The sequence below is a fragment of the Halorubrum sp. SD41 genome, from assembly GCF_058630335.1.
In genome coordinates this window covers 1-53,253 of record NZ_JBZVGZ010000021.1, presented here as the reverse complement: position 1 = coordinate 53,253, position 53,253 = coordinate 1, and the positions used below count along the sequence as shown (strand labels likewise).

59 protein-coding genes and 1 tRNA gene (1 of these 60 only partly in view) are annotated in these 53,253 nt (G+C 68.3%); 23 read left to right on the top strand and 37 right to left on the bottom strand.

The window, feature by feature from the left end; all coding sequences use genetic code 11:
* The 3 genes from thrC to upp form a co-directional block, all read right to left on the bottom strand.
* On the bottom strand, window positions 1-1,214 hold the 5' portion of the coding sequence (thrC, locus tag AC4NMM_RS11285; RefSeq protein WP_491924295.1) for a threonine synthase. The gene continues 70 nt to the left of window position 1, outside the view; 1,214 of the gene's 1,284 nt are visible here — the first part of the coding sequence; the start codon lies at window positions 1,212-1,214; its stop codon lies beyond the left edge, outside the window.
* Window positions 1,215-1,319: 105 nt separating this feature from the next.
* On the bottom strand, window positions 1,320-1,535 hold the full coding sequence (locus AC4NMM_RS11280; RefSeq protein ID WP_004599263.1) for a DUF7569 family protein: 216 nt from the start codon (window positions 1,533-1,535) through the stop codon (window positions 1,320-1,322).
* 120 nt (window positions 1,536-1,655) lie between these two features.
* The gene (gene upp / locus AC4NMM_RS11275) at window positions 1,656-2,333 is read right to left on the bottom strand and encodes a uracil phosphoribosyltransferase (protein ID WP_491924294.1); all 678 of its coding nucleotides are present in this window, start codon (window positions 2,331-2,333) and stop codon (window positions 1,656-1,658) included.
* 137 nt (window positions 2,334-2,470) lie between these two features.
* On the opposite strand from upp, the gene AC4NMM_RS11270 reads away from it, so the two are divergent.
* A complete protein-coding gene (locus AC4NMM_RS11270; RefSeq protein WP_491924293.1) occupies window positions 2,471-2,671 on the top strand; it encodes a hypothetical protein in 201 nt (66 codons plus the stop codon).
* Between the two features lie 36 nt (window positions 2,672-2,707).
* Here AC4NMM_RS11270 and AC4NMM_RS11265 read toward each other — a convergent pair whose 3' ends face one another.
* Window positions 2,708-3,106 carry a cupin domain-containing protein gene (locus AC4NMM_RS11265; RefSeq protein WP_491924292.1) on the bottom strand — a complete coding sequence of 133 codons (399 nt, stop codon included), beginning with the start codon at window positions 3,104-3,106 and terminating at the stop codon, window positions 2,708-2,710.
* 114 nt (window positions 3,107-3,220) lie between these two features.
* Here AC4NMM_RS11265 and AC4NMM_RS11260 point away from each other — a divergent pair, with 114 nt between their 5' ends.
* The 3 genes from AC4NMM_RS11260 (at window position 3,221) to AC4NMM_RS11250 (ending at window position 4,652) form a co-directional block, all read left to right on the top strand.
* Window positions 3,221-3,907 (top strand): DUF5828 family protein, encoded by a 687-nt coding sequence (locus AC4NMM_RS11260; RefSeq protein ID WP_096394244.1) that lies wholly within the window; start codon window positions 3,221-3,223, stop codon window positions 3,905-3,907.
* A gap of 78 nt (window positions 3,908-3,985) precedes the next feature.
* On the top strand, window positions 3,986-4,225 hold the full coding sequence (locus AC4NMM_RS11255) for a DUF8001 family protein (protein WP_096394243.1): 240 nt from the start codon (window positions 3,986-3,988) through the stop codon (window positions 4,223-4,225).
* 52 nt (window positions 4,226-4,277) lie between these two features.
* The gene (locus AC4NMM_RS11250) at window positions 4,278-4,652 is read left to right on the top strand and encodes a helix-turn-helix domain-containing protein (RefSeq protein WP_491924291.1); all 375 of its coding nucleotides are present in this window, start codon (window positions 4,278-4,280) and stop codon (window positions 4,650-4,652) included.
* Between the two features lie 12 nt (window positions 4,653-4,664).
* On the opposite strand, the gene AC4NMM_RS11245 is transcribed toward AC4NMM_RS11250, so the two are convergent.
* Both AC4NMM_RS11245 and AC4NMM_RS11240 read right to left on the bottom strand, forming a co-directional pair.
* On the bottom strand, window positions 4,665-6,794 hold the full coding sequence (locus AC4NMM_RS11245) for an alpha/beta hydrolase family protein (RefSeq protein ID WP_491924290.1): 2,130 nt from the start codon (window positions 6,792-6,794) through the stop codon (window positions 4,665-4,667).
* Between the two features lie 111 nt (window positions 6,795-6,905).
* Complete coding sequence (locus AC4NMM_RS11240; protein ID WP_491924289.1) at window positions 6,906-7,499, bottom strand: IMP cyclohydrolase; 594 nt, start codon at window positions 7,497-7,499, stop codon at window positions 6,906-6,908.
* Window positions 7,500-7,684: 185 nt separating this feature from the next.
* Between AC4NMM_RS11240 and AC4NMM_RS11235 the strand changes: the two genes are divergently transcribed.
* A tRNA-Gln gene (locus AC4NMM_RS11235) sits at window positions 7,685-7,757 on the top strand.
* A gap of 99 nt (window positions 7,758-7,856) precedes the next feature.
* Here the strand turns inward: AC4NMM_RS11235 and cgi121 are convergent.
* From cgi121 to AC4NMM_RS11220, 3 genes are all read right to left on the bottom strand, one after another.
* The gene (cgi121, locus tag AC4NMM_RS11230; protein WP_491924288.1) at window positions 7,857-8,474 is read right to left on the bottom strand and encodes a KEOPS complex subunit Cgi121; all 618 of its coding nucleotides are present in this window, start codon (window positions 8,472-8,474) and stop codon (window positions 7,857-7,859) included.
* On the bottom strand, window positions 8,471-10,936 hold the full coding sequence (locus tag AC4NMM_RS11225) for an ATP-dependent DNA helicase (protein WP_491924287.1): 2,466 nt from the start codon (window positions 10,934-10,936) through the stop codon (window positions 8,471-8,473). Before AC4NMM_RS11225 ends, cgi121 begins: the two co-directional genes overlap by 4 nt.
* A 511-nt stretch (window positions 10,937-11,447) precedes the next feature.
* A complete protein-coding gene (locus AC4NMM_RS11220; protein ID WP_096394237.1) occupies window positions 11,448-12,125 on the bottom strand; it encodes a class I SAM-dependent methyltransferase in 678 nt (225 codons plus the stop codon).
* Window positions 12,126-12,191: 66 nt separating this feature from the next.
* Between AC4NMM_RS11220 and AC4NMM_RS11215 the strand changes: the two genes are divergently transcribed.
* On the top strand, window positions 12,192-12,635 hold the full coding sequence (locus AC4NMM_RS11215) for a DUF2391 domain-containing protein (protein WP_491924286.1): 444 nt from the start codon (window positions 12,192-12,194) through the stop codon (window positions 12,633-12,635).
* 28 nt (window positions 12,636-12,663) lie between these two features.
* Here the strand turns inward: AC4NMM_RS11215 and AC4NMM_RS11210 are convergent, their stop codons facing one another.
* Together AC4NMM_RS11210 and AC4NMM_RS11205 are read right to left on the bottom strand one after the other, a co-directional pair.
* Entirely contained in the window at window positions 12,664-13,239 is a 576-nt protein-coding gene (locus AC4NMM_RS11210) for a magnesium transporter (protein ID WP_096394235.1), read from the bottom strand.
* Window positions 13,236-13,808 carry a magnesium transporter gene (locus tag AC4NMM_RS11205; RefSeq protein WP_096394234.1) on the bottom strand — a complete coding sequence of 191 codons (573 nt, stop codon included), beginning with the start codon at window positions 13,806-13,808 and terminating at the stop codon, window positions 13,236-13,238. Before AC4NMM_RS11205 ends, AC4NMM_RS11210 begins: the two co-directional genes overlap by 4 nt.
* A 224-nt stretch (window positions 13,809-14,032) precedes the next feature.
* Between AC4NMM_RS11205 and AC4NMM_RS11200 the strand changes: the two genes are divergently transcribed.
* Window positions 14,033-14,611: a DUF7090 family protein gene (locus tag AC4NMM_RS11200; RefSeq protein ID WP_096394233.1), complete on the top strand. Its 579-nt coding sequence runs from the start codon at window positions 14,033-14,035 to the stop codon at window positions 14,609-14,611.
* Between the two features lie 46 nt (window positions 14,612-14,657).
* Here AC4NMM_RS11200 and AC4NMM_RS11195 read toward each other — a convergent pair whose 3' ends face one another.
* Both AC4NMM_RS11195 and AC4NMM_RS11190 read right to left on the bottom strand, forming a co-directional pair.
* Window positions 14,658-15,524 (bottom strand): DUF7089 family protein, encoded by an 867-nt coding sequence (locus tag AC4NMM_RS11195; protein ID WP_096394232.1) that lies wholly within the window; start codon window positions 15,522-15,524, stop codon window positions 14,658-14,660.
* A complete protein-coding gene (locus AC4NMM_RS11190; RefSeq protein WP_463605020.1) occupies window positions 15,524-15,613 on the bottom strand; it encodes a hypothetical protein in 90 nt (29 codons plus the stop codon). The genes AC4NMM_RS11195 and AC4NMM_RS11190 overlap by 1 nt, the downstream gene beginning before the upstream one ends.
* Before the next feature lie 88 nt (window positions 15,614-15,701).
* Between AC4NMM_RS11190 and AC4NMM_RS11185 the strand changes: the two genes are divergently transcribed.
* The 3 genes from AC4NMM_RS11185 to AC4NMM_RS11175 all read left to right on the top strand — a co-directional run bounded on the left by AC4NMM_RS11185 (window position 15,702) and on the right by AC4NMM_RS11175 (window position 17,618).
* A complete protein-coding gene (locus tag AC4NMM_RS11185; protein WP_096394231.1) occupies window positions 15,702-16,175 on the top strand; it encodes a hypothetical protein in 474 nt (157 codons plus the stop codon).
* A 320-nt stretch (window positions 16,176-16,495) separates the two neighbouring features.
* Entirely contained in the window at window positions 16,496-17,149 is a 654-nt protein-coding gene (locus AC4NMM_RS11180) for a SatD family protein (RefSeq protein ID WP_096394230.1), read from the top strand.
* A gap of 25 nt (window positions 17,150-17,174) precedes the next feature.
* Window positions 17,175-17,618: a hypothetical protein gene (locus tag AC4NMM_RS11175; protein WP_157745941.1), complete on the top strand. Its 444-nt coding sequence runs from the start codon at window positions 17,175-17,177 to the stop codon at window positions 17,616-17,618.
* 191 nt (window positions 17,619-17,809) lie between these two features.
* Here AC4NMM_RS11175 and AC4NMM_RS11170 read toward each other — a convergent pair whose 3' ends face one another.
* The 6 genes from AC4NMM_RS11170 to AC4NMM_RS11145 form a co-directional block, all read right to left on the bottom strand.
* Window positions 17,810-18,991, bottom strand: coding sequence for an aspartate kinase (locus tag AC4NMM_RS11170; protein ID WP_491924285.1), 1,182 nt, complete (start codon window positions 18,989-18,991; stop codon window positions 17,810-17,812).
* Window positions 18,992-19,296: 305 nt separating this feature from the next.
* A complete protein-coding gene (locus tag AC4NMM_RS11165; RefSeq protein ID WP_491924284.1) occupies window positions 19,297-19,938 on the bottom strand; it encodes an OapC/ArvC family zinc-ribbon domain-containing protein in 642 nt (213 codons plus the stop codon).
* On the bottom strand, window positions 19,939-20,358 hold the full coding sequence (locus AC4NMM_RS11160; protein WP_491924283.1) for a DUF2073 domain-containing protein: 420 nt from the start codon (window positions 20,356-20,358) through the stop codon (window positions 19,939-19,941).
* On the bottom strand, window positions 20,358-20,999 hold the full coding sequence (locus AC4NMM_RS11155) for an Era-like GTP-binding protein (protein WP_017343511.1): 642 nt from the start codon (window positions 20,997-20,999) through the stop codon (window positions 20,358-20,360). Before AC4NMM_RS11155 ends, AC4NMM_RS11160 begins: the two co-directional genes overlap by 1 nt.
* Before the next feature lie 257 nt (window positions 21,000-21,256).
* Window positions 21,257-21,682: a DoxX family protein gene (locus AC4NMM_RS11150; protein ID WP_491924282.1), complete on the bottom strand. Its 426-nt coding sequence runs from the start codon at window positions 21,680-21,682 to the stop codon at window positions 21,257-21,259.
* Window positions 21,683-22,744 carry a beta propeller repeat protein gene (locus AC4NMM_RS11145; RefSeq protein WP_096394225.1) on the bottom strand — a complete coding sequence of 354 codons (1,062 nt, stop codon included), beginning with the start codon at window positions 22,742-22,744 and terminating at the stop codon, window positions 21,683-21,685. It lies immediately after the preceding gene.
* Between the two features lie 79 nt (window positions 22,745-22,823).
* On the opposite strand from AC4NMM_RS11145, the gene AC4NMM_RS11140 reads away from it, so the two are divergent.
* Window positions 22,824-23,837, top strand: coding sequence for a TatD family hydrolase (locus AC4NMM_RS11140; protein ID WP_491924281.1), 1,014 nt, complete (start codon window positions 22,824-22,826; stop codon window positions 23,835-23,837).
* A gap of 160 nt (window positions 23,838-23,997) precedes the next feature.
* Here the strand turns inward: AC4NMM_RS11140 and AC4NMM_RS11135 are convergent, their stop codons facing one another.
* From AC4NMM_RS11135 to AC4NMM_RS11115, 5 genes are all read right to left on the bottom strand, one after another.
* Window positions 23,998-24,486, bottom strand: coding sequence for a DUF8154 family protein (locus tag AC4NMM_RS11135; RefSeq protein ID WP_491924280.1), 489 nt, complete (start codon window positions 24,484-24,486; stop codon window positions 23,998-24,000).
* On the bottom strand, window positions 24,479-25,288 hold the full coding sequence (locus AC4NMM_RS11130; RefSeq protein ID WP_231899158.1) for a nucleotidyltransferase domain-containing protein: 810 nt from the start codon (window positions 25,286-25,288) through the stop codon (window positions 24,479-24,481). Before AC4NMM_RS11130 ends, AC4NMM_RS11135 begins: the two co-directional genes overlap by 8 nt.
* Before the next feature lie 657 nt (window positions 25,289-25,945).
* A complete protein-coding gene (locus AC4NMM_RS11125) occupies window positions 25,946-26,218 on the bottom strand; it encodes a hypothetical protein (protein WP_491924279.1) in 273 nt (90 codons plus the stop codon).
* Between the two features lie 123 nt (window positions 26,219-26,341).
* Complete coding sequence (locus AC4NMM_RS11120; protein ID WP_491924278.1) at window positions 26,342-27,226, bottom strand: fumarylacetoacetate hydrolase family protein; 885 nt, start codon at window positions 27,224-27,226, stop codon at window positions 26,342-26,344.
* 30 nt (window positions 27,227-27,256) lie between these two features.
* Window positions 27,257-28,612, bottom strand: coding sequence for an amidohydrolase family protein (locus AC4NMM_RS11115; RefSeq protein ID WP_491924277.1), 1,356 nt, complete (start codon window positions 28,610-28,612; stop codon window positions 27,257-27,259).
* Between the two features lie 138 nt (window positions 28,613-28,750).
* On the opposite strand from AC4NMM_RS11115, the gene AC4NMM_RS11110 reads away from it, so the two are divergent.
* Window positions 28,751-29,422 (top strand): TetR/AcrR family transcriptional regulator, encoded by a 672-nt coding sequence (locus tag AC4NMM_RS11110; protein ID WP_491924276.1) that lies wholly within the window; start codon window positions 28,751-28,753, stop codon window positions 29,420-29,422.
* A 53-nt stretch (window positions 29,423-29,475) separates the two neighbouring features.
* Here the strand turns inward: AC4NMM_RS11110 and AC4NMM_RS11105 are convergent, their stop codons facing one another.
* From AC4NMM_RS11105 to AC4NMM_RS11095, 3 genes are read right to left on the bottom strand one after another with little or no spacing between them, the layout of a single operon-like run.
* On the bottom strand, window positions 29,476-29,865 hold the full coding sequence (locus tag AC4NMM_RS11105; RefSeq protein ID WP_491924301.1) for a PhlB family protein: 390 nt from the start codon (window positions 29,863-29,865) through the stop codon (window positions 29,476-29,478).
* Window positions 29,866-29,882: 17 nt separating this feature from the next.
* Window positions 29,883-31,079, bottom strand: a complete 1,197-nt coding sequence (locus AC4NMM_RS11100; RefSeq protein ID WP_491924275.1) for a thiolase C-terminal domain-containing protein — start codon at window positions 31,077-31,079, stop codon at window positions 29,883-29,885.
* Window positions 31,079-32,386 (bottom strand): CaiB/BaiF CoA transferase family protein, encoded by a 1,308-nt coding sequence (locus AC4NMM_RS11095; RefSeq protein ID WP_491924274.1) that lies wholly within the window; start codon window positions 32,384-32,386, stop codon window positions 31,079-31,081. The genes AC4NMM_RS11100 and AC4NMM_RS11095 overlap by 1 nt, the downstream gene beginning before the upstream one ends.
* Before the next feature lie 920 nt (window positions 32,387-33,306).
* Here AC4NMM_RS11095 and AC4NMM_RS11090 point away from each other — a divergent pair.
* Window positions 33,307-35,190, top strand: a complete 1,884-nt coding sequence (locus tag AC4NMM_RS11090) for a Cdc6/Cdc18 family protein (RefSeq protein ID WP_096394214.1) — start codon at window positions 33,307-33,309, stop codon at window positions 35,188-35,190.
* A gap of 41 nt (window positions 35,191-35,231) precedes the next feature.
* On the opposite strand, the gene AC4NMM_RS11085 is transcribed toward AC4NMM_RS11090, so the two are convergent.
* Window positions 35,232-36,257 carry a S26 family signal peptidase gene (locus AC4NMM_RS11085; RefSeq protein WP_491924273.1) on the bottom strand — a complete coding sequence of 342 codons (1,026 nt, stop codon included), beginning with the start codon at window positions 36,255-36,257 and terminating at the stop codon, window positions 35,232-35,234.
* A 131-nt stretch (window positions 36,258-36,388) separates the two neighbouring features.
* Between AC4NMM_RS11085 and AC4NMM_RS11080 the strand changes: the two genes are divergently transcribed.
* Complete coding sequence (locus AC4NMM_RS11080) at window positions 36,389-37,984, top strand: DNA-directed DNA polymerase II small subunit (RefSeq protein WP_491924272.1); 1,596 nt, start codon at window positions 36,389-36,391, stop codon at window positions 37,982-37,984.
* Between the two features lie 38 nt (window positions 37,985-38,022).
* On the opposite strand, the gene AC4NMM_RS11075 is transcribed toward AC4NMM_RS11080, so the two are convergent.
* Genes AC4NMM_RS11075 through AC4NMM_RS11060 form a run of 4 tightly spaced genes read right to left on the bottom strand, consistent with a single transcriptional unit; the run spans window position 38,023 to window position 40,735 of the window.
* The gene (locus AC4NMM_RS11075) at window positions 38,023-38,655 is read right to left on the bottom strand and encodes an IMPACT family protein (RefSeq protein ID WP_096394211.1); all 633 of its coding nucleotides are present in this window, start codon (window positions 38,653-38,655) and stop codon (window positions 38,023-38,025) included.
* Entirely contained in the window at window positions 38,652-39,128 is a 477-nt protein-coding gene (locus AC4NMM_RS11070) for a hypothetical protein (RefSeq protein WP_096396199.1), read from the bottom strand. Before AC4NMM_RS11070 ends, AC4NMM_RS11075 begins: the two co-directional genes overlap by 4 nt.
* Before the next feature lie 14 nt (window positions 39,129-39,142).
* On the bottom strand, window positions 39,143-39,748 hold the full coding sequence (gene pspAB / locus AC4NMM_RS11065) for a PspA-associated protein PspAB (RefSeq protein WP_096394210.1): 606 nt from the start codon (window positions 39,746-39,748) through the stop codon (window positions 39,143-39,145).
* Window positions 39,749-39,808: 60 nt separating this feature from the next.
* Entirely contained in the window at window positions 39,809-40,735 is a 927-nt protein-coding gene (locus AC4NMM_RS11060) for an MBL fold metallo-hydrolase (protein WP_491924271.1), read from the bottom strand.
* 144 nt (window positions 40,736-40,879) lie between these two features.
* Here AC4NMM_RS11060 and AC4NMM_RS11055 point away from each other — a divergent pair, with 144 nt between their 5' ends.
* Together AC4NMM_RS11055 and AC4NMM_RS11050 are read left to right on the top strand one after the other, a co-directional pair.
* Complete coding sequence (locus tag AC4NMM_RS11055; RefSeq protein WP_491924270.1) at window positions 40,880-41,824, top strand: NAD(P)H-binding protein; 945 nt, start codon at window positions 40,880-40,882, stop codon at window positions 41,822-41,824.
* Window positions 41,821-42,489 (top strand): DUF7530 family protein, encoded by a 669-nt coding sequence (locus AC4NMM_RS11050; RefSeq protein WP_096396197.1) that lies wholly within the window; start codon window positions 41,821-41,823, stop codon window positions 42,487-42,489. The genes AC4NMM_RS11055 and AC4NMM_RS11050 overlap by 4 nt, the downstream gene beginning before the upstream one ends.
* Before the next feature lie 104 nt (window positions 42,490-42,593).
* On the opposite strand, the gene AC4NMM_RS11045 is transcribed toward AC4NMM_RS11050, so the two are convergent.
* Window positions 42,594-42,761, bottom strand: coding sequence for a DUF5786 family protein (locus AC4NMM_RS11045; protein WP_004599209.1), 168 nt, complete (start codon window positions 42,759-42,761; stop codon window positions 42,594-42,596).
* Window positions 42,762-42,886: 125 nt separating this feature from the next.
* Between AC4NMM_RS11045 and AC4NMM_RS11040 the strand changes: the two genes are divergently transcribed.
* Complete coding sequence (locus AC4NMM_RS11040; RefSeq protein WP_096394207.1) at window positions 42,887-43,936, top strand: DUF5784 family protein; 1,050 nt, start codon at window positions 42,887-42,889, stop codon at window positions 43,934-43,936.
* A 92-nt stretch (window positions 43,937-44,028) separates the two neighbouring features.
* Here AC4NMM_RS11040 and AC4NMM_RS11035 read toward each other — a convergent pair whose 3' ends face one another.
* A complete protein-coding gene (locus AC4NMM_RS11035) occupies window positions 44,029-44,313 on the bottom strand; it encodes a DUF5789 family protein (RefSeq protein WP_096394206.1) in 285 nt (94 codons plus the stop codon).
* A gap of 146 nt (window positions 44,314-44,459) precedes the next feature.
* Here AC4NMM_RS11035 and AC4NMM_RS11030 point away from each other — a divergent pair, with 146 nt between their 5' ends.
* The 3 genes from AC4NMM_RS11030 to hemB all read left to right on the top strand — a co-directional run bounded on the left by AC4NMM_RS11030 (window position 44,460) and on the right by hemB (window position 46,633).
* Window positions 44,460-45,386, top strand: a complete 927-nt coding sequence (locus AC4NMM_RS11030; protein ID WP_491924269.1) for a PHP domain-containing protein — start codon at window positions 44,460-44,462, stop codon at window positions 45,384-45,386.
* Window positions 45,387-45,411: 25 nt separating this feature from the next.
* Window positions 45,412-45,576 carry a DUF6757 family protein gene (locus tag AC4NMM_RS11025; protein ID WP_172863944.1) on the top strand — a complete coding sequence of 55 codons (165 nt, stop codon included), beginning with the start codon at window positions 45,412-45,414 and terminating at the stop codon, window positions 45,574-45,576.
* 76 nt (window positions 45,577-45,652) lie between these two features.
* Window positions 45,653-46,633, top strand: coding sequence for a porphobilinogen synthase (gene hemB / locus AC4NMM_RS11020; protein ID WP_491924268.1), 981 nt, complete (start codon window positions 45,653-45,655; stop codon window positions 46,631-46,633).
* A gap of 362 nt (window positions 46,634-46,995) precedes the next feature.
* Here hemB and AC4NMM_RS11015 read toward each other — a convergent pair whose 3' ends face one another.
* Entirely contained in the window at window positions 46,996-47,238 is a 243-nt protein-coding gene (locus AC4NMM_RS11015; protein ID WP_096394203.1) for a ferredoxin, read from the bottom strand.
* Window positions 47,239-47,739: 501 nt separating this feature from the next.
* Between AC4NMM_RS11015 and AC4NMM_RS11010 the strand changes: the two genes are divergently transcribed.
* The gene (locus tag AC4NMM_RS11010) at window positions 47,740-47,994 is read left to right on the top strand and encodes a DUF7967 family protein (RefSeq protein WP_096394202.1); all 255 of its coding nucleotides are present in this window, start codon (window positions 47,740-47,742) and stop codon (window positions 47,992-47,994) included.
* A gap of 104 nt (window positions 47,995-48,098) precedes the next feature.
* Entirely contained in the window at window positions 48,099-50,798 is a 2,700-nt protein-coding gene (locus tag AC4NMM_RS11005) for a valine--tRNA ligase (RefSeq protein ID WP_491924300.1), read from the top strand.
* A 27-nt stretch (window positions 50,799-50,825) separates the two neighbouring features.
* On the opposite strand, the gene AC4NMM_RS11000 is transcribed toward AC4NMM_RS11005, so the two are convergent.
* The gene (locus AC4NMM_RS11000) at window positions 50,826-51,881 is read right to left on the bottom strand and encodes a quinone-dependent dihydroorotate dehydrogenase (RefSeq protein WP_096394200.1); all 1,056 of its coding nucleotides are present in this window, start codon (window positions 51,879-51,881) and stop codon (window positions 50,826-50,828) included.
* A gap of 97 nt (window positions 51,882-51,978) precedes the next feature.
* Window positions 51,979-52,182 (bottom strand): hypothetical protein, encoded by a 204-nt coding sequence (locus AC4NMM_RS10995; protein ID WP_004599199.1) that lies wholly within the window; start codon window positions 52,180-52,182, stop codon window positions 51,979-51,981.
* 336 nt (window positions 52,183-52,518) lie between these two features.
* Between AC4NMM_RS10995 and AC4NMM_RS10990 the strand changes: the two genes are divergently transcribed.
* Window positions 52,519-52,848, top strand: a complete 330-nt coding sequence (locus tag AC4NMM_RS10990; protein WP_044965795.1) for a non-histone chromosomal MC1 family protein — start codon at window positions 52,519-52,521, stop codon at window positions 52,846-52,848.
* Window positions 52,849-53,253: the final 405 nt, after the last annotated feature.

The following is a 53,253-nucleotide window of genomic DNA, read 5'->3' as shown; positions in this document are numbered from 1 at the left end:
TAGGCGGCGTCGGGGTCCTTGAGGAGGTGGCCGGTCGTCAGGCAGACCACTTGCTCGTCGTCCGCGACGACGCCCTCGCGGCGGAGCTTCCTCAGGCCCGCGAGGCTCGCGGCGGAGGCGGGCTCGACGCCGACCCCCTCCTCGGCGAGGTCGCGCTGGGCGTCGGTGATCGCCTCGTCGCTCACGGCGACCGCGGTGCCGCCGGTGTTGCGGATTCCGGGGATCGCCTTCGGCGCGTTGACGGGGTTGCCGATGCGGATCGCGGTCGCGCGCGTCTCGACCTCCTCCCAGCGCCGGATCTCGTCGTTCCCCTCTTCGATCGCCTCGACCATCGGGGCGGCCCCCTCGGCCTGGACGCCGGTGAGCTTGGGGACCTCGTCGACGGCGAGCGCGCCCGACTGGACGAGCTCGCGGAATCCCTTGTACAGCGCCGAGGTGTTGCCCGCGTTGCCGACGGGGAGGACGATCCGGTCCGGGAACGCGCCGTAATCGGCGTAGAACGCCTCTAAGATCTCGAAGCCGATCGTCTTCTGCCCCTCTAAGCGGAACGGGTTCAGCGAGTTGAGCAGGTACGCCTCGCCCCGGGCGGCCAGCTCCTGAACGATGTCGAGGCAGGCGTCGAAGTTGCCGTCGACCTCCAGGATTCGGGCGCCGTGGAGGCTCGCCTGCGCGACCTTCCCGGCGGCGACCTTCCCCTGGGGGAGCAACACGAGCGTCTCCATGTCGCCGCGGCCGCCGTAGGCGGCGAGCGCGGCAGAGGTGTTGCCCGTCGAGGCGCACGCGAGCGCGCCGACGCCCAGCTCCTTCGCGACGCGGACGCCGACGGTCATTCCGCGGTCCTTGAACGAGCCGGTGGGGTTCATCCCCTCGTGTTTGATCCGGAGCGCGTCGACGCCCACCGCCTCCTCGATGCGCGGGACGCGGTGGAGCGGGGTGTCGCCCTCGGGGAGGGTGACCCCGAGGTCGAAGGGGAGCGCCTCGCGGTAGCGCCAGACGCCGCGGTCGGGGCCGTCGGAGGGCGCGCCCGCGCCGAACTCGTCGAACGTCGGCGGGTCGGCGTACCGCACTTCGAGCAGGCCGCCGCAGTCGTCGCAGGTGTACCGGACGTCGTCGAACGGGGCGAACGTCTCGTCGCACTCGATACACGCGAGCCACGTCCCGTCGGCGGCGCAGTCGGGCGCCGCCGGGGCCGGGGCGTCGATGGCGAGATCCATTACGTCGAGGTCCGTTCCGCCGCGGCTTAAGACGGGCGGTCGGAACGGACGTTGCCGGCCGGAACGAAGGTGTTCGGTCGTCGGCCGGAACGAAAGTGTTTGGTCTCAGTCGACGATGATCTCGGAGGTGTCGTCGCCCTCGTCCCCGCCGGAGCCGAGGCGGTCCTGATAGCGCTGGATCCAGTCGGCGAAGCAGTCGGGGCAGAGCCGCTGGGTGTCGATGTTCGCCCGGTCGACGCTCAGCCGGACGGTGCGCGAGAGCGCGTCCGTCGTCGGCTCGCCGCAGGCGTCGCAGGGCTCGGTCGTCGGCGCGTCGCTCATGTCGTACCGGTCGCGGCGGCGGCTCTTAAAAGTACGTCGACGGGTCGGGGACGGCGACGAGGGGACGGGGGACGGCGCCGGGAACGCCGGAGGATGGCACCGGAACTGTCGGACTGAGCCTCACACCGTCCGGAACGCGCGGTCGCCGGCGTCGCCGAGGCCGGGGACGATGAACCCGTCGTCGTCGAGGTGGTCGTCGATGGCGACGGTCAGCAGGTCTGCCTCGGAGACGGCCTCGCTCACGCGGACGAGGCCGGCCGGTGCGGAGACCGCGGAGAGCACGAACAGGTCCTCGAAGTCGTCGGCCTCGTCGAGGACGTGGTCGAGGACGGCGACCATCGTCGATCCCGTCGCGAGCATCGGGTCCGCGACGATGACGGTGTCCTCCGGGCGGATCTCGGGGAGCTTCACGTAGTCGATGGTGATCGGGAACTCGCCGTCCGCGGTCATCCCGGCCTCCTCGTCGCGGCCGGCGGAGATAACCCCCTGCTTCGCGCGGGGGAACGCCTTCAGGAGTCCCTCGACGAACGGGGTCGCGGCGCGAAGGACGTTGATGATCACCACGTCGTCGAGCCCCTTCACGCGCTCGCCGGTCGTCTCCGCGAGGGGGGTCTCGACGGGGACGTACTCCGTCTCCATCGCGCCGTCGATGATCTCGTAGCCGCAGATGCGGCCGAGCTTCACGAGCCCCTTTCGGAACGCGACCTGCTCCGTCTCGACGTCGCGCAGCCGCGAGAGGGTGTCCGTCGCCAGCGCGTGCGTGATGAGGTGTGCGTCGTCTCGGTCTTCGATCGTCATTGTCCGAAATCCAGCCCGGAACGGTCTTAAAACGTGGCGAATCGACCGCTCGCTGCCCGTCCGACGGGCGGCGAACGCACGGTCGGCGGTCGGTCCGAGCCGATACGTTGATACGCTGCGGTCGTCGAACTCGCGATATGGTACTGTCCGCCTCCACCGTGTCGCTGGTCAGCATCGCGATGACGGTGCTGATGGTCGCCGCGATGCTGTACTTGGTCTGGGGAGCGCTCGACAGCGACATCCACAGCCCGAGTCCCGGCGACACCGAGGAACCGGAGCTGGAGGAAGGTGAGGAATCGGGAGAAGAGCAGGAGCTGCCCGAAGGCAACGCCGCGTAACAGAGCGGCTCGTTTCGCGGGCGGACCCGTCCGTTTCTACGGTCCCGGTACCGACTCGTCCGCCCCCGACTCGTGGACGACGACGTCGTCTGTCGCCGGGGGCGCGCCGACCGCTAACACGGTCGTCGGGTCCGTCGCGTCGGCCGGGTTGTACGCGCGCTGCGGGCTGCCGGGGTCGACGACGAACAGGTCGCCGGTCGGAACCTCGTAGGTCTCGTCGGGCGTTTCGACCGCGAGCGTCCCCTCGATCACGTAGAACGCCTCCTGTTGGGTCTCGTGGGCGTGGTACGCGAGCGGGAGCTGTTCGCCGGGGTCGGCGCGGAAGCGGTTGATCGCGACGGCGTCGAGTCCGCCCGGGTCCGACAGCTTCCGGCACTCGCAGGGACGGTCCGGCTCCGGTTCGACGGCGTCGACGTCGACCACGCGGTATCCCATGCGAACACCTCCCGCGGCGGCCGCAAAAGGGCGTCGGCCGCGAGAGCGGCGGCGTCTCCGGCGGCGACACGCGAAGAGATTTATACGCGTCCGTATCCTACCCCGGGCCATCCGATGGAAGAGAGCATCTCCGGCTTCAAGGTGCGCGGCGACTGGGGCGACGTCGTCGAACACGGCGAGCGGATCGCCCTCGCGCTCCGGGAGGTCGGCGTCGACGGCGACGCCTACTACGAGTTCGACGAGTGGCGTCCCAAGACCCACGAGCGCATCGACGAGGACGTCTCGGAGAAGACCGCGGCGCAGGCCTCCGTCGACGAGGGGAAAGGCGAGCGCGCGGGGAAGTCGCCGGGAGACGACCTCCAGACGGCCGGGGAGAAGCTCACGGAGTCCTACGAGAAGGTCGAGGAGAACGACACGGAGAGCGCCCGCGAGAGCTGGGGGGAGTCGATCGAACACGTCGCCCGCGCGGCCGACTCGGCCAGCCGGAAGGCGCTCCGGAAGGTGGAAGACGCCGTCTACCGGAACGTGATGACCCAGATGGCGCCGTACTACTTCGACAACGAGCTCGTCAGCGCGAACATCCAGGAGGTCGCCCGCGCCGAGGACGGCGAGACGTTCGTCTTCGAGGTGAACGTCAACGACGACGAGCTGAAAGGCGAGGTGTCCGAGGTCCTCGGCGAGTACGAGTCCGAGATCGACCGCTGGCACGTCGAGACCGAGAAGCGGACCGACGACGTCGCGGCCGCCGAGGGCGTCGAGCCGCCCGCCGAAGAGGGGGGCCCGGACTCGACGACGACGTGAGAGCGGTTAGCGACTCGGTCCCCGAAAACGCCGAGACGCATCGGTCGCTTTTAACTCGCCGACCGCCGAATCACACCCATGAGCGAGGTACTCCGAGTCGAGGCGGGCGAGCTGTCCGCGGACGAACTCATCGACGCGCTCAACGACGGCCGGCGGATCCTCGTCGACGTCGAGGTCGCCGGGGCCAGCCACGAGGTCGCCCTCCGCTACGACGGGGAGACGTACCACTGCGACACGCCGACGAACCTCCATCGGCACGCGGACGAGTCGGGGATGCGGGGCTGCATCGACCAGATGGGGTACGCCGCCGAGGAGTGACGCCGTCGACCAGAAACCGACATTTAACCTCGCCGCGCGCGAACCGGGTCGCATGAGCGATCCCGAGATCGAGGACCTCGTCGGCGACACCTCCCCTTCCTTCGAGCACGTCCTCTCCTGCGTCTTCGGCGTGCGCGACCACGAGAGCCGCGCGTACCTCGAACTGCTCGAGTACCCGGGCAGCACCGTCTCGGAGCTGGCCGACGCGCTCGACCGGGACCGGTCGAACGTGAACCGGTCGCTGTCGACGCTCCGCGAGAAGGGGCTCGTCGAGCGCCGGCGGCGGCTGCTCGACTCCGGCGGCTACGTCTACCAGTACACCGCGATTCCGGTCCCGGAGGCCAAGCGCCGGCTCCACGACGCCCTCGACGAGTGGGTCGGCGACGTCCACGACGCCATCGACGCGTTCGAACCGGACGAGCGCTGAGTTCGCTTTCCCTTACTCTTCCGCCTCCTCTCCGTCCGCGCCCGCGGTCAGCCCGTCGTCGTCGGGGCGGTCGAGCGCGCGCTCGGCGTCGTGGTGGTCGGAGTAGCCGTCGAACCAGCGGGCGATGCGCTCGATGCGGTCGACGACGTGCCCGGGCTCGCCGGACCGAGAGAGTTCGTGGCCCTCGCGGGGGTACCTGACGAACCGCGTGTCGACGCCGTTCTTCCGGAGGATCCGGTGGTACAGCTCCGCTGTACAGATCGGCGTCCGCGTGTCGTCCTCGGAGTGGACGAGGAGCGTGGGCGTGTCGACCGCGTCGGCGTGGCCGGTCGGCGACTGCTCCCAGAGCCACCCGGGCTCCTCGGAGGGGACCGTGTCGAAGTCGCCCTCGACGAGCTTGTAGGCGGCGTCGGTCGAGCCGTAGAAGCCGGTGAGGTCGTAGACGCCGCGCTGGGCGACCGCCGCCCGGAAGTAGTCGGTCTGCCCGACCGTCCACGAGGCCATGAACCCGCCGAAGGAGCCCCCGGTGACGAAGGCGTTGTCGGCGTCGACCTCCGGGCGGTCGGCGACGGTCTCGACGCCCGCCATCACGTCGTCGAGGGTGACCGCGCCCCAGTCGCGCTCGATGGCCTGCGTGAACGCCTCGCCGTAGCCGGTCGAGCCGCGGGGGTTCGACCAGAAGACCGCGTAGCCGCGGGCCGCGAGCGTCTGGAACTCGTGCCACATCGTCCCCGCAGTCGACCACATCGCGTGCGGGCCGCCGTGGATCTCGACCGCGAGCGGGTACGGCTCGTCGGCGCCGTCGCCGGCGGCCGCGTCCCCGTCGCCCGAACCTGCCGGCGGCGTCAACAGCCACCCCTGGATCTCCACCCCGTCCGACTCGAACCGGAGTTCCTCGGGCTCGCCGACCGCCCGCTCGGCGAGGTAGTCGGCGTTCAGCTCGGTCAGGCGGGTCGTCTCGTCGGCCGCGGCGTCGTAGGCGAACGCGTCGCCCGGGTGGTCCCACTCGCTCGCGGCGTACGCGACGGTGACCGACTCGGGGCCGGCGCCGGCCTCGCCGCCGACGGTCGCGCCAGAGACGGTGCCCGGTCGGATCAGGCGTTCGGGGTCGGCGCTCCCGTCCGCGGGGACGTGCCACAGCGCCGTCTTCCCCTCGTCGGGCGTCGCGAAGTAGATCGTCTCCTCGTCGGGCCCCCACCCCGGCGTCACGTCGCGGCCGAGCCCGCGGTCGATGCCGCCGGTGAGGTCGGTGACCGCGCCCGAGTCGGCGTCGAGGACGCGGAGGTCCGTCGGCTGCATCGACACCTGCTCCGGCTCCGCGTGCGTGAACGCGACCCGGCCGTCCGCGGTCGCCGCGAGGTCCGCGCCCCAGCCGGTCGTGGTGTGGACGCGCTCGGCCTCGTCGGCCGCCAAGTCGTGGGCCCAGATCGCGATCTCCACGGAGTCGTCGGGGTCGTCGCCGACCGCCTCGGTGTAGTACAGCGTGTCGGCGTCGCCCCACGACGGGCCGGCGAAGTCGGCGTCGCGGTCGGTGACGCGTTCGACCGCCCCCGACTCGGCCGGGTCAGGGTCGGTGACGCCGCCGACGCTCGCGTCCGCGTCGACGACGTACACGCCGGGGCGCCGGCCGTCGAAGTACCGCTCGGCGGAGCGGTAGACGGTTCGGTCGACGACGCGCGGGTCGGGGTGCTCCTCGGGCTCGTAGCCGTCCGGGACGGCGAGGTCGCGGTCGGCCTCGCGGTCGTCCGCGGTCACGGACTGGACGAACGCGATCCGCTCGCCGTCCGGGGACCACGCGATCCGCGAGACGCCGCCGACGACGTCGGTGACGCGGCGGGCCTCGCCGCCGGCGACCGGGAGGACCCACAGCTGCTGACGGTCGTCGGCCGCGCCGCGGGTGGAGGTGAACGCGAGCCGGTCGCCGGAGGGGCTCCAGCGCGGCTCGGCGTCGGACCCCTCCGGGATGGTGAGTCGGCGCGGGTCGCCCTCACCGTCGGCGTCGACGAGGTAGACGGTCGTCTCGTACTCCTCGTCGTCGGTCGGCTGTCGGCGCACGAAGGCGACGCGGTCGCCGTCCGGCGAGATCCGGGGGTCGGACGGGACCGCGATGTCGTGGTAGTCGGCGGCGGTGATCGGTTCCATAGGACTCACTCGGACGGGGGAGGCAAAAGGCGTCGGGAGCCGGAAAGGCGGGCGGCGGTCCCGCCTCCGCGGTCGCCGAGTCGGACCGGTCGCCCGCGGGAGCGCGGCCGGTCAGTCGTCGCCGTTGTCGAACGCCAGCGAGACGCCGCCGTCGTCGACGGTCGCGCCCGCGGCGCAGACCGGGTGTTCGAGGTCGGCGCCGAGCAGTTCCGTCGCGACCGACGGTGCGTCGGTCGCCGTCAGGTCGTACGGCTCGGGCGCGTTCGTCTCGTAGGTGGCGACGACGGTTGGCTCGTCGACGGTCCTGACGAGCAGCGCGTCGCGGCGGACGGTGCCGATCGCCGCCGCGTCGACGCCGACGACGCCGGCGACGCGGGGCGTGTCGTAGTCGTCCTTCTCGAAGTCGAGCGCGAGCAGCGCCGACGCGAGCGCGTCGCGGGCGGGGTAGCCGCGCTCCAGCTTCTCCGCGATCGGGTCGACGTGCGAGCCGTTGCCGAGGGCCGCCAGCGGCTCCTCGGTCGGCGTCTCGACCGCCCGCGCGCAGTTGTAGGAGACGTAGGGGTTGTCGGTCCCGGGCGCGTCCGGCGTCGGGCCGACGGTGAGCGTCTCGCCGCGGTCGCGGACGCGGCGGTTCGGGAACGAGCGCGAGGAGACGCGGTAGCCGCCGATTCCGGGCGCGACGACGACGAATCGTCCGACGTACATACAGCTTCGTGCGGATTGGGTCGTGTAAAACGCGTCGATATACCCACGAACGCGATCCGCAGGCGGCGCGAGGCGAACGGCGACCCCGCGACGGGGAGACCGTCGCACGCGGGAGCGTCAACCGATCGCACGGCGGCCGCAACGCGCAACGCTTACAAAGACGTACTGGCTACCGATAAGTGCGCAGTCCATTGGGGTAGTGGCCAATCCTGTTGCCTTCTGGGGGCAACGACCCTGGTTCGAATCCAGGATGGACTACTTCTCTCGTTTTCGCTTCGCTTGGAACCGAGCGGCGACCCCGTCTCTCGGTCTCCAGTCGAAACGAAGGGGTGGCAGACATCGGTCCCGAACCCGCGGTCACTTCTCGACGTCGAGCAGCGCGACGCGCTCGCGGACGACGTCGATGAGGTCGCCGTTCGTGGCGGCGAGTTCGCGGTCGGTGACGCCGTAGAACTCCCGGACGCGGTCCTCGTCGAACGCGGTCCCGAGGTCGGCTCCGTCGGTGATTTCGGTCGAGCCGGCGGCGAGTTCCCGAACCGCCTCGACCGCGCCGTCGAGGTCCGCGGTCGGTCGGTCGGCGCCGGGGACCTCGCCGAAGTCCGCGACGAGGACGACCGCGGCGCGCTCGCCCTCCGAGACGCCGAGTTCGAGCGCCCGGTCGATCTGCCGGCGACCGGCGGCGTACAGGAGGACCTCGACGCCGGGGTCGCGCGCGACCGCCTCGCCGCGGGCGATCGACCGCGCGGCGAGCCGCGCCGCCTCGCGGAGCTGCGTCGCGGAGACGACGAGGCCGGCGTCGAACGCCTGGACGATCGCGCCGGTCTCCACGGCGATTTCGTCGAGATCGGCGAGGAACGCGTCGAGGTCGGCGATCGCGAAGGTGCCGCGGACGAGGCGGACCGCGGGGTCGGGCGCCGGCTCGCCGTCGGCGTCGGGCGCCGGCTCACTGTCGACGTCGACAGCCGGGTCAGTCATCCGAAATCACCCAGACTCGCCTGCCCGTCGCCGTCGCCGTCGGCGTCAGCGCCCGCGGTCGCCGCCGCGCTCGCCGAGCGGTCCGGATCGACGCCGTCGAGGGACGGGTCCTCGCGGCCGGCGTTCTCCAAGATACGCTCCGCAGTGCGCTCGCGGCCGCGGAGCGCGCCCAGCACGACCGCCTTGTCGGCCTCCCGGAGGTCGGCGCGGCTCTCGATGCCGGCCTCGAAGAGGCGGCGGGCGCGCTTGCGGCCGACGTTGCGGACGCCGGCGAGGTCGAGCAGCTCCTCGCGGACGCCGTACTCCAGCCGCTTGCGAGCCTCGCGGACCTGAACGACGACGTCGCCGTCGATCCCCTCGACGTCGCGGGCGAGCGTCTCGGCGGCGCGGAGGAGCCACTCGGCGGTGTCGACCTTCCCGCGGATGTCGCCCGGTCCGACGCCGTAGCGCTCCGCGATCCGGTCTTCGTCGACCTCGTTCGCCCAGTCTTCTAAGAGGCGCCCCGTCTTCAGCGCGGCGAGCCAGTCCTCGAAGCGCACGTCCTCGTACTCGGAGGGCACGTCGCCGAGGAACTCCGCCTCGCGCTCGTAGCAGACCTCGGTGTACTCCTCGCGGTCGCCGGACTTCAGGTACAGCTCGTAGGTGTCGGGGGTCCGGCTGACGAGGTGATAGAGGCCGAGCGGGGTGACGGTGGGGCCGTCGTCGGCGTCCGAGTCCGCCGCCGCCTCGGCGTCCGCGTTGCCGTCCGCCTCGTCGTCCGCCCGCGTGTACGTCGTGAACCCGGCTTCGTCGGCGCCCGCGTCGGGGTCGGCGTCCGCGCCGGCACCGTCGGCGGGGACGAAGTCGCCGGCGGCGTCCTCGTCGTCGCCGTCCGCCACGGTCCGCAGGCCGTCGAGGATCTCGGCCGCGCTCATCGGGTCGAGGTAGAGCCGCGAGACGGTGTGGCCGATGCCGGTCGCGGCGAGGCCCTCGCTCCCGCCGTCGCGGTCGCGGTCGACGAAGCCGTTGACTTCGAGGTAGTCGAGGACGGTGTCGGTGACCGCGGCGAGGCGCCCCTCGTCGTCGGTCTGGGTCGCGTAGAGGGTGTTATCGAGGAAGGAGAGCAGCCCGTCTCGGGTGGCCGCGAACCCCGAGGCGACCGTCGCGAGGACGTGCGTCCGGAGCGCGGGCTCGGCCGCCAGCTTCGAGCGGACCGGCTCGGGGTCGGCCCAGACGTACCGGTCGAACAGCTCCTCGCGGGTGTCGGCGCTGTTCGCGAGCAGCACCGCCTCGCCGTAGGGGTCGAGCCCGGGGCGGCCCGCGCGGCCGCACATCTGGTGGACTTCGAGGACGTCGAGGGGTTGCATCCCGCCGAACTCGCCGTCGTAGCGGCGCCAGTCGCGGACGATCACCCGGCGGGCGGGGGTGTTGACGCCGGCCGCGAGCGTCGGCGTCGCGGAGACGCACTTGATCAGGCGGTCGCGGAACGCGTCCTCGACCAGGCTCCGGTGTTCGCTCGCGAGGCCGGCGTGGTGGAACGCCGACCCCTGCTCGACGGCGTCCGCGAGGTCCTCCGAGGTGTCGGTGTCGGAGACGCCGCGGATCTCCTCGGCCAGCTCGCGGAGGCGGTCGCGCTCGTCGTCGGTGAGCCGCGGGCCGGTCACGTCCGTGAGCTTGCGGGCCGACGACTCGGCGTTGCGCCGGGAGTTGACGAACACGAGCGAGGAGCCGCCCTGCCCGTCCTCCTCGGTGTCCAAGGCGTCCGCGACGAGCCGCGCGGTTTGGTCCTCGCCGCGCTCGACCGGCACCTCGCGCCGGCTCCCGTCGTCGAACTCGATCGCGTTGCCGAAGTGGACGCCCGTCCGGAGCTCGATGGGGCGCCAGTCGGACTCGACGAGCTCGGCGTCGAGCCAGTCGGCGATGACGTCGGCGTTACCGACGGTCGCGGAGAGCGCGACCGTCTGGAGGCCGGGGTTCACCTTCCGGAGCTTCGCGAGGGTGACTTCGAGGGTAGGGCCGCGGTGGGAGTCGTCGACGAGGTGGACCTCGTCGCTGACGACGCAGGTGAGGTCGTCGATCCACGGCGCGCCGTTGCGGATCAGCGAGTCCACCTTCTCCGAGGTGGCGACGATGATGTCGCGGCTCGCGAGCCACTCGCCGTCGGAGTCGTAGTTGCCGGTCGAGACGCCGACCGTGACGCCGAACTCCTCCCAGCGCTCGAACTCGGCCTTCTTCTCGCTGGCGAGCGCGCGCAGCGGAACGATATATAAGGCCTTCCCGCCGCGCTCGATCGAGGAGAGCATCGCCAGCTCCGCGATCAGCGTCTTCCCCGACGCGGTCGGCACGGCCGCGACGAGGCTCTCGCCGTCGACGACGCCAGCCTCGACCGCCGCCTGCTGGGGCGGGTACAGCTCCGCGACGCCCTCCGCTTCGAGCGCCTCGCCGACGCCCGCGGGGAGCCCGGAGAGCGAACTCGGTTCCATTACCGGAGTCTGGACCCCCACGCGATTTAAACCGTCGGAACCGCGCGATGATGGGCGACGGGAGGCACGACCGCGACCGCCGACGGCGACGGTTATTTATAAGTAGATCCGCGGTGGCGCGTGCCTGCGAGGCCGCCCCGCGGCCGAGCAGCACCGCGCGAGGGAGTCAGTCGCCGGAGCGAAGCGGAGGCGACTGACGAGGCTGGGGAGGCGTGAGGTGCGGTCGCTGTGCGGGGCGGGACTCGAAGGGGCAGCCGTGAGGAGGGCGCAGGCGACGTAAGCACTGGAAGGAGCGAACGAAGTGAGCGACTGAAGCGCGCAACGAGCGTGCGTCCTCCTCACGGCTGGGGCTTTGGAGGCACTCTCCAGCGATCCGCGGTCAACTATTTATAAGTAAACGGCTGGGGCTTTGGAGGTGATCGCCGCCGAACTGCGATCGGCTATTTATAAATAGACTACGCAGTTTTTGGAGGCAATTACCGCGCCGCCGCCGCCCATTTATAAACCCGGATCAAGGTGCCACGCCGACCGTCAACAGCGTCCCCCACGTGCGGTAGCGGTCGACCATCGCCTCGCGCGTCTCATAGCCCTCGGTCGGAAACTCCGAAGCCTCCGGAATCTCGGTCTCGCGGTCCGGGATCGCGTCCTGCTCGGCGACGTACAGCCCGGCCTCGCGGAACGCCTCGCGGTACTCGTCGCGCGACCACAGCGTCATCTCGACCGAGATGTTCTCCTGCCACGCGTGGGACGTCTCGCTCTCCTCGAAGTAGTTGACGGCGCAGTAGAACGTCCCGCCCGGCTTCAGCACCCGACGAACCTCTTCGAGCGTGTGGACAGGATCGCTCGCATAATAAAAGGCCTCCATCGAGAAGACGTGGTCGAGGGCGTCGTCGGCGAAGGGAAGTTCGTCGAAGTCGCCGACCAGGAACCCGACCGCGCCGTCGTCAGTGTACCCGCGGGCGTTGTTCGCCATCTCGGGCGCGCCGTCGAGGCCGTAGCCGCGGCCGATGCCGCGCTCGCGGAGCGCGCGGAGCGCGTAGCCCGAGCCGGTTCCCAGATCGAGGACGGCGTCGCCGTCCTCGACCGGCATCCGCGCCAAGACGTGTTTCGCGGTGTGCCAGTGGCGGTCCTCCATCCCGCGGTCCTTCCCGCTCGCCGCCCACTCGTCGAACTCCTCGCGGACGCTCATACCGGCCGAACGGGGAGAGCGGTGAAAAGCGGCGGTGTTTTACCGGCTCCCGTTCCGCTAGGGGGTATGAAGCGACCGCGAGCGCTCCGCCGCCCGAATTTCCGGGTGGCCGACATGGCCCAGCAGTCGGTCGGCGGCTTCCTGCTCGCGGGGCCGTTCGTCGTCACCGCGGAGGTGTGGGAGCTCGCCGCGGGGATGAACTGGATCCAGGCCGCCGTGACCGCCGGGCTCGTGGCGCTGATCGGGTACGCCGCGCTGTACCGGGCCGACACCGGCCGCGACGTCGACGAGGAGCCGGACCTGGTTGGGGTTCCGACCCGGTTCGTCTCGCTGATGACGGTCGCGTTCGGCTCCGTCCTCCTGCTCGCGCTGATCTTCGACGCGCCCCACACGTTCCTCGTCGAGGGGGGAATCGGCGACGGCGAAGTGGTGGCGACGACCGCGAAGGCCGTCGCCGTCGGCGCGGTGTTCAGCGTCGTCGGCGCCGCGACCGCCGACAGCGTGTTCTGATCGGCCCGCGGTTCGACCGGGACCCGACTCACAGCACGACCGAGACCACCGCGAAGAGGATCAACACCCCGGCGACGTCACAGAGGTTCGTCACCACGGGGATCGTCGTGTCGTCGGGGTTGAGCCCGACGCGGTAGGAGACCTCGACGGCGGCGACGCTGGCGACGACGACGAGGACCGCGAGCGCCAGCCCGGAGGCCAGCGAGATCAGCAGCACTCGGCCGAGCGCGAGCGACCCGCCGAGCGCGAGCCCGATCGCCCACGCGGCGACGCCGACCGCGCCGAAGACGGTCGCGGCGAGCGCGAACACCGCGCCCGCGTTCGCCCGGAGCGCGGGGTTCGACGGGCTGAGCTCGTAGGTCCCGAGGTACAGCTGGGTCGTGAGCCGCGAGCAGGTGATCGACGCGAGGTTGCCGGCCGTCCCGATCTGGACCGGCACGAGGACCAGGAGGGCTGGATACCGCAGCAGGACCGCCTCGTAGGTCTCTAACACGGTCCCGGAGACGAGCTGGAGCACCGACAGCGCGGCCAAGAGCGGGATCATCGTCCGGACGATCCGCCGTATCGACCACTCGTCGACGGGGGTCGACCGGGGCTCGGTCACGAGACGGCCCCCACGACGGCCACTCCGACGAGGAGGAAGAACACCCCGAACACGTCGCCGAGGGTCGTGACGACCGGCCCGATGACGTTGTCAGGGTCGAGTCCGCGGCGGTAGCCGACGAAGATGACCGAGATGAGCACGGAGATCATCAGCACCGCCGAGAGGAAGCCGGCGACGACCATCACGCCGACCAGCTGGAAGAGACTCCCGCCGTCGCCGAAGAGGACGAGCGTGAGGTAGGTGACGACCGCGATGAACACGGAGACGGTCATCCCGTTGAGGAAGGAGGCGACGACCGCGTTCGTGAGCCGGCGGTCCGGGCGGAACCGCGGCTCGATGAGCCCCTGGTGGAGCCCGGTGGAGAGCCGGGCGCCGAGCGAGCCGTACACCCCGCCACGGGTGGCGAGGAACGCGGGCAGCAGCAGGAGAAGTCCGGGGACCTCCGCGATGTTCGCGCGCATCGTCTCGGAGGCGAGTATCGTCCCCGCGAACAGCCCGGCGATCAGGCTGACGGCGATAACCGGGAGCGCCTGCCGATAGACGTCGCGCGCGGTGTCGTGCCCGGGCATCGAACGCACCGACGGCGGGCGGGGCAAAAAAACCGACCGCCGCGTCGGAGCCGGCGTCGAGGGAGCGGTCCCGTGCGTGTCGGAATCTCCAAACGAAACGGTGGGGTGTGAGTGGCTGGCGCACACGACACCGGCCGACCGCGACGCGGGCGGCCCGGCCGCGTCCGACGGTCTCGGACGGCTCCGGCCCGCACCGTTAAGTCGGTCCGGCGAGTTCCGATCCCATGGACTACTCCCTCGCCGTCGAGAACGGGCCGGAGACGATACCGGGCGGGACCGGACTCCTCCTCGTCCACCCGAGCATCGGCGAGACGGACCGGATCGACACCGACTTCTTAAAAACCGACACCGACGCCTTCCTCGTCGTCTCGACGCGGACCACCGCGCGCGAGGTCGAGCAGAAGCTGGAGTACTACGACGTCGACGAGACGAAGGCGACCATCCTCGACACGCTCTCCGTCGAGCGCGGCTACTCGCGGCGCACGTCCGACGAGGTCTACTACGTCTCCGCGCCGGACGACCTCGACGGCGTCGTCGACCGCGTGGAGCGGTTCCTCACCGAGAACGAGGGGAAGCGCCGCGTCTCCGTCGACTCGCTCACCGAGATGGCGTACTACGCCGACGACGACGCGGTGTACGAGGCCGCCGCCGAGATCCTCGACCTCCTCGACGAGCACGACGCGGTCGGGATCTTCCACCTCTCCGAGGAGGTCCACGAGGTCGCGACGCTCGACCGGTTCCGCGAGCTGTTCGACGGCGTCATCGACCTCGACGGCGAAGGCAACGTCGTCGTCGACGTCTGAGCGGCGGCTTCGCCGCGGGCGCCCCGCTTTCGCTCCGGGGGGCTCGTCACTCCTCCTCGTCGACGAGCGCCGCGAACGTCTTCTCCGCCCACGCCACCGCGTAGTCCGCCCCGCGCTCCCGGTAGGCGGTCGTGTCGAGCGCGCCGTACGGCGCCGGGAGGTCGAGGTCGTGTTTCACCGCCGAGCAGGCGTACTCCGTCGCGCTCGGGAAGTCGGTCCCTCCGCGCGCGACCTCGCCCGAGAGGTCGCCCAGCCGGCCGGAGAGCCGCTCGCCGGCGTCGACCCACGCGTCGTAGAGGCGGGGGTACTCCCCCTCCCACGAGGTGAACTCGTCGCGCGTGTGGAGCCCGACCCACGCGTCGAACAGCGCGTTCGCGACCTGGAAGACGTCGGTCGGGCCGAACCCGGTGGTCGACTCGCCCGTCTCCGGGTCGGGACGGCGGATCGCGGCGTCGAGGTCGCGGTAGCGCTCGCCGAAGAAGGGGAGGAACGACTCGGGGAGGTCGGAAGAATTACTGCCGTTGACGGCCCCCGAAGCCGGCTCGCAGTCGATCTGGACCAGCCGCTCGGCGATCAGGAACGCGAGGAAGTCGTCGGGGGTCCCCTCCGCGCGCCGCTTGACGAGGACGGCCTGGGGGTCGGTCTGGGTCGTCCGGACGACCGTCCCGTCGCCGGGGAGCCCGACGGTGAACGGCGTCCCGGCGTGCTTCCGGAGCAGGTCGGGTACCGCTTCGGGAAGCCAGTCGGCGGGGTACGACGCGGGGTCGAGCGCGTCGACGAAGAGGCCGAGGTCCTCCGCGGCGGCCGGCGGGAGCGTCTCGAAGTCGGACTCGACGTCGAGGACGGGCGACCCCGGCGCGTAGCGGTCGCGGACCGCCGCGAGGTCGTCGTCGAGCGACCGGGACGAGAACATCAGGCGAGGACGTACGAGAGGACGATGAGCACCGAGAGGACGGCCGAGACGCCGACCGTTCCGACCACGATCTTCGTTGATTTGGACATGCGCGTTCCTGCGTCCGCCGGTCGTTAAAATCATCCGGTCGCGGCGAGCGTGCGGCGATTTTATGTCGCCCGGCGAGAGTGCGGAGGTATGCGAGTTCGTGACGCGGTCGAGGCCGACGCCGCGGCCCTGGGATCGATGACCGGCCGACCCGAAGGCGTCGTCCGGAACATGATCCACGACCGGTCGGTCCGGGTCGCGGTGACGGCCGAGTCGACCGGGCGCGACCCCGCGGGCGACGGGGCGAAACCGGCTGGTCGGAGCGCCGACGACGAGGCCGACACCCCGGTCGACGCGGTCGCGGGGTTCGTCGCGTTCGACGTGCGCGACGGGACCGTCCACGTGACGAACGTCGAGGGCGACCCCGACGCGGTCGAGCGCCTGTTCGAGGAGCCGGTGCGGTTCGCGACCCGGGAGGGGATGACGGTCGAGGCCGTCCTCCCGACCGACGGGACCGCGATCGACGCGGCCGAGGCCGTCGGGTTCGCGGGGGTCGGCTCGGGACCGCGGATCGAGGGCGCGCCGACGACGCGGTACCGGTTCGACCCCGAAGAAGGCGGCTGAGGGCCGGAGACGGATAAAATCCGGATTCAAGGGTCTGCTGAATAGAGCGCGTGAGTCTCGCACGGAACCGCGTAAGGATTCAACTGTTCCGGATCGGTCAACACAGAGAGTGTATACAACACTTTCGTGGTTATATAAAAAGAAAGTTGTGGAGAGTGGATGTGGAAGGAATATCTAACCGCGCTCAGAAGTATAAAGTATTGGACCATTCATAGAAATAACATTATCTCAAAGCCAATTTACCACCCAGATTTATATATGTGGAAGGGCCAGAATCAAAGGAAACATCTTAGAAAGGCAGTTTCAAAGAGAATGATTGAATGAATCAGAACGTGACAAAACAGTACTGCGTCGTGCTCGCGGATGTAGTAGATTCACAGAAAATAGAGGACAGAGAAGCGTTCAGAGAGAGGTTGGATACCGCAATTTCAGAGGCTAATCAGAGATATCAAGACAGTATGCGGGCCGAGTTTGACGTACTCAAAGGAATTGATGAGTTTGGAGCTGTTCTCAACTCGGTCAAACCAATTGCGGATATCCAGAAGATCTTCTCAAGAACTCTCTATCCAGAACAGTTCAGAATGGCGGCGGTCACTGATAAAATCGATGTGAACAAAGGAGCATCGGACATTTCTCAGATGGACGGGCCAGCCTTTGCAAGAGCCGATATAGTTCTTTTTGAGCTTGAAAATAATGAATTAAAGTTTCAATTAAGCGGAAACTCAGAATATATTGACACTCTGGTGTCTGACCAAATAAACCTACTTGAAATCATACGTTCTGAATGGGGAGATACGACGATGGATGTTGTCCGTCAATACGATAAATCGAAGAGTCAGTCGGAAATAGCAGAGGAAGCCAACATTTCGGCACAAACAGTATCTTACCATTTGAATAAATCAAATGTTGAACAGGTTTTGGGTGTAGAACGTAGACTCTCAAAAATCTTGGAAAATTATGACCAGATAAATTGATAATGCCTTTCCAGAAAATAATACTATGAACAGTTCGATATCATTCCAGGAGGCCGGCAACGGTGGTTCAATACTCATCCATGCTCTGAATCACCAAATTTCACTTATAATATTTATACTATTATGGTATATTTTATTACATTTTTCTAGCACTTGGGTAGTAAACTACGTATTCCGGTACGCGGGTGTTGAAATAGATGATGATCAGAAGGATACTGGAACTGCAATTGGCAAACTTGAGAATATTCTTATCCTCACACTCATGCTAATACAAGCATATACAGCTCTAGGAGTGATATTTGCGGCTAAATCAATTGTCAGGGCTGATGATATTGATACTGGGGACACCAGTTATTATTTAACAGGAACTATTGCAAACTTCACCTACTCAATTGTTATGGGCGTTTTGTTACATATATTGCTGTTGTATCTCACAAAGACAGATATAGCATCTTTCATCCCAACTTAAGAATAGTGGGGACACTGTCATAATACATTCACACGCGTATTCTATCGGCTGATTCAAGATCAAAATAGAGTAAATAACCTAGTTCCCGCGATGACTACACCCGCTGTATTCGGCAGCCGTTTCCTATCTGGTATGAAGGATTTCGACAGAGTCGAACTCGGCCGTCTAAGCGTCGAACAGGGACGTTTGACTCAGTCGAACCGGTCTTGGACGATTTCGAGCGCCTCCTCGCGGTCGTCCCAGTCGACGAACACCGCGACGGAGGTCGCGCTCGTGATCAGGTCGATGATGTTGATGCCGGCCTCGGCGATGGGCGCGATGATGTCCTGGATGACGCCCGACTGATTCGGGAGCTCGCCGCCCGTGACGCGGATCACGGCGATGGGGTCGGCGACGGTGACGGAGGAGAGCGCCTCGTCGGTGACGACCGCCTCGTGGAGCAGCGCCTCCGCGGTCTCGGCGACGTCGACGTCGACGTAGAAGGTGACCGAGTCCATCCCGGAGGCGACCGCGTCGATGTTGATCTCCTCGGCGCGGAGCGCGTTCGCCAGCTCTGAGAGGATCCCGGGCCGGTTGCGGATCGCCCGGCCCGCGATGGTGAGACACGCCAGCGGCTCCTCGCGCATGTCGATCAGGCTCTCGAACTCGCCCTCGATCCGGGTGCCGCCCCGGAGCAGGTCGCCGTGCTGGTAGTGGACGACGCGGACGTCGAGGCCCTCGTCCTTGTACGAGAGCGCGGACGGCGCGACCACCTCGGCGCCGCGGAAGGAGAGGTTGCGGAGCTCGTCGACGGTGATCTGGCCGACGTTGCGCGCGCCCTCGACGACTCGCGGGTCGCCCGTCATCACGCCCTCCACGTCGGTGACGATGACGACCTCGTCGGCGTCCATGTAGTTGCCGAGCATGACCGCGGTCGTGTCCGACCCGCCGCGACCGAGCGTGGTGACGTTGCCGTCGTGGTCCTCCGCGAGGAACCCGGTGATGATCGGGACGACGCCGTCCATTTCGGCGGCGATCTGCCGCGCGCGCTTCTTCGTCTCCGCGACGTCGACCTCGCCGCGCTCGTCCGTGATCACCGGCCAGTCGGGGTGCCCGGGTTCGAGGAAGACGGCCTCGACGTCGCGGACCGACAGCGCGGCCTTCAGCATGCGGACGCTGGTGCGCTCGCCCATCGAGACGATCTCGGCGCGGTCGGCGTCGTCCGTCTCGAAGGTGATGTCGTCGAGGAGGTCGTCCGTGGTCGACCCCATCGCGCTCGCGACGACCGCTATCTCGTGGCCGGCCGCGACCGCGCTCGCCACGGAGTCGGCCGCGCGCTCGATCCGGTCGCCGCTCCCGAGGCTCGTGCCGCCGAACTTGGCGATTACGCGCATGCGGCTACCTCGTCCGGAGTCCGAGACGCTCGGCGTCCGGGGTGCGGTCGGCGGCGGGCGAGCGGGACGGCGCGGCCCGGACCGCGGCCGGAGTCCCGGCCCGGTCGGCGGAATCGATCGGTAAACATGCGACTCCGTAGCGGAGGAAGCCGGATAACAGTATCCTCTTCGACAAGGGTCGCCCGAATCGACGGATCGACCGGATCGACGCCGCTCAGATGGGAGAAACGAAACGCGCGATCAACGATGCCGGTGTCGGGAACGAGTGGACGCGGGGCGCCGAGCCAGGAGGTGTCGGTCGGTCGTCACTCGTCCTGAATGCCCCACGCGTCGGGCATCTCGATGACGTAGCGGCCGTCCTCCTGGAGGGAGATGATGTACTCCTGTCTGTCGTACAGCTCCATCAGGTTGAGCTCGTACTGGCCGGGGCTGACGATGCGGATGCTCTCGAACTGGTCGTTGAGCTCGTCGCGGAGCGCGTCGATTCCCGGCTCCGGCCTCTCCTCGGCCGGCGGCGTCTCGGCGGGCTCAACGTCGCGGCTCGCTCGGTCGAGCTCGTCCGGCGACACCACCTCGGAGCGGGCGCTCGCCTGCGCGGTGTCCTCGTCGCTCCGGTCCGCGATCTGCTCCGTGCCGTCGGATTCGGCCGGGGCGTCGGCGCTCGCGGCGGCGTCGCTCGGCGTCGCGTCCGAGGGGTCGCTCGGCGTCGGATCGGCGGCGCCGTCGTCCGGCGTCGGCGCCGGCCGGTCCTCGGGAGTCGGCGGGGAGGGGTCGGCCGCGTCGGCGGGGGACCCGGACGCCCGGCCGCCCTCGTCGGCTCCGGCCTCCCCCGTCGCGCCCGCGGGCTTGAACTGGAACTTGTTCCCGCCGCAGTCGGGACAGCCCGACAGCATCTCCTTGGAGCCGTCGGGGAACGTCCGGCCGCAGGAGGTACACTGGTGGGGCATCTACTTGCGGGAGACGAGCGTGCTGATGAGGTTCTCGTCCTTGTGGAGGGTCTCGATGCGGTTCGCCGGGCCGATGACGGTGAGCTTCTGGGTCGACTCGCGGCCCATCAGCTTGTCGAGGAAGCTCTGATCGCCCGCCTCGGCCTTCGGGTACGTCTCGATCTCGATGCCCGTGAAGTCGTCGGGACTGATCTCGGTCATCGTCACCTCGATGAGCTTCGACTCCTCGTCCGGGGAGAGCCCCTCTTCGAGAATGACGATGTTGCCGTCGCGGACGCCGTCGAGGATGAGCCGGATCTTCTCCATGCTCGTGAGCCCCTCCATCCGCGCGCCGCTTATCATGTCGATCCGGACGCCGTCACCGGAGTCGTCGCCGTCGTCGGCGTCGTCGGCGTCGACGTTGGCTTTCGGGCCGGCCATTAGCCGAAGTACTCCGCGATCTTGGTGTACACTTCGTCCATGTTGTCGCCCTCCAGCGCCGACAGCGGGATCGTCTCGTGCTGCGGGAAGGCGTTCGCGATCTGCTGGACGTCCGACCCCTCTAAGTCCGTCTTGTTCGCGAGGATGAGCGCCGGAAGGTCCTGCGACTCGATGATCCCGATCAGCATCGTGTTCACCTGCGTGAACGGGTCCGTGGTGGAGTCGAGCACGTAGATGACGCCGTCGACGTCCTCGCGGAGCCAGTGCATCGCCTCCGCGACGCCCTCGGTCGCCTCGCGCGACCGGCGGACGGCGTCGTCCTTCTCCATGTCGTGGTCGAGGAACTCCTTGTAGTCGACCTTCGTCGTCACCCCGGGGGTGTCGACGATGTCGATGGTGACCGTCCGCCCGTTGCGTTCGATCTCCACGTTCTCCTTCCGGCGGGCCCGGCGAGTCTCGTGGGGGATGTGGCTCTCTGGGCCGACGGCGTCACCCGTCCAGTCGCGTGCGATCCGGTTGGCGAGGGTCGTTTTACCGGCGTTCGGCGGTCCGTAGATCCCGATCCGCTTGGGCTCGTCGGCCGCGAACAGGCCGTCCGTGACCCGCGATATGCTGTCTCTGAGATTCGTGAGCAGTCCCATCCTGACCTCCAGTCCGTGTGGGTTACCCGAACACCGCGTTCGTTTCCGCGACGCCGTTCGATCCGACGCTCGACGCCCGTTCGGGGAATTACGGTAGGCTCCACGCCCCTCTCACTTAAGAACTGCGTCAGACATCCCGATCCGGGGGCTCGGCGGCGGACGAGGTCGAAATCGACGGAGGACGAAGGAAGTTACACAAATATTAAACGAAACCGCGGGCGGCCCGCGCCCGAGCGTTCCGGGACGTCGAGGCCGCGCTACTCCTCGTTGTCCTCGCTCGCGGCGTCGAGGAAGACGAGGGCGCCGCCGAGCAGCGCGAGGTTCTTCAGGAAGTTGATCTTGTTTCCGTGTCGCTCCTTCCCCTCCATCGTCCAGAAGTCGTGGATCGCGGGCGTCGTCCCGAGGAAGAAGACGACGAGCGCGCCCGCGGCCGCCCGCGGGAGCCGCCAGAGGACGATCCCGAGGTTGGCGACGAACAGCATCCCGGTGACGAACGGGACGAGGAGGTCCGGCATCGGGACGCCCTTCTCCTCGGCGATGGAGACCCGCTTGTCGTTGTTCTTGAAGCCGTCGACGGCCATGTACGCGAGGACGCCACCGTACAGCGAGCGGCCGAGCAGCGACGGCGCGTCGCGACCCCGGCCCGCGTCCGACTCGTCGGGAGAATCAGTCTCGTCCGCCATTCAGACCACCTCGATCCGGCTGACGTTCGCGTCGACGCGGCCGACCGTCTCGTAGGTCGGGCCCTCGTCTCCCTCGCCGGGGAGGCGGCGCATGATCCGGCCCGTCACGTCGTCGCGCTCGTCGGGCACGTCGAAGAGGCCGGAGCCGCAGACCGCGTCGCCGTCGTGGACAGCCCACGTCTCGATTATCTCGTGGGGCTCGCCGGGGAACTCGACGCGCTCGAAGTCGCGCCCGAAGTTCGTCGACTCGAATAAGGCCACCTCGTGGTCGTCGTTCACCCACGCCGGGGGCGCCTCCTCGCCGCCGCAGAAGATCACCCGGCCGTCGTGGACGAACACCCGGCGGATGTACGAGAAGTCGTTGCCGACGTCGAGCCGCTCGAACGACTCGCCGGCGTCGGTGGTCCGCCACAGGCCGCCCTCGCCGACCGCGTGGCCGAGTCCGAGGTTCTCCAGATTGTGGTCGAGGTAGCCGGTGGTGACCAGCCAGACGTCCTCCGAGATGGGGAGGATCTGGTGGACGTCGTCGACGATGGCGTCCCGGTGGTCCGACCACGTGCGGCCGCCGTCGCGGCTGACGTGGATCCCGCCGGCCTCGACGCCCGCGATGAGGTGATCGGGGCGACCGGGGACCGCTTCGAGCGCTCGCAATCGGGCGTAGTGGGGGTCGATCGGCGACTCCCAGTGGCCGCGGGAAGGCAGCTCGCGGAACCCCTTCTGCTCGGTCCACGTCTCGCCGCCGTCGACCGAGCGGAAGACGTAGGGGTCGTTCGTGCCGGCGTACAGCGCGCCGTCCGCGGTCGCGAGGATCGACCACACCTCGCTGGTCCCGGCGTGCCAGAATCGGTCGCCGAGGGGGACCTCGAGGTCGGTCCACGTCTCGCCGCCGTCGAGCGAGCGGTACGCGCCCGTCGAGGCGGCGACGAAGACGCCCTCGGTGTGGTCCCACGACTTCACGGCCGTGACGACCCCGCAGTCGAGGACGGGGTCGAGCTCGTCGCGCTCGAAGGGGACGTCGTCGGCTCGGTACAGCCCAGAGTCTGTCCCGATCAACAGTGTCATATCCGAGAGTGAGTCGGAGGGACAATAAAGTTTTACCAATCTGTAAAACGCTAAGTGGCCGGGGGACGACGGTGGAGGCATGACCGCGCCCCAGGCCACCGCGCGCCCGACGGACGCCGCGTACCTCGACGAGTCCGAGTCCGAACCCGACCTCCCGACCGAGCTGCTGAACCTGCCGTGGATCGACCCGCACAACCACGCGCACACGCTCTCGTGGGAGGACCGGGAGCGGTACGCGCTGTCGGGGTGCCGGTCGATGGTGATGGTGTCGTCGGGGTATCACTGGACCCCCTACAAGCCCGTCGAGGCGAGCGACATCCGCTTCCTCTGGGACGACGCGATCAACCGCCGGCGGGCGATCGAGCGCAACCACTTCTTCGAGGCGAAGCTGAGCCTCGGCGTCCACACCGGCGTCCGGATCGAGGACCCGGACGAGCTGCTGGCCGCGATGGACGACTACTGCGCGCTCGACGAGGTGGTCGCGGTCGGCGAGACGGGCGTCGTCCCGAGCCAGCACGTCGAGCGCTGGGACGTCGACGAACAGCAGGCGGTCGTCGGGGCGCAGATGGAGCTTGCCGCCGACCACGACCTCCCCGTCCTGCTCCACACGCCGAACACGACGCCCGACGCGAAGCGGGAGTACCGCGACGACCTCGGCGTGACCCCCGGGTACGAGAAGAACGCGGGCCTCGGCACCGACCCGGTCCTCGACGGCGAGAACCCGGCGCTGGAGGCCGTGAAGCGCGACGTGGAGGCGGCCGCCGACGCCGGCCTCGACGAGGAGCGCGTGGTCGCCTCGCACGCGGACGCGAACAACACCGAGTACCTGATGACCGAGACGGACTGCTACCTGAGCTACACCATCGGCCACTCGTGGCTCGTGGGCGTCGACGCCGCCGACGTGGCGAACGCGATCGACGAGTACGGGCCGGAGCGAATTATGATCGACACCGACACCGCGAACGTGCTGCGCACGGACCCGTACGCGGTGAAGCGCGCGATATTCGAGCTGTACCGGTACGGGATCGACGTCGAGGACATCCGGACCGTCGTGTACGAGAACCCGCGCGACGTGTTCGGGCTGGCGGAGTAGGCTATTTAAATGAGTTCGCGGTACGGTGGCATCGCCGGCGGCTCTGAGTCGTCTTTAACAGGCGCGACACGCCTCGGTGTGTGCCCGGGAGCCGGCCGTGAGACGACCGTGCGAGCGGGTCGCGAACGAAGAGAGCGACGAGGACTGCGGTTCGAGGGAGCTACCCCCGACAGAGACACTCGTGTGACACCCGAGTCACGTCGACGAGGTGTCGGTGGATACCCCCGGCCAGCACGGACATTGCCTCGGCCTGTTCCTTCGTTGCTATTCCAAGCCTGTAGTAGGTCTCCGTTCGGTTCCGGTTCCACAGCTCGGCGAGGTCGTCCCCGAAGGCGTCGTCGTAGAGACCGATCTCGGCCCCGCGTTGGTAGAGCCGTCGGTGGCTGCTGATGACCTCCGAGGGCGACATCGCTCCGTCGTAGATCAGCCGGAACTGAATCGTGCGCTCGATGGCGACGAACGCCGACTCGATTACGACCGTGTAGTACCCCCGGTCGAGGAGGTTCGATCCGACCTCCAACAGCCGGCAGGCACGGCGAAGTTGGACCAGCTCCGCGTCGTCGACGTCCAGACCCTCCTCGATCGTTCCGGGACTGCCCTCGAAGCTCCGCTCGGCCTCCGCCAATCGATCCCGGATATCGTCATTCATCGCTGTACACCTCAGTTCGGAGCTCTGAGAGGCGGTCGGAATCGACCAACGTGATGCCGTCGTCGAACTGGGGACGGAGCTCGTCGCCGATTCGGCGGACGCTGTCCGTCGATTCGACGAGCGGCTGGTAGGTGTAGCGGTTCCCTTCGAACCGTCGGTCCTCGAGGTCGCTGACGATCGACTGGACGGTCCGACGAGCGGCCGTTCGGTCCCCGTCGACGACCACCAGTAGGTCGATGTCGCTGGTCCTATCCGCTTCCCCCCGAGCGACGCTGCCGAATAGGACGACACCGACTACCCCGTCCAGCTCCTCTTGGGCTCGTTGGAGGAAGGCCCGGACCGGGTGGTGGAACTCGCTCTGCGGGATCGAGAGAATCGGATCCGGTTTCGTGAGCCGCTCGCGGTTGATCCGGACCTGCCGGGTCCGACCGTCCCGTGCCGTTTCGACGACATCAAGCTCGGAAAGCAGCTTCACCGCCTTCGAGATCGTCCCCTGATTCGCTCCCGTGAGACCCGCGAGTTCGCTCATCGAGTACGCCGCGTATGGCTGATCGATGAGAACCGCAAGAACGTCCTCCATCGCTTGGTATCGAAACACCCGATCCTCCGGAAATGGATATCGCAGCTCTATCGAGATCGACTCTTTCTTATTAGGCATACAATTCCCATTACGAAACAGTGTCAAAACTCTGCCGATGAACTGGGTCGAGTAGGACGGACTGCCGCGGTTAGAATTCGATGTTTCAGGCACGTTGTCCTCAAAAAGTGGCGTATTCCGAGTGGTTCCGATCTGTACGAACATAGCGACGAGCGAGAACGGGAGTGAGTATCGCAGATCGGTAGCAGCGATTCAGTATTTAAATAGTCGCCAGCGGTTCCGACGGTCGCTTATAAACAGCCGGCGGTGGCGTCGCCGGCGGCTGCCAGAGGCGCGTCGCGCCTCGCTGCGCCTGCGAGCGGCCGGAGCGAAGCGGAGGCCGCGAGCCAGTCCGCGAGGGACGCGGTGAGCGAGGGGCGACCGCAGGGAGCCCTGAGCGAACCGCGAGGCTGGGGAGGTGTGAGGCTGCGGTGCTGTGCGGTACGGGGTGGGACTCAAAGGGGCAGTCGCGAGGGCGACGTAGGCGTTCACGAGAGCTTTGCTCTCGTGAGCCAATCAGAACGCGAAGCGTTCTGATGACGACGCAAGCACTGGAACGAGGGAGCGAACGCAGTGAGCGACCGAGTGAAGCGCGTGGTTCGAGAGAGCGGAGCTCTCTCGTCATCACGAAAGGCGCACTGCGCCTTTCGAACGACAGCGAGCGTACGGCACCCTCGCGACTGGGGCTTTGGAGGAACTCACCGCCGATCTGTGATCAACTATTTATAAATGAACGGCCGGAGCTGTAGAGGAATTCGCTATACGGGTTTCGTTAAGATTCTCGGCAGAGAAACCGTTCCGGTTCCGGTCAGTCGATGCCGCTTAAAAACCGGTCACCGCAGAGAGTACCGTTCCGAGAAGAGTCAAACAGGCGGCACCGACCAACGCCAGAAGGACGAGAGGAGGGGCAGTAAACTCCTCTGGGTCGGTTTGAAGCGATTCGTAGCCGGCAACGGCGAGCATTCCAACCCCACCGGTCGCCATGAGCAGTATCGGGATGCTGCGATCGCCAGCGACGACCGACGCTACCGCTGGCCCTCCGATTGAGGTACCGATTACGGCAAACGAGCCGGTGTAGAGGTACAGATCCTCCATCAGCGATGTAACGATACGTGGACACTTGTAGGTTAGTTAGCGATGTACGAGTGTTCCGGAGAATACGGTTTCAACGAGGGCGCCACGCGGCGATTATTTATAAACTCCGACGACCCGAATGTTCTACTCCGTCTCGAACGCGTTCGTGAGTTCGCCGACGCCCTCGACGCCGATAGTGACCGAATCGCCGTCGCCGAGCAGCACGGGGGGCTCGCGGTAGACGCCGACGCCGGGCGGCGTGCCGGTGAACACCAGATCGCCGGGTTCGAGCGTGAACGCCTGACTACAGAAGGAGATCAGCTCGTCGACGCCGAAGATCAGGTTCTCGGTCGACGACTCCTGGAGCCGCTCGCCGTTGACCTCGGCGAAGATGTCCAGATCGTGAGGGTCGCCCACCTCGTCGGTCGTGACGAGGTCGGGACCGGTCGGGGCGAAGGTGTCGAGGCTCTTCCCGCGGACCCACTGGCCGTCGCCGTGCTGGAGGTCGCGCGCGGAGACGTCGTTGCCGACGGTGAAGCCGGCGACGTGGTCGAGGGCGTCCTCGGGGTCGACGCGGCGGGCGCGCTCGCCGATCACGGCGACCAGTTCGGCCTCGTAGTCGACTTTCTCCGTGTACTCGGGGTCCCACCGGACCGCGTCGTCGGGGCCGACGACCGAGGTGGGGAACTTCGAGAAGAGGACGGGTTCGTCCGGGATCTCGTTGTCGCCCTCCTCGGCGTGGTCGCGGTAGTTCAGCCCGACGCAGACGACCTTCTGCGGGTCGTCGACGGGGGCGGCGCGGTGGAGGTCGGCGGGGTCGCGGACGCCGACCCCCGTCTCCGCGGCGTGTTCGACCGCGAGGTCGGCCTTCCGGCGCCACTCCCAGTCGGCGAGGAGGTCGCTGGTTCGGTCGGGCACGTGGATTCCGGCGGCGGCGCCGGCCTCGGCGAGGTCGACCACGCCGTCGTCGGTCGCGACGCCGGGCCACGGTGTCTGTTCGTCCGTCGTTCGGTATTGTCCGATTCGCATGTGAAGTGTGGGTGTCGTCGGTCAGTGACGTTACAGGTCGATCCCGGCCTCGTCGAGGAGGCGCTCGCCGGAAGCGACGAAGCGGTCGAACTCCTCGTCGACCTTCGGGTTCGTCAGCTCGCCGTCGCGCTTGACGACCTCGCCGTCGACGAGGACGGTGTCGATGTGCGAGGGGTCGGTCTGGAACACGACGGTCTGGACCGGGTTGTGGCTGGGGGCGGTCATGAAGTCGTCGGCGTCGAACAGGACGAGGTCGGCGCGCTTGCCGGGCGTGATCGTTCCGATCTCGTCGTCGAGCCCGAGCGCCTTCGCGCCCTCGATCGTGGCCATCTCTAAGGTGTCGCGCGCGGAGATGCTCACCTCGGTGACCTCCTCGTCGCCCTCCAAGACCGCCTGGTTGTCGAACATGCGCTGGAGCTGCAGCCCGATCCGCATCTGGCTCCCCATGTCGCCGCTGACGTTCGAGCAGACGTCGACGCCCCACGCCGGGCGGCCGCCCGCTTCGAGCACCTTCCCGGTGACTGGGATGCCGTGCCCCATCTGCATCTCGACCTCCGGCGTCGAGGAGAAGGAGACCCCCTGCTCGACGGCGTGGTCGATGTCCTCCTGCGTGAAGTGGTTCCCGTGGGCGACGTTGACGTCGGGGCCGAGCATGTCCTCGATGGCGCCGAAGCCCTGGTAGTCGTCGCCGTACTCCGAGGACGGCCACAGCGCCGCGCCCATGTGGATCGTCGAGAGGACGCCGAGGTCGCGGGCGAGTTCGAGGTCCTCCCGGGCGGTCTCGTCGGTACAGAAGTCCGGGCCGCGGAGTCCGAGCGCGAGGCTGAGCAGGTCGTCGTCGCGGATCTTCTCCTCGTGGAGGCTCCGGATCTTCGCCTCGGGGAGGCCGACGTCGCTCTCGTACCACCACTTCGCCGCGTCGTCGCCCGGTGGACCGTAGGTGTAGACGGCGCGCAGGCCGGTGTCCTGCAGCGCGTCGACGGCGCGTTCGCCGTGTTCGAGCGTGTTGGGGTACGACCAGTCGAGCGCCGTCGTCGTCCCGGTGTAGAGCTTCTCGAAGGCGCCGTAGAGGCCGCCGAGATACATGTCCTCGGGCTGATAGAGCCCGGTGATGTTGCCGAGCATGTGGTCGAAGTACTCGCCCATGAGCGACCAGTCGCCGGCGATCCCGCGTACCTGCGTCTGCGCGAGGTGGATGTGCGAGTCGACGAAGCCGGGGACGACGATCTTCCCGGACGCGTCGATCTCCTCCGCGTTCGACGCCGCAAGCCCGGTGCCGACCTCGATTATCTCCCCGTCCTCGATCAGGACGTCGGCCTCCTCGAACTCCCCCACGTCCGGGTCGAGCGAGACCACGGTCCCGTTTCGCACGATCGTCTGTGTCATGTTCGATAATAGGGTTTGACCAAGAGGTTAAAACTTTACCGGACGGTAAAGAACGGGGGAGGAAGCCGTAGGCTAAGAGAGGCAACCGTAGGTCGAGAGAGGCAACCGTATTATGTACCTCACACGTAGAGTACCCGTATGAGCGAATCACAGGGCGGATCGGCGAAAGAGTCCGCCGAGTCCCCGAGCGAAAACGTCGACGGCGGCGACGAGGCGGTCTCCTCCAAGGACACCAAGGAGGTGATCATGGAGGCGACGTTCCGCGCGCTGAGCAAGCACGGGTACAAGGATCTCCGGATGCGCGACATCGGCGAGGAGATGGACCTCACGCGGCAGGTGATCCACTACCACTTCGACGGGAAGTACGACCTGATGTCCTCGTTCCTCGAACACATCATCGACCAGTACGAGGGCAGCGTGGTCGTCGACGGGGACGCGGACCCGCGGACGGAACTCCGCGCCCGCGTCGACCAGTGCCTGTTCGGCCCCGAGTTCGAGGAGTTCAGCCACTGGGACCGGATGAAGGTGTACCACGAGCTGTACACGCAGGCCCAAAACGACGGGGACCACCGCGAGGTGTTCAACGAGCACTACGACCGCCTCCGCGGCAGCATCGTCGAGGTCGTCGAGGAGGGGATCGAGGAGGGCGTCTTCCGCGACGTCGACGCCGAGCGGATGGGCCAGCTGGTGACCGACGTCATCCACGCCGCTCGCGGGCGGCGGATCTCGCTCGGCCACGAGGACGCGCCCGAGGAGGCCCGGAAGGCGATGGACGAGTTCATCTTCGAGTCGCTGGAACGGACGGAGTAACCGCGGGGTCGCCTTTTTCGGCCGGCGTTTCCAGTTGAAATCGGTCCCCCTCGTCAGGAGTCGTCGACCGCGACAAGTCGCGGGTCCGTCCGGTCCCGTCTCTCGCGGAGCCGATGGGAGCCGTCGAATCGAACGCGATCGCCGGGAGACAGGTCGCCGTCGGCGGCCTGCGCGATCAGTTGGACCTCGTCGAACCGGACCAGCGCGAGGTGGTTCGGCGCGCGGACGTCCGGCGGCGTGGTCTCGACCGTCGTCGTCGCGACGACCGCCCCCGTTTCGAGTCGAACCGTCGCGGCCGACTCGGCGCCGTGGCCGCACTCCGGACAGCGCCGTCGGTCGTAGTACCAGCGGTGGCCGCAGTCGTCACAGACGAACGCGCGGTCCGCGGGGACGTCGCGGTCGGCCGGCCGGTTGGTGACCGGATCCCCGGAGGCGCCGGTGATAGGGCGATCGGAGCCCGTCACGCGCGCAACACCGTACAGACGCTGTTGTTTCCGAACCCGGCGACGTTGATCGCGAACGCCGTCTCCGCGCCGTCGACCCGACGGCTCTCGGGGAGGTCGCCGCGCAGCTGCCACACGAGTTCGACGATCTGCGAGAGGCCGGTCGCGCCGAGCGGGTGGCCGCGGGCCTTGAGCCCGCCCCCGGGGTTGACCGGGAGAGAGCCGTCGAGCGCGGTGTCGCCGTCGAGCGTCGCCTCCCAAGCGGTGCCCGCGTCGTAGAAGCCCAGCTCCTCCAGTTCGATCAGTTCGAGCACGGTGAACGCGTCGTGGATACAGGCGACGTCGACGTCGTCGGGGGCGATTCCGGCGCGGTCGAAGACGCGCTCGCCCGCGGTCCGGACGGAGTCGATCGAGAGCGGGTCCGGCCGCTCGGCGACCGCGTGGGTACCGGTGGCGCTCGCGACGCCGGCGACGCGCGGGGCGGGAACGGCTTCGGCGCCGCCGTCCGCGGCGGACTCGCCCTCCTCCCCTCGCGTCAGCACGACCGCGGCGGCGCCGTCGGACATCGGACAGCAGTCGTACAGCCGGAGCGGCGCGGCGACGACCGGGGAGTCGAGGGCCTCGTCGACGTCGATCGGTTTTCGGAACTGCGCGACGGGATTGTCGACCGCGTTCGCGTGGTTCTTCGCGGCGACCGCGGCGAGCGCCTCGCGGGGCGCGTCGTGTCGGTCGAGGTAGGCGCCGGCGGCGAGGCCGCCGAAGGAGGGGAGCGTGATCCCCTGCGCGTACTCGCGGCGGTGGACGAGCCGGCTTATCGCCTCGGTGACGTCCCGCGTGTCGCCCGCGGACATCTTCTCGGCGCCGACGACGAGCGCGGCGTCGGCGTCGCCCTTTTTAACGCGGTCGACGCCCCGGTGGAACGCGCTCGCGCCGGTCGCGCTCGTGTTCTCGATCCGGTCCGCGGACGCGCCGTCGAGGCCGAGGGCGGCCGCGAGCGCGTTCGCGAGGCCCGCGCTCTCGTCGAGCGCCTCGGCGAGGGCGTTGCCGAAGTGGAGCGCGTCGACGTCGGCGGGGTCGACCGCGGCGTCCGCGAGGGCGCGCTCGGCGGCCGTGGCCGCGAGGTCGGTGAGCGAGCGTCCCGAGTCGCTCTCGAAGGGCGTCATGCCGACGCCCGCGACGCGGACGCCGGTGGGGTCGGTCGCGGACGACGCCATCACTCGTCGGCGTCCCCGTCCTCGGCGTCGTCACCGAACACGCCCAGTTCGGCGAGGCGGTCGATCTCGGCCTCCGAGTAGCCGTGTTCGCGGAACACCTCGCGGTTGTGTTCGCCGAGGAGGGGCGGCGGGAGCTCGAAGCCGCTCTCGGCGTTACGGAACTTGAGCGGGTGTTCGATCACGGGCACCTCGCCGAGTTCGGGGTGTTCGATCTCGGAGACGGTGCCGCGGGCCTCGATCTGCGGACTGTTGAGCGCCTCCTCGACGCTGTACACCGGACCCGCGGGGACGCCGGCGTCCTCGGCGATGACCTCGATCCACTCGTCGGTCGTCTTCTCGGCGAGGGTGGCCTCGATTTCGGCTCCGAGCTCGTCTAAGTGTTCCACGCGGTCCGCGTTCTGCTCGAACCGGTCGTCCTCGGGGAGGTCCGGGCGGTCGAGCGCCTCGCAGAGCTCGCCCCAGAGCTTCTCGTTGAGGATACAGATGTTGATGAACCCGTCCTTCGTCTCGAACGTCTGGTAGGGGGCGAGGACGGGGTCTTTCGTCCCCATGCGCTTCGTCTCCTCGCCCGCGAACACCATCCCGGCCTGCTTGGTGAGCCACGGGAGGGTGGCCTCTAACATTCCGAGGTCGATGTACTCGCCCTCGCCGGTCTGCTCGCGGCGGTAGAGCGCGGTCGTCGCGCCGAAGGCGGCCCACATCGCGGTGATGAGGTCGGTCATCGGGAGGCCCACTTTCACGGGCTGCCGGTCCGCCTCGCCGGTGACGCTCATGATCCCGCTCATCCCCTGGATGAGGAGGTCGTAGCCGGATCGCTCGCGCCACGGACCGGTCTGTCCGAACGCCGAGATCGCGAGGTAGATCAGGTCCTCGTTGTGGTCGGTGAGCGTGTCGTAGTCGACGTCGAGCCGCTCGGCGGTCCCCGGGCGGAAGTTCTGGATGAAGATGTCCGCCTCCTCGACGAGCTCGTACAGCGCCTCCTTCGCGTCCTCGTTCTTCAGGTCGAGTTCGAGGCTCTTCTTCCCGTAGCTCAGCGTCCAGTAGTACGGCGACTCCCCCTTGATGAACGGCGGGCCGGAGTGGCGGACCGCGTCGCCGTAGCCGGGCTGTTCGATCTTGACGACCTCCGCGCCCTGGTTCGCGAGCATCGCCGAGCAGAAGCCGCCGGTGACGAACGTCGAGAGGTCAAGGACGGTGACGCCGTCCAAGATTCGTCCGGTACTCGCGGGACCCTCGGTTCCGGTGTCGTCAGTTCTGGTGTCGTCAGTTCCGGTGTCGTCAGTTCCGGTGTCTCCGGTATCGGTCATCGGACCACCTCGCTCGGCGTGCGGAATCGCTTCATAGGTGAGTATACAGTTCGTTTACCGGATGGTAAAACTATCGGCGTCGACCGTGATATTCGGTGGCTGGGCGCTGTCGGTCGGAACGGTCCGGCGGTGGAGTGCCGACTGGCAGGACGTGACGTCGGTCTATCGAATATCGTTCGGGAGCCTCCCGCGCCTTTGTGGAGCCCCCCACCCCTTTGTTTCGGGTGGAACCCACAATCTGCCGGGGGGTGAGGTCGGTGCTGGAGGTCGATCTAGGTCCACCAAGATAATTCCTACTCGATCTACAAATAAAACAACTACACCAACACAAATATATTCTAGAGAGGATTGTCGAGGGTACTGTTGTATGGTTTGTATTATAAAACTACCGCTATTATAATCCGGCCTCCAACCCCCACCACCCTGTTTCGACGTTCCACCCGAAACAAAGGGGTGTGGGGGTCTCCCCGATCGAGTCGACACGACGGAACGGGAAATCGGGTGTCGAAGTCGATGGATCGAAACTGTCCAACGGAACTGCCGGTCTGAGTACGGGTAGTCACGGGCGATAACGAGCCTAAGAGGTCAGCCGCTGATACGGCTGAAGCCCGCCACACCGTAGGAACCCCTTCAAAAGCCAACGATATCTCCACGCTTGCCGTTCCTCTTCTCTCGACTGTTCGACCGGTTCGACCGTCCCACCGATCAACCCGAACCGCCTCGCGATCGCCCCGACATCTCGTGCGAGGGGGACGTTTCAACTCCAGAGAGGAACACTTTTGTACCATCTCTTCATCTGGTTCGACTGTATCAACTGGACGTGGTCGGTCTCGATTTCGACCGCGAATGCGTATTTCCGACGGGAGACGGCGTCTCAAGCGACATATCTGGCCGTCTCCACCTGAAACAGAGGGGTTCACATGGACGAAGGCGATCACACACCGCGGACCGACGGCGGCATCGACCCGGACGACGACGACGAATCGGACCACAGCAGCGACTCCGAGGACTCGTCGCCAAGTCACTCTTCGACTTCGGACCCCGACAGCTTCGGCGTCGAGGGCTCCGGAACCGACGAGTTCGAGGACGGCGCTTCAGCGGCTGAGGACACCGATATCGAGGATTTCGATCCCGACGCTCCAACCGAAACAGTGCCCGACAGTCCGACCGAAGTCGACTCCGACGACCCAATCGAAACCGACCCCGATACCGACCCCGACGTCGACGACGGATCCGATCTCGATACGCCGGACGTCGACTCGATCGAATCGGACGCCGACACGGCTTCCCTCTCGACCGACGCTCGACCCGAAACGGCGGGGCTCGACAACGGCGGTCGCGACCGCTCGTCGCCCGACGTCGACTTCGACGGCGTCGTCCTCGACGACGACGAAGACAACCAGGGCCTGTTCGACGACCTCCTCTCGGGCGAACCGATCTTCGAGAACAAGGAGGTCCTCCGCCCTTCGTACACCCCGCACGAGCTCCCGCACCGCAACGACCAGATCAACCGGATGGCGACGATCCTCGTCTCCGCGCTCCGCGGCGAGACCCCCTCGAACATCCTGATCTACGGGAAGACGGGGACCGGGAAGACCGCCTCGGCGAAGTTCGTCTCCCAGGAGCTCGAGTCCACCTCCCAGAAGTACGACGTCCCCTGCGAGGTCGAGTACATCAACTGCGAGGTGACCGATACACAGTACCGCGTCCTCGCCCAGCTCGCGAACACGTTCATCGAGGAGAACCAGGCGGTGATCGCCGACCGGCTGGAGCGCCTCGAAGAGCTCCGCGCGGACGCGGCGAACGCCGACGAGACGGCCGGCCAAGACGCGGCAGCCGCCCTCGCAGACACCGAGTTCGACTCTGTCGACGAGCTCGACGAGCGCATCGAAACCCTCGAAGACGACGCCGACGAGATGGAGGAGGTCCCGATGACGGGGTGGCCAACCGACCGCGTCTACTCGACGTTCTTCGAGGCGGTCGACTACCACGAGCGCGTGGTCGTGATCATGCTCGACGAGATCGACAAGCTCGTCGAGAAGAGCGGCGACGACACCCTCTACAATCTCTCGCGGATGAACTCCGAGCTCGACCGCTCGCGGATCTCGATCATGGGGATCTCGAACGACCTGAAGTTCACCGACTTCCTCGACCCCCGCGTCAAGTCGAGCCTCGGCGAGGAGGAGATCGTCTTCCCGCCGTACGACGCCAACCAGCTCCGCGACATCCTCCAGCACCGCGCCGACACCGCGTTCAAGCCCGACGCGCTCACCGACGACGTGATCCCCCTCTGCGCCGCCTTCGCCGCGCAGGAACACGGCGACGCGCGCCGTGCGCTCGATCTCCTCCGCACCGCCGGCGAACTCGCCGAGCGCTCGCAGGCCGAGATCGTCGCCGAGAAACACGTCCGACAGGCCCAAGACAAGATCGAGCTCGACCGCGTCGTCGAGGTCGTCCGCACCCTCCCCACCCAGAGCAAGATCGTCTTATTCGCCGTCATCCTCCTCGAAAAGAACGGTGTTCACAACATCAACACCGGCGAGGTGTTCAACATCTACAAGCGGCTCTGCGAGGAGATCGACGCCGACGTCCTGACCCAGCGGCGGGTCACCGACCTCATCAGCGAGCTCGACATGCTCGGGATCGTCAACGCCGTCGTCGTCTCGAAGGGCCGCTACGGCCGGACGAAGGAGATGGGCCTCTCCGTGCCCGTCGAGGAGACCGAGGCGGTCCTCCTGTCGGACTCGCGGCTCGGCGACATCGAGAACGCGCAGCCGTTCGTCCAGGCGCGGTTCGACAACTGAGCCAGCTCGGGGTTGTCACGCCGCCGCTGTCCCGGCGAGCGTCACGCCGCCGGGGCGGACGAGACGAGTGCCGACTCCACCGCCGGGAGGGCGCTCCCGACCGTCCGCGTTATCGCCTCGTTCAGCTCTACCTGTCCCGTCGCGATCAGCCGGATGTAGCCGAGATACGGGACCCGGAGGCGGGCCACGCCGTTCACCCATTCGGCCCTGACGGGCGGCGAGAGGCCGCTGGCCTGGTCGTAGGCGCCGTTGTTGTCGCCGAGGGTGATGTACCCGTCGTGCGGCGCCGGACAGTTGGCGAGCGATCCGCAGTCGACGGCGTTGTGATACTCCGGGTTTGCGCGGTCGTACCAGTTCTCTCCCTCGGTAACGTGGAACATGGCCCGGTGGATGATCGGCGACCCGGTCCGCCCCGGGGGCGTGTATATCATCACCGACCCGTAGGACCCGAACGTCCGGTAATCGACCTCCTGGCCCACCTCGTGGGTGACGACCCCGACGCCGTTTTCGGCCGCGTCCGGCGCGAGCCGCCCGGGCTCGGTGACGAACACGAGGTCGCCGACCTGCATGTTCGGCTCCATACTCCCCGACTCGACGGCGACCATGGGCGGCCACACGCCGCTGACGCCGAACAGCAACAGTCCGATCAGGAGGACGACGCCGACGCTCGCCAACATCTCCCGGATCCACATCAGCGCGCCCTCCCGGTCGTGACGGAACCGGTGTAGAAGCGACTCGTCGGCGGTCGTCGTCTCTTCGGTCTCGAACGCGGGACCTCCCACCGATTCCGGTGCGCCCTGCGCTTCGCTCCCGATGTCGGATTCGCCGGAAACAACGGCTTCCCCGGATGATTCGGGCTCGTCCCCGAGGTCGACTTCGCGCCCGGTCTCGGGACCGTCGCCCGAGCTACCGGAGACCGCGCGGTCGGATTCGTCGGGAACCCCGTCATCCGTCCCGTCGGGACTCCCGTCATCCGACCCGTCGGATGTCGCCCCTGAGTGATCTTCGGTCCGCTCGTCTCGACCGGCCGACCCGTCGGTGTCCGTCGGCCGATCCCCTTCGTCCATTACGTCGCCTTTGGAGGGTTCCGTTCATAAGCTTCCGGGTCGCGCGGATTCCGCCCTCGCTCGCGGCCCCACACGCTCGCCCCGCCGACGCCTCCGGAACGGTTTTGCCCGCGACCCTCCTTTCGGGTATCGTGCCGCTGGAGTCGAACGCCCGGATCGCGAAAGCCCTCGCCGAGCGCGGCTACAACGCCGAGCGCGAGGCGGTCACCCTCCTCGCGGGCGCGACCGATCCGACCGCCGCCGTCGCGGCCGCCGTCGACCGCGCCCCCGACGACGCCCTCCGGATCACCGCCGACCACGTCCGCGAGGCGATCGGCGACGCCGACAGATCGGCCGCCTCCCCGGACGAACCCGGACAATCTCCAGTCGAAACGGAGGGGTCTATAGGCTCCGAATCCGCGGCGACCGAGACCGCGTCCGGGGCCGCAACGAACGACGCCACCGACTCCACGACCGTCGACGCCGCTTCTGACCCCGAAACCGCCGCGAACGACGGTTCCGAACGGTCCCGGGACCCCGACCTGCGCGACTTAGAGGTCGGTAACGACATGACCGGCCGCAGCACCGGGACCGGCGAGTACGCCGACTTCGTCACGACGTTCCGCGACCGCTACGAACGGCTCTCGAAGATCCTCCGCGGCCGCGTCAACCACCGCCCGGCGGAGGCGATCGCGGACATGCCGGGCGGCAGCGACGCCGCGATGATCGGCCTCGTCAACGACGTCCGCTCCACGAAGTCCGGCCACTGGCTGATCGAGCTGGAGGACACGACCGGGACCTTCCCCGCCCTCGTGATGAAGGACAAGGGCCTCGCCGACGTCGTCGACGAGATCCTCTTAGACGAGTGCGTCGCGGTCGAGGGGACGCTCGCCGACGACGCCGGCATCCTCTTCGCCGACTCGCTCCACTTCCCCGACGTCCCCCGGACCCACCGCCCCGGCGGGGCCGACCGCCACGTCCAGGCCGCGCTGATCTCCGACGTCCACGTCGGCAGCGACGAGTTCATGGCCGACGCGTGGCACAGCTTCACCGACTGGCTCCACACCCCCGAGGCCGACCCCGTGGAGTACCTGCTGCTCGCGGGCGACATGGTCGAGGGCGTCGGGGTCTACCCGAACCAAGACGAGGAGCTGGACATCGTCGACATCTACGAGCAGTACGAGGTCTTCGCGGAACACCTCAAGGAGGTGCCCGCCGACACCGAGGTCGTGATGATCCCGGGCAACCACGACGCGGTCCGCCTCGCCGAGCCGCAGCCCGGGTTCGACGACGAGATCCGGGAGATTTTGGACGTCCACGACGCGCGGATCGTCTCGAACCCGGCCACCGTCTCGGTCGAGGGCGTCGAGGTGCTGATGTACCACGGCGTCTCGCTCGACGAGGTGATCGCGGAGCTGCCCGAGGAGAAGGCGAGCTACGACGAGCCGCACAAGGCGATGTACCAGCTGCTGAAGAAGCGCCACGTCGCGCCGCAGTTCGGCGGTCACACCCGCGTCGCGCCGGAGGAGCGCGACTACCTCGTGATGGAGGACGTGCCCGACGTGTTCCACACCGGCCACGTCCACAAGCTCGGGTGGGGGAAGTACCACAACGTGCTCGCGGTCAACTCCGGCTGCTGGCAGGCCCAGACCGACTTCCAGAAGTCCGTCAACATCGACCCAGACGCCGGCTACGCGCCGATCCTCGACCTCGACACCCTCGAAATGACGGTCCGGAAGTTCTCGTAGGCGGGCCGTCGAGCCGGCCGCCGTGCGGTCCGAGCGCGTCAGCGCTCGATGTCGACCCGCCCGCTCGTCGCGTCGTTGAGCCGCTCGCGGAGCTCCTCGACCTCCGCGACCGGCACCCGGAGGTCGAATCGGACCCGCTCACCGTAGTCGGCGTCGAACTCGACGCCCGTCGACTCGATGACGCCCCGGACCGTCCCCGAGTCGTCGTACTCCGTCTCGACGACGAGCGACCGGTGCGGGCGCTCCTCCACCACGCCGGCCGCGTCGACGCCCTCCTTCACCGCGCGTGAGTAGGCGCGCGCGAGCCCGCCGACCCCGAGGTTCGTCCCGCCGTAGTACCGCGTCACCACCGCGGCGACGTTCCGGACCTCGCGCTGCTGGAGGACGTTCAGCGCCGGCTTCCCCGCGGAACCGGTCGGCTCGCCGTCGTCCGACGAGTACTCCCGGAGCATCGGCTCCGAGCCCGGCGTGCGCTCGGACGGCTCGCCCGCGGGGACCCGGTACGCGGGCACGTTGTGGGTCGCGTCCGCGTACTCCTCCCCGACCGCCTCGACGAACGACTCCGCCGCCTCGACCGTGTCGACGGGCGCGACGTGCCCGAGGAACTCCGACCCCTGGACCTCGAACCGCGCGGTCGCGCGCTCTGCCACCGTTCGGTACGCGTCGGTCACGGCGACTCCTCCTCCGCCGCGTCCTCGCGTTCGACGTCCCCTCCGCCCCGCCGCCGCTCGACGACGACGCTCGTCGGCGGCGCGAGACGGTAGAGCGCGAGGTAGGCGCCGACGCCGACGACCTCGACGATCACCGCGACGACCGCCAGCGGCTCCGCGGCGAGCGCCGCGGCCGCGTCGCCCCCGTGCCACGCGAGGAACCCGCCGAGGAACGCCCCGAGCGTCCCCGCCCCGAGCGCGTACAGCCGCCGGTACTCCCCGCCCCGGAGCGTCGCGACGGCGACCGCGGCCGCGAGCGCGCTCCCGGCGAGGAAGAAGTAGGGGCGCGCGTCCGGCGGCGATCCGAGCCGCGGCCACGCCCACAGCAGGTGGACCGCCGCGGCGACGGCCGCCGTCTGGACGGCGATTCCGCGGAGCAGGCGCTTCCTCGGGGTGTTCCGCCCGGCAATACCCGCGTCCGAGCCGTCGTTCATATCGTCACCCGCGCTCACTCCCACGGGTGGTTCCCGGGCGCGTCGGGCCACAGCGGATACCAGTACGACTCGTCGTCCTCTAAGCCGAGCTCGCCGTCGAGGACCGACTGGAGCTTGAACTCGACCCGCTGGTTCCGGTCGCTCGTCCCCCGCGGCGCGAACGGGTAGTAGGCGCCGCGCCGGAACGAGTAGATCCAGTAGGCCGGACCGTCGTCGTTCTCGAAGCCGAACACGGCCGCGAGCAGCCGCGATCCGAACCCCTCCTCGATGAACTGGTCGGCCGCGAAGTGGACGCTCGTCACCAGGTCCTCGGGGTCGTCGTCCTCCAGCACGAACCACTGGTAGCCGTGGTCGTCCTCGTGGCGGTGGAAGCCGGTGCCGGTGTCGATCTCGCCGGCCTCTAAGATGGCCTCGACGGTCTCGACCGCCTCGTCGAACCGGGTGCTGTCCATCCCGGAGAAGCAGAGCGCGGCCTCCCCGCAGTGGTCGTAGCGGAGGTCCGCCTCCATCGTCATGTACGCGGTCGACATCCCGAAGAGGTCCTCGGGGTCCGCCTCGCGGGTCGCGTCGGTCTCGGCGCTCGTCCCGAGCACGGCCCGGATCGTGTCGAAGATGCCCATCTGGTCGGGCCTACGGGCGGCGGGGTTTAGGGCGTTTCTCTCGGCGGTCCGCGTCGGGGATCACGATCGTCGCTCCTCTTCGTCGTCGACGCGGTCGAGATACGTCAACACGCCGCGCGCGTTCAGGCTCGTGTTCGCCTTGGCGCGCTCGGGGTTCCAGTAGTCGATGTCGCGGCTCGCCGCCTCGAAGTGGTCGACGACCGCCTCGTCGTCGTCGAGCTCGGCGCGCTTCTCGCGGACCCGCTCGACCCACTCGACGTACGCCCGCTTCGCCTCGCCGAGCAGGTCCGCGTCGCAGTCGCGAGGCCCGAAGTGGCCGAAACAGAGCGTGTCGGGGTCGAACTCCTCGATCAGCCGGATATCGTCGAGACACTGCTCGAAGTCGAACTGCGGCGGCGGCGTCGTCGGGGTCACCGCGTCGACTTCGGGGACGTAGATGCCGGCGGCGTCGGCGGCGAACACCACGTCCGCGTCGGGGTCGTGGTACACCGCGTGGTGGGGTGCGTGGCCGGGCGCCTCGCGGACGACGAGTTCGCGGTCGCCCAGATCGATCCGGTCGCCCTCGCTCACCCCCTCGATCCGGTCTTCGGGGACCGGCTTCGGCTCCGCGTAGTACGCCCACTGGTCCTCGACCGCCGACTTGGTGCCCGCGACGAGCGCCTCGGGATCGACGAGGTGCCGGACGCCCTTCTCGGGCACCCGGACCTCGGCGTTCGGGTAGCGCTCCGCGAGGTAGCCGGCGCCGCCCGCGTGGTCGAGGTGGGCGTGGGTCGGCAGGATCCACGCGAGCTCGTCGCGGCCGATCCCGATCTCCTCGATCGTCTCGAAGAGGGCCTCCCGGTTCGCCCCCGTTCCGGTGTCTATTACGATCGGCCGCTCGGCGTCGTACACGTAGACGGCGCCGTACTCGTCGGTGTCGAACATGCCGGTGTCGTGGACGTACAGGTCCTCGACGCCGCGGACCGGTTCGAACTCGCCAGCGCGCATACCGGAGGAGGGACCCGGGGGCACTTCTAGCGATCGGTCCCGACATCGCCCGCGACGCGTCCGGGGTCCCGCTCCCGGGCCTCCGCCCGCCGTCCGCCCGCCGAACGGGACGGGGCTTATGGTCGCCCCGCCCGAGAGGACGGTATGCGAGTGCTCGTCACCGGCGCGACCGGGTTCGTCGGGAGCCGGCTCGTCCCGACGCTCCGCGCGCGCGGCCACGACGTGGTCGCGCTCGTTCGCGACGCCGACGGCTACGACGCGCCCGAGGGCGTCTCGGTCGTCGAGGGCGACCTCTTGGAACCGGAGACGCTCCCGCCCGCCTTCGAACTCGACGGCGAGACGGTCGACGCCGCGTACTACCTCGTCCACTCGATGGACGGCGGCCCGGGGTACGAGGAGCGCGACCGGAACTGCGCGTCCAACTTCGCCGCGGCCGCGTCCGACGCGGGGATCGACCGGATCGTCTACCTCGGCGGGCTCGGCGAGGACCGCGAGGAGCTCTCCGAACACCTCCGGTCGCGCCGCGAGGTGGAGCGGATCCTCGCCGAGGGCGACCCGGCGCTCACGACGCTCCGGGCCGCGATCATCATCGGCGCGGGCAGCGCCAGCTTCGAGGTGATCGCCGGGCTCGCGCGGCGGCTCCCGGTGATGGTCACGCCGAAGTGGGTCGACACGCTGTGTCAGCCGATCGCGATCGCCGACGTGGTCGCGTACCTCGCCGGCGTGCTCGACGTCCCCGAGACCGCGGCCGAGACCTTCGAGATCGGCGGGCCGGAGGTGTTGACCTACGGGGAGATCCTGCGGCGGACCAGGCGCCAGCTCGGGGGCGGGCTCCGGATCGTCAGGGTGCCGGTGTTGAGCCCGGAGCTGTCGGCCCGGTGGCTCCGGCTCGTCACGGACGTGAACCCGTACCTCGCGCGGTCGCTGGTCGAGGGACTGCGGAACACCGTGATCGTCGAGGACGACCGCATCCGCGACCTCGTCCCGGTCGAGCGAACGCCGTTCGAGCTCGCGGTCGCGCGCGCCCTGACCGACTCGTCGAACGCGCAGCGCCCGTGGCTGACGACGCTCCGGGGGCTCCGGTCGTGAGCCGCGAGTACGGCGAGACGTGGGTGTACGAGAGCCTCGTCGGCGGGATCCCCGGGTTAGGGATCTCGCGGACGCTGGCGGTCGCGCTCCAGTTCGCGATCTTCGAGGTCGGCGTGGTCGCGCTCGGCTGGTACCACGGGGTCTGGAACGCCGTGGCCGCCGGGACGGTCGCGGTCGCTGTCGCGGCGGTCGGCAGCGTCGAAATGCACCGGTTGGGCGCGAAGAACCGGCTGCTCGGGACCCCGCCGGAGCACAAGCGGCTGCTGTTCGGGTCGAGCATCGAGATCGTGTTGGGCGTGTTAGCGTTCATCGCCCTCGTGACGTACCTGTTCGCGTGGGAGAACACCCTCCTCGACCGGCTCTTCGGTTCGCAGCCGCCGATCCCCGTCGTCTACCTCACGCTGCTCGTCCTCTGGGACCTCACCTACCGCATCGGCACCTCTTGGTGGAGCGCCGTCGTCGCGCTGTGGCGCGCGGTCCACGTCGACCTCTCGCCCGACGAGCGGGCGACCGTCCGGCGGCTCGACGCCGAGAACATCGGCTTCTCCGCGGTCCAACTGGCGCTCGTGCCGTTCCTGCTCACGGAACCCGTGCTGCTCGGCGCGGTGGTCGGTCACGTCCTCGCGGTCGCGATCGTCTGTTCGCTGGCGATCCTACTCACCTGAGTTCTCGGTTCCGTTCGGACCGTCGCTCTCCGCTGTCGCGACCGTTACCCGTCGCTACCGGTGTCGAGAATGGAATTAGAAGCCGCGGCGTCGCCGCGGCCGCGTCACTTGCCCTGAAGCTCTTCGAACTTGTCGAGGAGTGCCTCCGTGGAGTCGCCCGAGTCGTAGGTCAGCGATCCGGAGTACTCGGGGCGCTCCGCGTCGAAGTCGGCGTCGACTTCGCTGGTCTTCTTCTCCCGACGCTCGTGTTCGGCCTCGTCATAGGCACCCATTGACATGGTACACCAACACTTGGCCGTTTCCTGTTATATACCTGTCGGCAAAGGTATCATAAACCGTGAACGATCGGGTCGGTCCACCGGAATCGATTAACCCCGCGGCGTGATACCGAACGCCCGTGGCACAACCGCTCCGCTTCAGGCGCTCGCCCGGTCGGTGGACCGCCGACCGCGTCCGGTCGCAGATCGGTCGCCCCCTCGACGAGAACCTCGGAGCGACGGCCGGCGACCCGTGGTTCGCGCCGCCGCCGGCGTACGAGGCGCGCCGGTTCGACATGGACGACGGTTCGTTCGCGCTGTTCTGCTGGACCGACGACGACGCGGACCCCCCGCCGGGCGCCGGCGGCGGCCCCGCCGGGTACTGGCTGGGCAACACGGAGACGCCGAGCGAGCTCTGGCGGACGGACAAGTACGGGTTCGACGAGGCGCCGTACCCGGTCTCGCGGTGGGCGCAGCGCGAGCTGCTCGCCGGGCTCCACGACGACGAGCCGTGGCTGGCCGACTACCCGCACGTCTCGTGGTACTTCCTGCCGGTGTTCTGCTCGAAGGACGGCGCGGCGACGAGCCGGGCGTTCTTCCGCGACCACGCGGCCGGGTTCCCGGACGCGACCCGCGAGGCGGGCACCGGCTTCGTTGAGGAGACCCTCCGGCCGGGCACGCTCGACGACTACCGCGAGGTGATGGCAGGGAAGCTCGGCACCTCCGCCTCGCGGGACCTCGTCCGCATGAGCGCGGCGATAGCCGAGTTCACCGCGGCCCGGATCCTCACGGACGCGGGGTACGAGGTCACCCCGGAGATCGAGGTGACGACGGGCCACTCGCTCGACTTCCGCGCGACGGACCCGGAGACTGGCGCCGGACACCTCGTTGAGGTGACGCGCCCGCAGCCGACCGCCGGGCGCTCCGCGAACGACCCCGTCGCGGCCGTCCGCGACACCGCCGAGACGAAGACGAGCGGCCAGCTCGCGGCCCACGCCGGCGGCGTCACGCTGTTCGTCGACTGCTCATCGTTCCCCGCCGACGAGTGGGCCGCCGTGCGCGAGGCCGAACCCGCGGTCCGTCACAAGCCCGCGGTCGTGTACCGCGCCGAGCCCGACGGCTCGATCGAGGGGTATCGGAAGGGTTCGGTCCCGCTCGACCTCTCCGGAGTCGTCGACGGCGTGTCGTAGCCGCGTCGCTCGCACGGGAGTCCGTCCGCGCGGCGCCGCCGCTCCGCGGTCGGAGTTCGAAGAAGGGTATGGACCTCGGTCGGTTCGGCGCGTCAGAAGGAGACCGGCGAGGGCCCCTCCTCCGCGTCGGTGGTCGGGTCGCGGTCCGAGTAGAACCGGCGACCGACGCCGCGGTGGCAGACGCCGGCGCGGAGCGTGGTGAACACGTCCTCCGCGTCCTCGAACGTCTGGTCGCCGAACCGCTCTAAGACGTCGCCGAGCCGCTCGGACCCGTTCGCGAGCTCTACCGTCGCGTTGCCGTGAGCCGCGATGAGCTCCTCAGAGGTGGTCGGGTACTGGTGCCGTTCGAGTCGGTCGTCGACGCCGTTCAAGCGCATCAACGGATAGAAACCGCCGATGGTTCTTAATGATTGTCCATGTACGACCTTAGTCGGAGGGGATACCTTATATCGCCTTATATTCGTCTTCCCCCGCCGCGTCTCGGACCGCCGCCGCTTAGTGTCGGGCGCGGCTATTCGCCACTATGCCCGCTGAATCCGCCGATTCCGCCGAATCCTCTGACTCCCCCGCCCCCGACGATCCCCGCGACTCCAGCGATCCCGTCGTCGCCGACCTCCACGCGCACACGACCGTCTCCGACGGGACCCTGAGGCTCGACGAGGTGCCCGCGGCCGCCCGCGACGCGGGCGTCGACTGGGTGGCCGTCACCGACCACGACCGGATCCACCCCGGCCTCGACGCGCCGGTCGTCGAGCGCGACGGCGTCCGGGTCGTCCGCGGGATCGAACTCCGCGTCGACGCCGGCTTCGAGCGCCTCGACCTCCTCGGCTACGGCGTCGAGCACACCGCCGCGCTCGACGCGGAGATCGACCGGCTCCAGCGCGACCGCCGCGAGCGCGGCGCCGCCATCCTCGACGCGGTCGAGGAGCGGCTCGGGGTCGAGCTCGACCTCGAACCTCGCGCCGGGCTCGGGCGGCCGCACATCGCGCGGGCGATCGACGAGTCGGACGCGCCCTACGACTACGCCGGGGCGTTCGACGAGCTGATCGGGAACGACGGCCCCTGCTACGTCGCGCGCGACGTGACGCCGCTCGACGAGGGGCTCGACCTGCTCGCCGACGCCTGCGCGCTCGTCGGGCTCGCGCATCCGTTCCGGTACGAGCGCGTGGACGAGGCGCTCGACGTCGCCCGCGACCGCGACGCGATCGGGGCGATCGAACGCTTCTACCCGTACGGCCGCGCCGTCGACGACGACCGGATCGACCGCCTCGCCGCCGAGAGCGACCTGCTCAGGACCGGCGGGACGGACGCGCACGAGCGGACGCTCGGCGTCGCCGGCCTGACGGAATCGGCGTTCGAGCCGGTCCGCGAGCGGCTGCCCGCGCCGGTCTCGATCGACGAGTTCGCGGCCGGGGACGCCCCCGGTGCGGCGCCCGACGAACAGGATTAAGCACACGCCGGACGGAGTGGCGCGTATGCGGTGTCACTACTGCGACCGGGAGGCCACGTACGAGGCGGAGCAGGGCGGCGTGGTCGTCGGCCTCTGCGAGTCCCACTTCAAACAGCGCGTCGAGGAGCTCGCCGAGTCGGACGAGCTCGCGGCGCTCCGCGACCGGATCGACATCGAGTCCTCGGAGTAGCCGCGGCGTCCCTTATCCGCGGGAGAGCCGCGACCGAGACGAACGGTAAAAGGCCGCGCGGGGCCAACCCGTCGGCATGGACCTCACGGACCGGCCCCGCCGCCTCCGGACCGACGGCGTTCGCCCGCTCGTCGCCGAGACCGACCTCTCGGCGTCCGACCTCGTCGCGCCCGTCTTCGTCGACGCGACGACCGACGAGCGCGTGCCGATCGAGACGATGCCCGGCCACGAGCGCGTCCCGGTCGACGAGGCGGTCGACCGCGTCGCGGAGATCCGCGAGACCGGCGTCGAGGCCGTCATCCTCTTCGGCGTCCCCGAGTCGAAGGACGCGTCCGGGAGCCGGGCGTACGCCGACGACGGCGTCGTCCAGCGCGCGATCCGGCGCATCGACGCCGAGACGGACGCGACGGTGATCGGCGACGTCTGCCTCTGCGAGTACACCGACCACGGCCACTGCGGCGTGATCGAGGAGTCCGCCGAGTCGGACCCGACGCTCACCGTGAAGAACGACGAGACGCTCGACCTGCTCGCGCGCACCGCGGTCTCGCAGGCCGACGCGGGCGCCGACGTGGTCGCCCCCTCCGCGATGACCGACGGACAGGTGGGCGCGATCCGCGAGGCGCTCGACGACGCGGGCCACGAGGAGGTCGCCATCCTGAGCTACGCCGCGAAGTACGAGTCCGCCTTCTACGGCCCGTTCCGCGACGCGGCCGACGGCGCGCCCGCGTTCGGCGACCGCCGGCACTACCAGATGGACCCCGCGAACCGCCGCGAGGCGCTCCGCGAGGCCCGGCTCGACGCCGAGCAGGGCGCCGACGTGCTGATGGTGAAGCCCGGCCTCCCGTATCTCGACGTCGTCGGCGACCTGCGACGGGAGTTCGACCGCCCGATCGCCGCGTACAACGTCTCCGGCGAGTACGCGATGCTCCACGCCGCCGCGGAGAAGGGGTGGCTCGACCTGGAGGCGACCGCGCTGGAGTCGCTCACCGCGCTCAAGCGCGCGGGCGCGGACCTCATCGTCACGTACTTCGCCGAGGACGTGGCCGATCATTTATAAGCAGAACTGGACCGGAACCGACGTGCTTGGTGAATTATCCTGCACGGCGCGCGCCTGCGAGCGGCCGGAGCGAAGCGGAGGCCGCGAAGCAGCGCGTGCGAGGGAGTCAGTCGCCCGAAGCGAAGCGAGGGCGACTGACGAGGCTGGGGAGGCGTGAGGTGCGGTTGCGGTGTGGGGCGGGACTCAAAGGGGCAGCCGTGAGGGCGAAGCCCGACGACGCAAGCACCGCAGTGAAGGAGCGTTAGCGACTGAACGAGGCGCGCAGCGAGGCGCGCGAGCCCTCACGGCTGGGGCTTTGATGGCGTTCTCGTTCGGCCCGCAGACGGCTATTTATAAACGGAACCCCAATCGTCACGATCCGTCTACACCACCTGTTCGCCGTCGTCGTCGTACACTTCGATGGCGTCGACCGGGCAGACGCGCGCCGCGAACTTCGCGTCGAACTCCTCGCCGTCGGGCACCTCGACGACGAACAGGTCGTCTTCTTCCTCCTCGCTCCCTTTTAAATCGGCCTTCCCGTCGTTCAGGTTCTTCTCGAAGGCGTCCCACTCGGCGACGCACTGGTACATCCCGACGCAGGTGTCGCGGTCGAACTCGACGTACATGACCACCGGTTCGGCGAGCCGATACAAAGCCGTGGCGACGAGGGGTGTGAGAGTCTGGTCGATTTAGACTCGCCGACAGACCACCGGAGAACCGCCCCAAAGCCCCGGTCGGGAGGCGGGCACACGCTCGCTGCGCTCCTCAGTCGCTCGCGCTGCTCGCTCCCTGCGGTGCTTGCGTCGTCATCAGAACGCAAAGCGTTCTGATTGGCTCACGAGAGCTTTGCTCTCGTGAACGCCTGTGCCCGCCTCCCGACCGCCCCTTTGAGTCCCGCCCCACACCGCGCCTCACGCCTCCCCAGCCTCGCGGCTCGCTCGGGGCTCCCTCCGGTCGCCCCTCACTCACCGCGTCCCTCGCGCGTGCGACTCACGGCCTCCGCTTCGCTCCGGCCGCTCGCAGGCACGCGCCACCGCATTCGGTTTGTCAGTCAATCGCGAGACGTACTACCGGTCTCGCACGCGTCGACCGCCCTTTTTAAATCTCGCAGGGACCGATCCTCGCCCATGCCCACCGTCTGGCTCGTCGACCGGCAGTTCGACTCGAAGGGGCTCGTGCGGCTCACCTACGCCACGGAGGACGGCGAGCGGATGCACACGAAGGAGCTGGCCGAGCAGCGGCTCGTCACGGGCGACGGGATCACCGCGGGCCGCGAGGTCGACGAGAGCGCGCTGGGCGAGAGCCCGGCGGACGAGGTCGAGCGGTTCGCGTCCGAGGCGTCGAAGATGGCGGCCGAACACGACCTCGACGACACGGTCTGACCGCGCGGCTGCGCTCATTCGCGCACGCCTCCGCGCTCGACCGCGCAAAGCCGCCCCACACAACCGAGTCCGTTAAGGGGGAACCGGCGGAACGTGTGACCGAAATGCCCAGTGGTGAGTACGACCCCGACGCCGTCGAGCCGCGCTGGCAGCGGCGCTGGGTCGACGAGGAGACGTACGCCTACTCCGCCGACGACCCGGTCGATCCGAACACCGTCTTCTCCATCGACACGCCCCCGCCGACGGTATCGGGGAGCCTCCACATGGGCCACCTGTACGGGTTCACCCTCCAGGACTTCGTCGCGCGCTTCGAGCGCATGAACGGCGGGGAGACGTTCTTCCCGTTCGGCTACGACGACAACGGCATCGCCTCCGAGCGCCTGACGGAGGACGAGCTCGGGGTCCGCCATCAGGAATTCGAGCGGCGCGAGTTCCAACGGAAGTGCCGGGAGGTGTGCGCGAACTACGAGGAGCAGTTCACCGAGAACGTCCAGTCGCTCGGGGTGTCCGTCGACTGGGACCACACCTACCAGACGATCGAGCCGCGCGTCCAGCGCGTCTCCCAGCTCTCCTTCGTCGACCTCTACGACCAGGGCCGCGAGTACCGCGAGAAGGCGCCCGCGATCTGGTGCCCCGAGTGCGAGACCGCCATCTCGCAGGTGGAGACCGAGGACGACGAGCAGGGCAGCCACTTCAACGACATCGCCTTCACCGTCGCCGGGAGCGGCGACGACGGCGACGGCGACGACCCCGAGGAGTTCGTCATCTCGACGACGCGCCCGGAACTTCTCCCGGCCTGCGTCGCCGTCTTCGTCCACCCGGACGACGGCGAGAACCAGAACCTCGTCGGGGAGTCCGCCGAGGTCCCGCTGTTCGGCCACGAGGTGCCCATCATCGCGGACGAGCGCGTCGACAGGGAGACGGGCTCGGGCATCGTGATGTGCTGTACGTTCGGCGACAAAAACGACATCGAGTGGTACCAGGTCCACGACCTCGACCTCCGGGTCGCCATCGACGAGTCCGGCCACATGACCGACGTCGCCGAGGGGTACGAGGGGCTCCACGCCGACGAGGCCGGCGAGGCCATCGTCGAGGACCTCGACGAGGCGGGCGCGCTCTTAGACCGCCGCGACATCACCCACACCGTCAACGTCCACGAGCGCTGCGGGACGAGCGTCGAGTTCCTCGTCACCGAGCAGTGGTACGTCGAGATGCTCGACAAGACGGACGAGTACCTCGAGATCGGCCGGGAGATGGAGTGGTCTCCCGAGAAGATGTTCACCCGGTACGAGCACTGGGTCGAGGGGCTCCAGTGGGACTGGCTCATCTCCCGCCAGCGCTCCTCGGGCATCCCGTTCCCGGTGTGGTACTGCGAGGACTGCGGCGAGGAGGTCATCGCCGAGAAGGCCGACCTGCCCGTCGACCCGCTCTCGGACGACCCGCCGGTCGACGCGTGTCCCGAGTGCGGGCACGACAGGTTCGAGCCCGAGGACGACGTGCTCGACACGTGGGCCACCTCCAGCCTCACCCCGCTGATCAACGCCGGCTGGGACTGGGACGAGGAGGCCGAGGAGTTCACGATGGAGCGCCCGGAGCTGTACCGGTTCGACCTCCGACCGCAGGGCCACGACATCATCAGCTTCTGGCTGTTCCACACCCTCGTCAAGTGTTACGAGCACACCGGGGAGGTCCCGTTCGAGGAGACGATGATCAACGGGCACGTCCTCGACGAGAACCGCGAGAAGATGTCGAAGTCCGTCGGCAACGTCGTCGAGCCGGAGGAAGTCCTCGAGGAGTTCCCGGTCGACGCCACGCGCTACTGGGCGGCCGGCACCGCCGTCGGCGACGACTTCCCGTTCAAGGAGAAGGACCTCCGCGCGGGCGAGAAGCTGATCCGGAAGCTGTGGAACGCCTCGAAGCTCGTCGAGTCGCTCGCGCCGGAGCCGTTCCCCGAGGAGCCCGACGACGGGCTCCGCGAGCTCGACCGCTGGCTCCTCGCCGAGCTCGACGCCGAGGTCGAGCGGCTCACCGAGCTGCTCGACGACCGCGCGTTCTCGAAGGCGCGCGACGAGCTCCGGAGCTTCTTCTGGAACACGTTCTGTGACGACTACCTCGAGATCGCCAAACAGCGCGAGGACGACGCGGCCGCGTACACGCTCCGGACCGCGCACCGCCGGTTCCTGAAGCTGTTCGCGCCCCTCCTCGCCCACGTCACCGAGGAGCTGTGGCACGACATGTACGCGGACGCCGTCGCGGACGTGGCCGCCGCGGGTTCCGATGCGACCGCCGGGACCGCCCTCGCAGACGGCGCGGGCGACTCGATCCACCTCGCCGACTGGCCCGAGCCGCTGGGGATCGAGGCCGGCCGCGACGCGGGGACTGCCGCCACGGCCGTCGTGGGCGCGCTCCGGAAGTTCAAGAGCGAGAACCAGCTCCCGCTCACCGCCGCGCTCGACGCGGTGGAGGTGTACGCCGACGTGCGCGGGTTCGAGGACGACATCACCGGCGTGATGCACGTCGACGACCTCGCGGTCCACCCCGACGGCGACGCGCCCGTCGAGACGGTGGTCACGGGGATCGACCTCGACTACGCCACGGTCGGCCCCAAGTACGGCGACCAGGTCGGCGACATCGAGGCCGCCCTCGCGCAGGGGGAGTACGAGATCGACGGCGACGAGCTTCACGTCGCGGGCGTCACGCTCGTCGGCGACGAGTTCGCGGTCGAGGAGGAGCGGCAGTATCGGGGCGAGGGCGAGCTGCTTCAGGCGGGCGACGTCGTCGTCATCGTCCGAAACGACGCGTAGACTCCGATTTTCCGCTTTCCGACTCGGTCACAGGTCCGCGCCGACGGCCTCGTCGACCGAGTCGAAGCCGTCCCGTTCGAGCAGTTCGAGGAGCCCCTCGTTGATGTCGCGCGCGAGTCCCGGCCCCTCGTAGACGAGCCCCGTGTACAGCTGGACGAGCGAGGCGCCCGCCCGTATCTTCTCGTAGGCGCCCGCCGCGTCGGTGACCCCGCCCACGCCGATCACCGGCACGTCCGTTCGCGCCGCGACGAACCGGACTCGCTCCGTGGCGAGCGACTCGATCGGCTTCCCCGAGAGGCCGCCGCGCTCGGCCCGGCTGTGGCTCCGCAGCGAGTCCGGTCGGGAGGTCGTCGTGTTGGTCGCGATGACCCCGTCGAGGTCGAGGTCGTCGACGACGCCGAGCGCGTCCTCGACCGCCGGCTCCGGGAGGTCCGGCGAGAGCTTCACGAGCAGCGGATCCGCGCCGGCGTCGGCGAGCGTCCCGAGGATGCGCTCTAAGGCCTCGCGGTTCTGGAGCTCGCGGAGGCCCGGGGTGTTCGGGCTGGAGACGTTGACGACGAAGTAGTCGCCCGCGTCCGCGACGCGCTCGTACGTGTACAGGTAGTCGTCGGGGGCCTCGGCCAGCGGCGTCGACTTCGACTTCCCGATGTTGATCCCCACCGGCACCTCGGGGAGTGGGTCGCGGTCGAGCCGTTCGCCCACCCGGTCGGCGCCCTCGTTGTTGAACCCCATCCGGTTGACGAGCGCCTTGTCCTCCTTCAGTCGGAACAGTCGCGGACGCGGGTTTCCGGGCTGTCGCTCGGCGGTGACGCCGCCGACCTCGACGTGCCCGAACCCGAGCGACGCCAGCGCCCGCGGCACGTGCGCGTTCTTGTCGAACCCGGCCGCGACGCCCACGGGGTTCGGGAACGCCGACTCGAACGCCTCGACCGCGAGCCGCTCGTCGTCGACCGCGTACCGCTCGGCGAGCGCGTCAGCGACGGGCGTCCCCTGGACGCCGCCGAGCAGTCGGTGGATCAGTCGGTGCGCGGTCTCCGGCGGCAGCCGGAACAGTGCTGGTTTCAACAGGTCGTACGCGCCCATCGTGTGGGACTCGTCACGAGCGACAATCAATCCGCCGACCGCGGCCCGCGCGGCGGTCGCTCGGCGTCGAAAATACGTGGGACTCCCGCGGTCCGCGTCAGAAGTCGTGTTCGAGCTGCTCCGGGTTGGCGTCCGCCTTCTGGATGATTATCTTCCCGTCTCGGACTCGAACGAACACCTCGTCGCCGATCTCCATGCCGGCGACGGCGAGTTCGTCTTCGTGGAGGTTCACGTGGACGTTGTGGTACTCCCCGTCGTCGTCCTTGGCGCCACTGGGGCTGAGCTTCTTTTTGCGGACCATCGCGGGTGTGCTTGTCGCCCTTCGCCATAGCAGACACATAAGTGTTGTTTACGCGTACTCGGGCTCCGGCTGATCGCGCGTGCGTACGAAAACCGAGAATACGAGTCCGATCCGCCGGTGGCTCGGGGGTCGGAATCGACACGCGAACTTCGAATCGACGTGTCGCGCGCGCTGAACGCTCCGCGAATCGCCGCAGATCGACCGTTTTGCTCCCGCTTTGATGGCCTAAATCGCCAGCCGCTACCGAGGTGATATATAAAAGTTGTGGCGCACAGCTTTCATTTCCCCGATATATTTATTACACACTGTGTGCTGGAGTCACACGGAGGCAAAACCATGGTACGTGAAGACGGTAAGCGAAACTTTGCCCTGCGAGAGGAAGACGGATCGGAACCGAGCGAGTTCTCGGGAAACATGCCGCGTCAGGCGGCGCTCAAAGCGGCTCGAACCCTCGAGCCGGCACCCTCCGAGGAGGAGGCGGAGCGAACGACGCTCCGTCTTCGGGAGAAGGGGACCCAGAAGGTCCACGAGTACGAGGGGTGGGCCTGGAAGGACGGCGCTCCCGAGGTCGACGACGCGGACGACGACTTCTGGCTCAACGACCTCGACGACATCACCAAGGCGAACGTCTCGAAGCAGGGCATCGAGTATCTCGACGACGAGTAGTCCTCGGGCGCCCCGGTCCCGATCTCTTGTTTTCGCTGTCGACCGACCGGAACGTCACGGAGTTGATCACCCTGTCCCGACAGAGATACCATCCCGGGTAGGCTCGTCTCCGGTTCGACTCGATCCGGTCAGTTGTCCCGTTTCTCCCGGCATGAAATCGCATGACGTGGCGCCGGTAGTTCGACGGGGTTAAGTACAACCCGGGCATTCGAAGAAATGCGAAGAACGCATCGCGGACTCGGGCCGTTCAACCCGGCCCGGTTTCGCTGGACCCGTACCGTTCCGATGGGTTTATGACCCGTCGCCCGGTACGTTCAGGTCCGCGAAGGATGAGGATCACGCCCCCTGCGCTCCGGCGTAAGCGGTGATCTGATGTGAGCCGTGGTCGTTCGGTGTCATCCAAGC

Excerpts from the sequence above, each read along its gene's own strand:
- AC4NMM_RS11280 (WP_004599263.1), bottom strand. The coding sequence starts at position 1,535 with ATGAGCGACGCGCCGACGACCGAGCCCTGCGACGCCTGCGGCGAGCCG.
- upp (WP_491924294.1), bottom strand. The coding sequence starts at position 2,333 with ATGACGATCGAAGACCGAGACGACGCACACCTCATCACGCACGCGCTG.
- AC4NMM_RS11270 (WP_491924293.1), top strand. The coding sequence starts at position 2,471 with ATGGTACTGTCCGCCTCCACCGTGTCGCTGGTCAGCATCGCGATGACG.
- AC4NMM_RS11265 (WP_491924292.1), bottom strand. The coding sequence starts at position 3,106 with ATGGGATACCGCGTGGTCGACGTCGACGCCGTCGAACCGGAGCCGGAC.
- AC4NMM_RS11260 (WP_096394244.1), top strand. The coding sequence starts at position 3,221 with ATGGAAGAGAGCATCTCCGGCTTCAAGGTGCGCGGCGACTGGGGCGAC.
- AC4NMM_RS11255 (WP_096394243.1), top strand. The coding sequence starts at position 3,986 with ATGAGCGAGGTACTCCGAGTCGAGGCGGGCGAGCTGTCCGCGGACGAA.
- AC4NMM_RS11250 (WP_491924291.1), top strand. The coding sequence starts at position 4,278 with ATGAGCGATCCCGAGATCGAGGACCTCGTCGGCGACACCTCCCCTTCC.
- AC4NMM_RS11245 (WP_491924290.1), bottom strand. The coding sequence starts at position 6,794 with ATGGAACCGATCACCGCCGCCGACTACCACGACATCGCGGTCCCGTCC.
- AC4NMM_RS11240 (WP_491924289.1), bottom strand. The coding sequence starts at position 7,499 with ATGTACGTCGGACGATTCGTCGTCGTCGCGCCCGGAATCGGCGGCTAC.
- cgi121 (WP_491924288.1), bottom strand. The coding sequence starts at position 8,474 with ATGACTGACCCGGCTGTCGACGTCGACAGTGAGCCGGCGCCCGACGCC.
- AC4NMM_RS11225 (WP_491924287.1), bottom strand. The coding sequence starts at position 10,936 with ATGGAACCGAGTTCGCTCTCCGGGCTCCCCGCGGGCGTCGGCGAGGCG.
- AC4NMM_RS11220 (WP_096394237.1), bottom strand. The coding sequence starts at position 12,125 with ATGAGCGTCCGCGAGGAGTTCGACGAGTGGGCGGCGAGCGGGAAGGAC.
- AC4NMM_RS11215 (WP_491924286.1), top strand. The coding sequence starts at position 12,192 with ATGAAGCGACCGCGAGCGCTCCGCCGCCCGAATTTCCGGGTGGCCGAC.
- AC4NMM_RS11205 (WP_096394234.1), bottom strand. The coding sequence starts at position 13,808 with ATGCCCGGGCACGACACCGCGCGCGACGTCTATCGGCAGGCGCTCCCG.
- AC4NMM_RS11200 (WP_096394233.1), top strand. The coding sequence starts at position 14,033 with ATGGACTACTCCCTCGCCGTCGAGAACGGGCCGGAGACGATACCGGGC.
- AC4NMM_RS11195 (WP_096394232.1), bottom strand. The coding sequence starts at position 15,524 with ATGTTCTCGTCCCGGTCGCTCGACGACGACCTCGCGGCGGTCCGCGAC.
- AC4NMM_RS11190 (WP_463605020.1), bottom strand. The coding sequence starts at position 15,613 with ATGTCCAAATCAACGAAGATCGTGGTCGGAACGGTCGGCGTCTCGGCC.
- AC4NMM_RS11185 (WP_096394231.1), top strand. The coding sequence starts at position 15,702 with ATGCGAGTTCGTGACGCGGTCGAGGCCGACGCCGCGGCCCTGGGATCG.
- AC4NMM_RS11180 (WP_096394230.1), top strand. The coding sequence starts at position 16,496 with ATGAATCAGAACGTGACAAAACAGTACTGCGTCGTGCTCGCGGATGTA.
- AC4NMM_RS11175 (WP_157745941.1), top strand. The coding sequence starts at position 17,175 with ATGAACAGTTCGATATCATTCCAGGAGGCCGGCAACGGTGGTTCAATA.
- AC4NMM_RS11170 (WP_491924285.1), bottom strand. The coding sequence starts at position 18,991 with ATGCGCGTAATCGCCAAGTTCGGCGGCACGAGCCTCGGGAGCGGCGAC.
- AC4NMM_RS11165 (WP_491924284.1), bottom strand. The coding sequence starts at position 19,938 with ATGCCCCACCAGTGTACCTCCTGCGGCCGGACGTTCCCCGACGGCTCC.
- AC4NMM_RS11160 (WP_491924283.1), bottom strand. The coding sequence starts at position 20,358 with ATGGCCGGCCCGAAAGCCAACGTCGACGCCGACGACGCCGACGACGGC.
- AC4NMM_RS11155 (WP_017343511.1), bottom strand. The coding sequence starts at position 20,999 with ATGGGACTGCTCACGAATCTCAGAGACAGCATATCGCGGGTCACGGAC.
- AC4NMM_RS11150 (WP_491924282.1), bottom strand. The coding sequence starts at position 21,682 with ATGGCGGACGAGACTGATTCTCCCGACGAGTCGGACGCGGGCCGGGGT.
- AC4NMM_RS11145 (WP_096394225.1), bottom strand. The coding sequence starts at position 22,744 with ATGACACTGTTGATCGGGACAGACTCTGGGCTGTACCGAGCCGACGAC.
- AC4NMM_RS11140 (WP_491924281.1), top strand. The coding sequence starts at position 22,824 with ATGACCGCGCCCCAGGCCACCGCGCGCCCGACGGACGCCGCGTACCTC.
- AC4NMM_RS11135 (WP_491924280.1), bottom strand. The coding sequence starts at position 24,486 with ATGAATGACGATATCCGGGATCGATTGGCGGAGGCCGAGCGGAGCTTC.
- AC4NMM_RS11130 (WP_231899158.1), bottom strand. The coding sequence starts at position 25,288 with ATGTTCGTACAGATCGGAACCACTCGGAATACGCCACTTTTTGAGGAC.
- AC4NMM_RS11125 (WP_491924279.1), bottom strand. The coding sequence starts at position 26,218 with ATGGAGGATCTGTACCTCTACACCGGCTCGTTTGCCGTAATCGGTACC.
- AC4NMM_RS11120 (WP_491924278.1), bottom strand. The coding sequence starts at position 27,226 with ATGCGAATCGGACAATACCGAACGACGGACGAACAGACACCGTGGCCC.
- AC4NMM_RS11115 (WP_491924277.1), bottom strand. The coding sequence starts at position 28,612 with ATGACACAGACGATCGTGCGAAACGGGACCGTGGTCTCGCTCGACCCG.
- AC4NMM_RS11110 (WP_491924276.1), top strand. The coding sequence starts at position 28,751 with ATGAGCGAATCACAGGGCGGATCGGCGAAAGAGTCCGCCGAGTCCCCG.
- AC4NMM_RS11100 (WP_491924275.1), bottom strand. The coding sequence starts at position 31,079 with ATGGCGTCGTCCGCGACCGACCCCACCGGCGTCCGCGTCGCGGGCGTC.
- AC4NMM_RS11095 (WP_491924274.1), bottom strand. The coding sequence starts at position 32,386 with ATGACCGATACCGGAGACACCGGAACTGACGACACCGGAACTGACGAC.
- AC4NMM_RS11090 (WP_096394214.1), top strand. The coding sequence starts at position 33,307 with ATGGACGAAGGCGATCACACACCGCGGACCGACGGCGGCATCGACCCG.
- AC4NMM_RS11085 (WP_491924273.1), bottom strand. The coding sequence starts at position 36,257 with ATGGACGAAGGGGATCGGCCGACGGACACCGACGGGTCGGCCGGTCGA.
- AC4NMM_RS11070 (WP_096396199.1), bottom strand. The coding sequence starts at position 39,128 with ATGAACGACGGCTCGGACGCGGGTATTGCCGGGCGGAACACCCCGAGG.
- pspAB (WP_096394210.1), bottom strand. The coding sequence starts at position 39,748 with ATGGGCATCTTCGACACGATCCGGGCCGTGCTCGGGACGAGCGCCGAG.
- AC4NMM_RS11060 (WP_491924271.1), bottom strand. The coding sequence starts at position 40,735 with ATGCGCGCTGGCGAGTTCGAACCGGTCCGCGGCGTCGAGGACCTGTAC.
- AC4NMM_RS11055 (WP_491924270.1), top strand. The coding sequence starts at position 40,880 with ATGCGAGTGCTCGTCACCGGCGCGACCGGGTTCGTCGGGAGCCGGCTC.
- AC4NMM_RS11045 (WP_004599209.1), bottom strand. The coding sequence starts at position 42,761 with ATGGGTGCCTATGACGAGGCCGAACACGAGCGTCGGGAGAAGAAGACC.
- AC4NMM_RS11035 (WP_096394206.1), bottom strand. The coding sequence starts at position 44,313 with ATGCGCTTGAACGGCGTCGACGACCGACTCGAACGGCACCAGTACCCG.
- AC4NMM_RS11030 (WP_491924269.1), top strand. The coding sequence starts at position 44,460 with ATGCCCGCTGAATCCGCCGATTCCGCCGAATCCTCTGACTCCCCCGCC.
- AC4NMM_RS11025 (WP_172863944.1), top strand. The coding sequence starts at position 45,412 with ATGCGGTGTCACTACTGCGACCGGGAGGCCACGTACGAGGCGGAGCAG.
- hemB (WP_491924268.1), top strand. The coding sequence starts at position 45,653 with ATGGACCTCACGGACCGGCCCCGCCGCCTCCGGACCGACGGCGTTCGC.
- AC4NMM_RS11015 (WP_096394203.1), bottom strand. The coding sequence starts at position 47,238 with ATGTACGTCGAGTTCGACCGCGACACCTGCGTCGGGATGTACCAGTGC.
- AC4NMM_RS11010 (WP_096394202.1), top strand. The coding sequence starts at position 47,740 with ATGCCCACCGTCTGGCTCGTCGACCGGCAGTTCGACTCGAAGGGGCTC.
- AC4NMM_RS11005 (WP_491924300.1), top strand. The coding sequence starts at position 48,099 with ATGCCCAGTGGTGAGTACGACCCCGACGCCGTCGAGCCGCGCTGGCAG.
- AC4NMM_RS11000 (WP_096394200.1), bottom strand. The coding sequence starts at position 51,881 with ATGGGCGCGTACGACCTGTTGAAACCAGCACTGTTCCGGCTGCCGCCG.
- AC4NMM_RS10995 (WP_004599199.1), bottom strand. The coding sequence starts at position 52,182 with ATGGTCCGCAAAAAGAAGCTCAGCCCCAGTGGCGCCAAGGACGACGAC.
- AC4NMM_RS10990 (WP_044965795.1), top strand. The coding sequence starts at position 52,519 with ATGGTACGTGAAGACGGTAAGCGAAACTTTGCCCTGCGAGAGGAAGAC.